Annotated in this window: 58 protein-coding genes (2 of these 58 cut by a window edge); 24 read left to right on the top strand and 34 right to left on the bottom strand. The window is 66.9% G+C overall.

Translation table 11 applies throughout. The features are described 5' to 3' along the window. The 6 genes in view from EJI01_RS01580 to cyoA are tightly spaced (at most 58 nt apart) and all read right to left on the bottom strand, a layout consistent with a single transcriptional unit that may run on beyond the window. On the bottom strand, window positions 1-779 hold the 5' portion of the coding sequence (locus EJI01_RS01580; protein WP_126835357.1) for an ATP-binding protein. It extends 520 nt beyond the left edge of the window; 779 of the gene's 1,299 nt are visible here — the first part of the coding sequence; the start codon lies at window positions 777-779; the stop codon falls past the left edge of the window. Further along, window positions 763-1,536, bottom strand: a complete 774-nt coding sequence (locus tag EJI01_RS01575) for an SURF1 family protein (RefSeq protein WP_126835356.1) — start codon at window positions 1,534-1,536, stop codon at window positions 763-765. Before EJI01_RS01575 ends, EJI01_RS01580 begins: the two co-directional genes overlap by 17 nt. Further along, window positions 1,533-1,913: a cytochrome o ubiquinol oxidase subunit IV gene (gene cyoD, locus EJI01_RS01570; protein ID WP_126835355.1), complete on the bottom strand. Its 381-nt coding sequence runs from the start codon at window positions 1,911-1,913 to the stop codon at window positions 1,533-1,535. Before cyoD ends, EJI01_RS01575 begins: the two co-directional genes overlap by 4 nt. Before the next feature lie 58 nt (window positions 1,914-1,971). Beyond that, a complete protein-coding gene (gene cyoC / locus EJI01_RS01565) occupies window positions 1,972-2,610 on the bottom strand; it encodes a cytochrome o ubiquinol oxidase subunit III (RefSeq protein ID WP_126835354.1) in 639 nt (212 codons plus the stop codon). Further along, entirely contained in the window at window positions 2,603-4,606 is a 2,004-nt protein-coding gene (gene cyoB, locus EJI01_RS01560) for a cytochrome o ubiquinol oxidase subunit I (RefSeq protein WP_185878781.1), read from the bottom strand. The genes cyoC and cyoB overlap by 8 nt, the downstream gene beginning before the upstream one ends. 13 nt (window positions 4,607-4,619) lie before the next feature. Beyond that, window positions 4,620-5,675 (bottom strand): ubiquinol oxidase subunit II, encoded by a 1,056-nt coding sequence (gene cyoA / locus EJI01_RS01555; RefSeq protein ID WP_126835353.1) that lies wholly within the window; start codon window positions 5,673-5,675, stop codon window positions 4,620-4,622. 172 nt (window positions 5,676-5,847) lie between these two features. Between cyoA and EJI01_RS01550 the strand changes: the two genes are divergently transcribed. Then, complete coding sequence (locus tag EJI01_RS01550; protein ID WP_126835352.1) at window positions 5,848-7,191, top strand: MFS transporter; 1,344 nt, start codon at window positions 5,848-5,850, stop codon at window positions 7,189-7,191. Then, entirely contained in the window at window positions 7,188-7,778 is a 591-nt protein-coding gene (locus EJI01_RS01545) for a 2'-5' RNA ligase family protein (protein ID WP_126835351.1), read from the top strand. The genes EJI01_RS01550 and EJI01_RS01545 overlap by 4 nt, the downstream gene beginning before the upstream one ends. A gap of 23 nt (window positions 7,779-7,801) precedes the next feature. Here the strand turns inward: EJI01_RS01545 and EJI01_RS01540 are convergent, their stop codons facing one another. The 4 genes from EJI01_RS01540 to EJI01_RS01525 form a co-directional block, all read right to left on the bottom strand. Further along, on the bottom strand, window positions 7,802-8,281 hold the full coding sequence (locus tag EJI01_RS01540; protein WP_126835350.1) for a tetratricopeptide repeat protein: 480 nt from the start codon (window positions 8,279-8,281) through the stop codon (window positions 7,802-7,804). A gap of 66 nt (window positions 8,282-8,347) precedes the next feature. Next, a complete protein-coding gene (locus tag EJI01_RS01535) occupies window positions 8,348-9,454 on the bottom strand; it encodes an alpha/beta fold hydrolase (protein WP_126835349.1) in 1,107 nt (368 codons plus the stop codon). A 332-nt stretch (window positions 9,455-9,786) separates the two neighbouring features. Further along, window positions 9,787-10,776 (bottom strand): NAD(P)-dependent oxidoreductase, encoded by a 990-nt coding sequence (locus EJI01_RS01530; RefSeq protein ID WP_126835348.1) that lies wholly within the window; start codon window positions 10,774-10,776, stop codon window positions 9,787-9,789. After that, on the bottom strand, window positions 10,773-11,795 hold the full coding sequence (locus tag EJI01_RS01525) for an NAD(P)-dependent oxidoreductase (protein ID WP_126835347.1): 1,023 nt from the start codon (window positions 11,793-11,795) through the stop codon (window positions 10,773-10,775). The genes EJI01_RS01530 and EJI01_RS01525 overlap by 4 nt, the downstream gene beginning before the upstream one ends. A 109-nt stretch (window positions 11,796-11,904) precedes the next feature. Here EJI01_RS01525 and EJI01_RS01520 point away from each other — a divergent pair, with 109 nt between their 5' ends. Further along, window positions 11,905-12,495, top strand: a complete 591-nt coding sequence (locus tag EJI01_RS01520; RefSeq protein ID WP_126835346.1) for a TetR/AcrR family transcriptional regulator — start codon at window positions 11,905-11,907, stop codon at window positions 12,493-12,495. Here the strand turns inward: EJI01_RS01520 and EJI01_RS01515 are convergent. Genes EJI01_RS01515 through EJI01_RS01505 form a run of 3 tightly spaced genes read right to left on the bottom strand, consistent with a single transcriptional unit; the run spans window position 12,460 to window position 17,816 of the window. Continuing rightward, window positions 12,460-13,518, bottom strand: coding sequence for a DUF72 domain-containing protein (locus EJI01_RS01515; RefSeq protein ID WP_126835345.1), 1,059 nt, complete (start codon window positions 13,516-13,518; stop codon window positions 12,460-12,462). The two genes, EJI01_RS01520 and EJI01_RS01515, sit on opposite strands and share 36 nt — an antisense overlap. Before the next feature lie 37 nt (window positions 13,519-13,555). Then, entirely contained in the window at window positions 13,556-14,449 is an 894-nt protein-coding gene (locus tag EJI01_RS01510; protein ID WP_126835344.1) for a DNA-binding response regulator, read from the bottom strand. Beyond that, window positions 14,433-17,816: an ATP-binding protein gene (locus tag EJI01_RS01505; RefSeq protein WP_260602266.1), complete on the bottom strand. Its 3,384-nt coding sequence runs from the start codon at window positions 17,814-17,816 to the stop codon at window positions 14,433-14,435. The genes EJI01_RS01510 and EJI01_RS01505 overlap by 17 nt, the downstream gene beginning before the upstream one ends. A 241-nt stretch (window positions 17,817-18,057) precedes the next feature. On the opposite strand from EJI01_RS01505, the gene urtA reads away from it, so the two are divergent. The 7 genes from urtA to EJI01_RS01465 all read left to right on the top strand — a co-directional run bounded on the left by urtA (window position 18,058) and on the right by EJI01_RS01465 (window position 24,915). After that, window positions 18,058-19,320, top strand: coding sequence for an urea ABC transporter substrate-binding protein (gene urtA, locus EJI01_RS01500; RefSeq protein ID WP_126835342.1), 1,263 nt, complete (start codon window positions 18,058-18,060; stop codon window positions 19,318-19,320). Between the two features lie 124 nt (window positions 19,321-19,444). Further along, entirely contained in the window at window positions 19,445-20,359 is a 915-nt protein-coding gene (urtB, locus tag EJI01_RS01495; protein ID WP_126835341.1) for an urea ABC transporter permease subunit UrtB, read from the top strand. Window positions 20,360-20,498: 139 nt separating this feature from the next. Next, window positions 20,499-21,704: an urea ABC transporter permease subunit UrtC gene (gene urtC, locus EJI01_RS01485; protein ID WP_126835340.1), complete on the top strand. Its 1,206-nt coding sequence runs from the start codon at window positions 20,499-20,501 to the stop codon at window positions 21,702-21,704. Between the two features lie 9 nt (window positions 21,705-21,713). Beyond that, on the top strand, window positions 21,714-22,460 hold the full coding sequence (gene urtD, locus EJI01_RS01480; RefSeq protein ID WP_126835339.1) for an urea ABC transporter ATP-binding protein UrtD: 747 nt from the start codon (window positions 21,714-21,716) through the stop codon (window positions 22,458-22,460). 156 nt (window positions 22,461-22,616) lie between these two features. Beyond that, on the top strand, window positions 22,617-23,306 hold the full coding sequence (gene urtE / locus EJI01_RS01475; RefSeq protein ID WP_126835338.1) for an urea ABC transporter ATP-binding subunit UrtE: 690 nt from the start codon (window positions 22,617-22,619) through the stop codon (window positions 23,304-23,306). Between the two features lie 24 nt (window positions 23,307-23,330). Further along, a complete protein-coding gene (gene fmdA / locus EJI01_RS01470; protein ID WP_126835337.1) occupies window positions 23,331-24,563 on the top strand; it encodes a formamidase in 1,233 nt (410 codons plus the stop codon). A 10-nt stretch (window positions 24,564-24,573) separates the two neighbouring features. Then, window positions 24,574-24,915 (top strand): FmdB family zinc ribbon protein, encoded by a 342-nt coding sequence (locus EJI01_RS01465; protein ID WP_126835336.1) that lies wholly within the window; start codon window positions 24,574-24,576, stop codon window positions 24,913-24,915. Between the two features lie 6 nt (window positions 24,916-24,921). Here EJI01_RS01465 and EJI01_RS01460 read toward each other — a convergent pair whose 3' ends face one another. Continuing rightward, window positions 24,922-27,093 carry a glycoside hydrolase family 3 N-terminal domain-containing protein gene (locus tag EJI01_RS01460; protein WP_260602265.1) on the bottom strand — a complete coding sequence of 724 codons (2,172 nt, stop codon included), beginning with the start codon at window positions 27,091-27,093 and terminating at the stop codon, window positions 24,922-24,924. Window positions 27,094-27,339: 246 nt separating this feature from the next. Here EJI01_RS01460 and EJI01_RS01455 point away from each other — a divergent pair, with 246 nt between their 5' ends. From EJI01_RS01455 to EJI01_RS01435, 5 genes are read left to right on the top strand one after another with little or no spacing between them, the layout of a single operon-like run. After that, window positions 27,340-28,383: an aliphatic amidase gene (locus EJI01_RS01455; protein WP_126835334.1), complete on the top strand. Its 1,044-nt coding sequence runs from the start codon at window positions 27,340-27,342 to the stop codon at window positions 28,381-28,383. Between the two features lie 42 nt (window positions 28,384-28,425). Continuing rightward, window positions 28,426-29,067, top strand: a complete 642-nt coding sequence (locus tag EJI01_RS01450; protein ID WP_126835333.1) for an FMN-binding negative transcriptional regulator — start codon at window positions 28,426-28,428, stop codon at window positions 29,065-29,067. Continuing rightward, the gene (locus EJI01_RS01445) at window positions 29,064-29,258 is read left to right on the top strand and encodes a hypothetical protein (RefSeq protein WP_126835332.1); all 195 of its coding nucleotides are present in this window, start codon (window positions 29,064-29,066) and stop codon (window positions 29,256-29,258) included. Before EJI01_RS01450 ends, EJI01_RS01445 begins: the two co-directional genes overlap by 4 nt. After that, the gene (gene tadA / locus EJI01_RS01440; RefSeq protein ID WP_126835331.1) at window positions 29,248-30,324 is read left to right on the top strand and encodes a tRNA adenosine(34) deaminase TadA; all 1,077 of its coding nucleotides are present in this window, start codon (window positions 29,248-29,250) and stop codon (window positions 30,322-30,324) included. The genes EJI01_RS01445 and tadA overlap by 11 nt, the downstream gene beginning before the upstream one ends. Next, complete coding sequence (locus tag EJI01_RS01435) at window positions 30,321-31,253, top strand: LD-carboxypeptidase (RefSeq protein WP_126835330.1); 933 nt, start codon at window positions 30,321-30,323, stop codon at window positions 31,251-31,253. Before tadA ends, EJI01_RS01435 begins: the two co-directional genes overlap by 4 nt. A gap of 31 nt (window positions 31,254-31,284) precedes the next feature. Here EJI01_RS01435 and EJI01_RS01430 read toward each other — a convergent pair whose 3' ends face one another. Further along, the gene (locus EJI01_RS01430) at window positions 31,285-31,542 is read right to left on the bottom strand and encodes a hypothetical protein (RefSeq protein ID WP_260602264.1); all 258 of its coding nucleotides are present in this window, start codon (window positions 31,540-31,542) and stop codon (window positions 31,285-31,287) included. A 160-nt stretch (window positions 31,543-31,702) separates the two neighbouring features. Between EJI01_RS01430 and EJI01_RS28605 the strand changes: the two genes are divergently transcribed. The 8 genes from EJI01_RS28605 to EJI01_RS01395 all read left to right on the top strand — a co-directional run bounded on the left by EJI01_RS28605 (window position 31,703) and on the right by EJI01_RS01395 (window position 39,420). After that, window positions 31,703-31,849 (top strand): hypothetical protein, encoded by a 147-nt coding sequence (locus EJI01_RS28605; protein WP_185878780.1) that lies wholly within the window; start codon window positions 31,703-31,705, stop codon window positions 31,847-31,849. A 70-nt stretch (window positions 31,850-31,919) separates the two neighbouring features. Beyond that, the gene (locus EJI01_RS01425; protein WP_126835328.1) at window positions 31,920-32,867 is read left to right on the top strand and encodes an adenylate/guanylate cyclase domain-containing protein; all 948 of its coding nucleotides are present in this window, start codon (window positions 31,920-31,922) and stop codon (window positions 32,865-32,867) included. Window positions 32,868-32,978: 111 nt separating this feature from the next. Further along, window positions 32,979-34,367 (top strand): phenylacetate--CoA ligase family protein, encoded by a 1,389-nt coding sequence (locus EJI01_RS01420; protein ID WP_126835327.1) that lies wholly within the window; start codon window positions 32,979-32,981, stop codon window positions 34,365-34,367. A gap of 59 nt (window positions 34,368-34,426) precedes the next feature. Next, window positions 34,427-34,636, top strand: coding sequence for a hypothetical protein (locus tag EJI01_RS01415; RefSeq protein WP_260602263.1), 210 nt, complete (start codon window positions 34,427-34,429; stop codon window positions 34,634-34,636). A 111-nt stretch (window positions 34,637-34,747) separates the two neighbouring features. Then, the gene (locus EJI01_RS01410; RefSeq protein WP_126835325.1) at window positions 34,748-36,055 is read left to right on the top strand and encodes a methyl-accepting chemotaxis protein; all 1,308 of its coding nucleotides are present in this window, start codon (window positions 34,748-34,750) and stop codon (window positions 36,053-36,055) included. Between the two features lie 116 nt (window positions 36,056-36,171). Next, window positions 36,172-37,431 carry a putative Na+/H+ antiporter gene (locus EJI01_RS01405; protein ID WP_126835324.1) on the top strand — a complete coding sequence of 420 codons (1,260 nt, stop codon included), beginning with the start codon at window positions 36,172-36,174 and terminating at the stop codon, window positions 37,429-37,431. Window positions 37,432-37,495: 64 nt separating this feature from the next. Further along, window positions 37,496-38,587 carry a serine hydrolase domain-containing protein gene (locus tag EJI01_RS01400; RefSeq protein WP_126835323.1) on the top strand — a complete coding sequence of 364 codons (1,092 nt, stop codon included), beginning with the start codon at window positions 37,496-37,498 and terminating at the stop codon, window positions 38,585-38,587. A 110-nt stretch (window positions 38,588-38,697) separates the two neighbouring features. Beyond that, window positions 38,698-39,420, top strand: coding sequence for a haloacid dehalogenase type II (locus EJI01_RS01395; protein ID WP_126835322.1), 723 nt, complete (start codon window positions 38,698-38,700; stop codon window positions 39,418-39,420). A 49-nt stretch (window positions 39,421-39,469) separates the two neighbouring features. Here the strand turns inward: EJI01_RS01395 and EJI01_RS01390 are convergent, their stop codons facing one another. From EJI01_RS01390 to mltG, 12 genes are all read right to left on the bottom strand, one after another. Further along, complete coding sequence (locus EJI01_RS01390) at window positions 39,470-39,733, bottom strand: DUF5985 family protein (RefSeq protein ID WP_126835321.1); 264 nt, start codon at window positions 39,731-39,733, stop codon at window positions 39,470-39,472. A gap of 13 nt (window positions 39,734-39,746) precedes the next feature. After that, window positions 39,747-40,007, bottom strand: coding sequence for a DUF5985 family protein (locus tag EJI01_RS01385; RefSeq protein WP_126835320.1), 261 nt, complete (start codon window positions 40,005-40,007; stop codon window positions 39,747-39,749). A 5-nt stretch (window positions 40,008-40,012) separates the two neighbouring features. Then, window positions 40,013-40,387: a MarR family transcriptional regulator gene (locus tag EJI01_RS01380; protein WP_126835319.1), complete on the bottom strand. Its 375-nt coding sequence runs from the start codon at window positions 40,385-40,387 to the stop codon at window positions 40,013-40,015. Window positions 40,388-40,469: 82 nt separating this feature from the next. Beyond that, a complete protein-coding gene (locus EJI01_RS01375) occupies window positions 40,470-40,940 on the bottom strand; it encodes a DM13 domain-containing protein (RefSeq protein WP_221885625.1) in 471 nt (156 codons plus the stop codon). 120 nt (window positions 40,941-41,060) lie between these two features. Continuing rightward, the gene (locus EJI01_RS01370) at window positions 41,061-41,252 is read right to left on the bottom strand and encodes a hypothetical protein (RefSeq protein ID WP_221885624.1); all 192 of its coding nucleotides are present in this window, start codon (window positions 41,250-41,252) and stop codon (window positions 41,061-41,063) included. Between the two features lie 57 nt (window positions 41,253-41,309). Next, entirely contained in the window at window positions 41,310-41,990 is a 681-nt protein-coding gene (locus EJI01_RS01365; RefSeq protein ID WP_126835317.1) for a TIGR02281 family clan AA aspartic protease, read from the bottom strand. Between the two features lie 137 nt (window positions 41,991-42,127). Then, window positions 42,128-42,790 carry an ankyrin repeat domain-containing protein gene (locus EJI01_RS01360; protein ID WP_126835316.1) on the bottom strand — a complete coding sequence of 221 codons (663 nt, stop codon included), beginning with the start codon at window positions 42,788-42,790 and terminating at the stop codon, window positions 42,128-42,130. After that, a complete protein-coding gene (locus EJI01_RS01355; RefSeq protein WP_126835315.1) occupies window positions 42,787-43,593 on the bottom strand; it encodes a TatD family hydrolase in 807 nt (268 codons plus the stop codon). Before EJI01_RS01355 ends, EJI01_RS01360 begins: the two co-directional genes overlap by 4 nt. 64 nt (window positions 43,594-43,657) lie before the next feature. Next, a complete protein-coding gene (locus tag EJI01_RS01350; RefSeq protein ID WP_126835314.1) occupies window positions 43,658-44,032 on the bottom strand; it encodes a PilZ domain-containing protein in 375 nt (124 codons plus the stop codon). Continuing rightward, entirely contained in the window at window positions 44,029-45,048 is a 1,020-nt protein-coding gene (locus tag EJI01_RS01345; protein ID WP_126835313.1) for a DNA polymerase III subunit delta', read from the bottom strand. The genes EJI01_RS01350 and EJI01_RS01345 overlap by 4 nt, the downstream gene beginning before the upstream one ends. Continuing rightward, a complete protein-coding gene (tmk, locus tag EJI01_RS01340) occupies window positions 45,045-45,686 on the bottom strand; it encodes a dTMP kinase (RefSeq protein ID WP_126835312.1) in 642 nt (213 codons plus the stop codon). The genes EJI01_RS01345 and tmk overlap by 4 nt, the downstream gene beginning before the upstream one ends. Next, on the bottom strand, window positions 45,683-46,681 hold the full coding sequence (gene mltG / locus EJI01_RS01335) for an endolytic transglycosylase MltG (protein WP_126835311.1): 999 nt from the start codon (window positions 46,679-46,681) through the stop codon (window positions 45,683-45,685). Before mltG ends, tmk begins: the two co-directional genes overlap by 4 nt. An 83-nt stretch (window positions 46,682-46,764) precedes the next feature. Between mltG and EJI01_RS01330 the strand changes: the two genes are divergently transcribed. Further along, window positions 46,765-47,688, top strand: a complete 924-nt coding sequence (locus EJI01_RS01330) for a YgfZ/GcvT domain-containing protein (protein WP_126835310.1) — start codon at window positions 46,765-46,767, stop codon at window positions 47,686-47,688. Between the two features lie 7 nt (window positions 47,689-47,695). Here the strand turns inward: EJI01_RS01330 and EJI01_RS01325 are convergent, their stop codons facing one another. From EJI01_RS01325 to EJI01_RS01295, 7 genes are all read right to left on the bottom strand, one after another. Continuing rightward, window positions 47,696-47,911: a YbdD/YjiX family protein gene (locus EJI01_RS01325; RefSeq protein WP_126835309.1), complete on the bottom strand. Its 216-nt coding sequence runs from the start codon at window positions 47,909-47,911 to the stop codon at window positions 47,696-47,698. Next, the gene (locus EJI01_RS01320; protein ID WP_126835308.1) at window positions 47,908-49,974 is read right to left on the bottom strand and encodes a carbon starvation CstA family protein; all 2,067 of its coding nucleotides are present in this window, start codon (window positions 49,972-49,974) and stop codon (window positions 47,908-47,910) included. The genes EJI01_RS01325 and EJI01_RS01320 overlap by 4 nt, the downstream gene beginning before the upstream one ends. A gap of 208 nt (window positions 49,975-50,182) precedes the next feature. Next, the gene (locus EJI01_RS01315; RefSeq protein WP_126835307.1) at window positions 50,183-50,815 is read right to left on the bottom strand and encodes a response regulator transcription factor; all 633 of its coding nucleotides are present in this window, start codon (window positions 50,813-50,815) and stop codon (window positions 50,183-50,185) included. Continuing rightward, window positions 50,812-52,173, bottom strand: coding sequence for a cache domain-containing protein (locus tag EJI01_RS01310; RefSeq protein WP_126835306.1), 1,362 nt, complete (start codon window positions 52,171-52,173; stop codon window positions 50,812-50,814). Before EJI01_RS01310 ends, EJI01_RS01315 begins: the two co-directional genes overlap by 4 nt. A gap of 36 nt (window positions 52,174-52,209) precedes the next feature. Then, window positions 52,210-52,938 carry an alpha/beta fold hydrolase gene (locus tag EJI01_RS01305; protein WP_126835305.1) on the bottom strand — a complete coding sequence of 243 codons (729 nt, stop codon included), beginning with the start codon at window positions 52,936-52,938 and terminating at the stop codon, window positions 52,210-52,212. An 82-nt stretch (window positions 52,939-53,020) separates the two neighbouring features. Then, window positions 53,021-53,896 (bottom strand): YbgC/FadM family acyl-CoA thioesterase, encoded by an 876-nt coding sequence (locus tag EJI01_RS01300; protein WP_126835304.1) that lies wholly within the window; start codon window positions 53,894-53,896, stop codon window positions 53,021-53,023. Next, on the bottom strand, window positions 53,893-54,422 hold the 3' portion of the coding sequence (locus EJI01_RS01295; protein WP_126835303.1) for an alpha/beta hydrolase. 421 nt of this gene lie beyond the right edge of the window; the window shows 530 of its 951 coding nt (coding positions 422-951); the start codon falls outside the window, past its right edge — the gene reads right to left on this strand; its stop codon occupies window positions 53,893-53,895. Before EJI01_RS01295 ends, EJI01_RS01300 begins: the two co-directional genes overlap by 4 nt.

Raw genomic sequence — 54,422 nt, 5'->3', positions numbered from 1 at the left:
TTGCAGCGCGCCACCTGGGCCTGCATCTCCTCGATCTCCTGCCGCAGCTCGGGCTCGGCGGCAAAGGGCTGCATGCGCTGCCAATCGCCCAGGATCACCGACAGCGTCGCCAGCGGCGTGCCGAGCTCGTGGGCCGCACCCGAGGCCAAGAGGCCCATGCGCACGATGTGCTCCTCCTCCGCGGCGCGCTGGCGCAGATCGGCCAGGTGCGCGTCGCGCGCCCGCAGGTTGCGGCTGATGCGCGTGATGAAGACCGCCAGCAGCGCCGCGTTGAGCGCGAAGCAGATCAAAAGCCCCTGGATGTACGGGCTGGCGAGCCCACGCGCGTTGTCCATGGGAATCGCCAGCGGGCGATGGATGAAGGTCAGGCCCATGAAGCAGGCGGCGGTGACGGCGACCATCGTGCGGGTGTAGCCGGGGCGCAGCAGCACGGCGCCGAGGCTGACCTGCAGCAGGTACAGGAAGATGAAGGGATTGGCGGCGCCGCCGCTGAGATAGAGCTGCACGGTCAGCGTCCCGACGTCGACCAGGAGCGCGATGAAGAGCTCGCCGTCCGCGACCTCCTGCCGCTGGCGCCAGCGCAGCAGGCTGAAGAGGTTGAACGCCACGAGGAAAGCCAGCGCCGCGCCCATGTGGTCCAGCGGCAGGCGGATGCCGAAGCCGAAGTGGACGATGGCGATGGTCAGGATCTGGCCGCCGACGGCCATCCAGCGCAGCTGGATCAGCTGCTGCATGTTCTTCAGGCCTGCCGAGTCGCCGGCTTCAGTGTTCTGCTGCATCCCGTTTTGCTCTCGTTGCGATGCGCTCGGTGCGCGCCACCAGGCAGGCCGCACCCGCGACCATGAGGGCCAGCGCATACCAGGTGAGGGCGTAGACCAGATGGTTGTTGGGGAAGGCGATCACCGTCAAGCCGGCGGCCGGCCAGCGCGGTTCGGCCCTGGCATCTTGCGGCCGCGACCGCGGTGCATCCTCATCAACGAAGAAGGGTGCCACCGGCGCCAGGCCGCGCGCCGCGGCGATGGCCTGGACATCGCGCGAGAACCAGCGCTCGCCTGCGGGATCGTTGCGCCGCAGGAAGCCGCCGCCAGGCTCGGTCATGCGCAAGAGGCCGGTGATCTCGACCTCGCCGGTCGGCGCATTGGCAGCGCGCGTCGCGCGCTCGCGCCGCTCCGGCGGCACGAAGCCGCGATTCACCAGCACCACCGAGCCCTGCGCGGTCTGCAGCGGCGTCAACACCCAATGGCCGGGGCCCAGCACGGTCGAGGCCTGGACCAGGGTTTCGCGCTCGTGGAGAAAGGTGCCGGTCAGCCGCACGTGACGGTATTCGTCGTCGGCCGCGTTCACCTGCGGCCATTGCGCGGGTGCGGGCGCGTCCGCCGGCGGCGCATGCACGCGCCCTTCGACGCGGTCGATCAACTCGAGCTTCCAGCTGCGCCGCTCGAGCTGCCACGTGCCCAGCGCCAGGAACAGGATGAAGAGCAGGGCGCCGGCCGCGGCGAGCACCGCCAGCGCCGGCCTGGAACGCGTTGCGCTCAAGGCGCGTTGCGCATCTCGTGCATCGAGGCCGGCATCATGTTGTGGTTGAGGTGGAACATCACCCACAGCGATCCGCTCAGCGTGATCACGACCAGCACGACGGTGAAGATCAGCGCCAGCATGTTCCAGCCGCCCTGCGACCTGGCGTTCAGGTGCAGGAAGTAGATCATGTGGACCACGATCTGCACGGCCGCGAAGCCGAGGATCACGAAAGCCGTGAGGCCGGGCCTCTGGAACACATTGCCCATCACCAGCCAGAAGGGGATGGCGGTCAGGATCACCGACAGGATGAAGCCGGTCAGGTAGCCCTTGGCGCTGATGTGCAGGTCGCCGACGCCGTCCGCGTCGTGGTCGTGATCGTCGTGCGCAGCGCTCATTCGGAAACCTCCGTGCTGCGCACTACGGTGCAAGCCCCTTCGGGCGGCCGGGCGGGGCTCATGGCAGGACTCCCATTAGATAGACGAAGGTGAAGACGCCGATCCACACGACGTCCAGGAAGTGCCAGAACATCGACAGGCACATCAGCCTGCGTCGGTTCTCCGGAATGAGGCCGTGCTTGCCGACCTGGATCATCAGGGTGACGAGCCAGACGATGCCGAAGGTCACGTGCAGCCCGTGCGTGCCCACCAGCGTAAAGAAGGACGACAGGAAGGCGCTGCGCTGCGGGCCGGCGCCTTGGTGGATCAGGTGCGCGAACTCGTAGAGCTCGATGCCGATGAAGCCCGCGCCCAGCAGGCCGGTGACGGCCAGCCAGGCGAGCGTGGGGCCGGTGCGCTTCTTCAGCATCTCGAGCATCGCGAAGCCGTAGGTGATCGACGACAGCAGCAGCAACGCGGTGTTGACCGCGACCAGCGGCAGGTCGAACAGGTCGGCGCCCGAGGGGCCGGCCGCATAGCTGCGGCCCAGCACGCCGTACATCGCGAACAGGCAGGCGAAGACCAGGCAGTCGCTCATCAGGTAGAGCCAGAAGCCGAGCAGCGTGCCGTTCTCGGGGTGATGCTCCTCCGTCTCGTAGAAGCGCAGGCTCTGGTCGGCGCTCGGGACGCCGTGGGAGGGAATGGTGAGCTCAGACATGGCCGGCCAGGAGTCGGGTGCGCGCGACCTCGGTGCGGACGACCTCGTCCGCCGGTATGTGATAGTCGCGCTTGTAGTTGAAGGTGTGGATGATGGTCGCGAGGATCAGCGCGGCGAAGGACGCGCCGGCCAGCAGCCACATGTGCCAGATCAGCGCGAAGCCCATGACGGCGCTGAGCATGGCCAGCACGAAGCCGGCGGCGGTGTTCTTCGGCATGTGGATCGCCTTGTAGCCTTCGAGCGGGCGCACGTAGCCGCGCTGCTTCATGTCCCACCAGGCGTCGTTGTCGTGGATGCGCGGCGTGAAGGCGAAGTTGTAGGCCGGCGGCGGCGAGGAGGTTGACCACTCCAGCGTGCGGCCGTTCCACGGATCGCCCGTCGTGTCGCGTAGCGATTCGCGCTTGCGGAAGGTCACGACCAGCTGGATGAGGAAGGAGAGGATGCCGAGCGCGATCAGGAAGGCGCCGAAGGCGGCGATCTGGAACCAGATCTGCAGCGATGCGTCCTCGAAGTGGCTCACGCGGCGCGTGACGCCCATCAGCCCGAGCACGTACAGCGGCATGAAGGCGAAGTAGAAGCCGGTTAGCCAGAACCAGAAGGAGCACTTGCCCCAGAACGGATCGAGCTTGATGCCGGTGGCCTTCGGAAACCAGTAGGTGATCGCGGCGAAGGCGCCGAACACCACGCCGCCGATGATCACGTTGTGGAAGTGCGCGATCAGGAACAGGCTGTTGTGCAGCACGAAGTCGGCCGGCGGGACCGCGAGCAGCACGCCGGTCATGCCGCCGATCACGAAAGTGACCATGAAGCCGATCGTCCACAGCATCGGCACCTCGAAGCGGATGCGCCCACGGTACATCGTGAAGAGCCAGTTGAAGATCTTCGCCCCGGTCGGGATCGAGATGATCATCGTGGTGATGCCGAAGAAGGAGTTGACGCTGGCGCCCGACCCCATGGTGAAGAAGTGATGCAGCCACACCAGATAGGAAAGGATGGTGATCACCACCGTCGCGTAGACCATCGACGCATAGCCGAACAGGCGCTTGCCGCTGAAGGTGGACACGATCTCGGAGAAGGCGCCGAACACCGGCAGGATCAGGATGTACACCTCCGGATGGCCCCAGATCCAGATGAGGTTGACGTACATCATCGGATTGCCGCCGAGCTCGTTCGTGAAGAAGTTCGTGCCGACGTAGCGGTCCATCGACAAGAGCGCCAGCACCGCGGTGAGCACCGGGAAGGCGGCCACGATCAGCACGTTGGTGCACAGCGAGGTCCAGGTGAAGACCGGCATCTTCATCAGGGTCATGCCGGGCGCGCGCATCTTCACGATGGTCGCGATCAGGTTCACGCCCGACAGCAAGGTGCCGACCCCCGCGACCTGCAGCGACCATATGTAGTAGTCGACCCCGACGTCCGGGCTGTAGGCGATGCCGGACAGCGGCGGATAGGCGAGCCAGCCGGTCTTGGCGAACTCGCCGACGAACAGCGACATCATCACCAGCACCGCGCCGCTCGCGGTCATCCAGAAGCTGAAGTTGTTGAGGAAGGGAAAGGCCACGTCGCGCGCGCCGATCTGCAGCGGCACCACGTAGTTCATGAGCCCGGTGATCAGCGGCATGGCGACGAAGAAGATCATGATCACGCCGTGGGCGGTGAAGATCTGGTCGTAGTGGTGCGGTGGCAGGTAGCCCGTCGCGTCGCCGAAGGCAATCGCCTGCTGCAGCCGCATCATGATCGCGTCGGCGAAGCCGCGCAGCAGCATCACCAGGCCGAGCACGATGTACATGATGCCGATCTTCTTGTGGTCGATGCTGGTGATCCAGTCGCGCCACAGCGTGCCCCACACGCGGTAGTAGGTCAGCGCGCCCAGCAGGGCGAGCCCGCCCAGCACGACGGCGACGAAGGTCGCCAGCAGGATCGGGTCGTGGTAGGGGATCGCCTCCCAGGTGAGGCGTCCGAAGACGAGCTTGGTCAGATCGGGATGGTCGAGCATCGTGATGAAGGGCTTACTGGATCGTCCGGGCGGCGAGCGGCGCACCGGTTGGGTTGTCGACGGTGCAGATTTCGGCGGCGAGGGTGCGCACGGGCAAGCCCAGATCGCCGCGCGGCACGGTCGTCATCGCCAGCGGCGAGAGGCCGCCGCGGCCCGCGCCGCCGTTGGCGTCGATCGCCATCATGTGCTTCATGCACATCTTGCCGGGCTCCACGCAGCGGTTGACGATGGCGTCGTACAGGCCCGGCGCCACGCTGGCATAGCGGCGCACCGGCTCGCGCTCGCTCGGGCGTTCGAGCTGCATGTAGCCCTCACGGGTGAGTGTCTGGCCTTCGGCCTTGTTCTTCTGCACCCAGCGATCGAAGTCGGCCTGGCTCATGCCGTGGAACTTGAAGCGCATGCCCGAGAAGCCGGCGCCGCTGTAGTTAGCGGAGATGCCTTCGTAGGTGCCGGCCTTGTTCATCACCGCGTGCAGCTTGGTTTCCATGCCGGGCATGGCATAGATCTGGCCGGCGAGCGCGGGGATGTAGAAGGAGTTCATGACCGAGGAGGCCGTGATCCGGAACTGGATCGGCATGTCCACCGGCGCCGCGACCTCGTTGACCGTGGCGATGCCTTGCTCCGGATACAGGAACAGCCATTTCCAGTCCAGCGCCACCACCTCCACCACCAGCGGCTTCGCGTTGGCGGGCACCGGGCGCCGTGAATCGATGCGGTCGAGCGGCCGGTAGGGATCGAGCGTGTGCGTGCTGATCCAGGTCAGCGCGCCGAGCGCGATGATGATCAGGAGCGGCGCGGCCCAGATCACCAGTTCGAGCTGCGTCGAATGGTCCCAGTCCGGCTTGTAGGTCGCCTCGGTGTTGGACTCCCGATACTTCCAGGCGAAGAAGAAGGTCAAGGCGATGACCGGCACGATGATCAGCAGCATCAGCATCGTGGACACCACAATCAGCCGGCCCTGCTGGGCGGCCACGTCGCCGGACGGGTTGAGCACCACCATGTTGCAGCCCGCCAGCAGGGCAGCGAGCACGAGGAGGGCCGGTCCGCGAAGGGTCTTGAGGAGTGGCATGCCTGGAGCGAGGAAAAAACGTAGGCCGCGGGAAAACGCGGATTGCGGATGAGCGCAAAATGTACGTCCATCGACCCTGTTTGGCGATTGGACGTTTTGTCCTATGGCGTAAAACCGCATCTGATGCGACCCTGAGCGACCTTGCAAGCCCCCTGAACCCGAAGCACGCACGATGTCCAGCATCAGCCACGCCCCTTCCGAACCCTCGTCCGAAACCCTCGAGAGGGATGCCCGCCTCATCACTGCCGACCATTCGAAGGTCGCGCCGGGCGAAATCGCGGTCGGCGTGGTCATCGGGCGCGCATCCGAATATTTCGACTTCTTCGTCTATGGCATCGCGTCGGTGCTGGTGTTCCCGGCCCTGTTTTTTCCGTTCGAGGACCTGCTGCAGGGAACACTCTACGCCTTCGTGATCTTTTCCTTCGCCTTTATCGCGCGGCCTATCGGCACCGTGATCTCGATGGCGGTGCAGCGGCGCTGGGGGCGCGGCACCAAGCTGACCATGGCGCTGTTCCTGCTGGGCACCTCCACCGTCGGCATCGCGTTCCTGCCCGGTTATGAGACCGCGGGTTTCGCGGCCATCGTGCTGCTCTCGATCTTCCGCATCGGCCAAGGGCTCGCGTTGGGCGGCTCCTGGGACGGCTTGCCCTCGCTGCTGGCGCTCAACGCACCCCCGAATCGCCGCGGCTGGTATTCGATGCTGGGCCAGCTCGGCGCGCCGGTGGGCTTCATCATCGCCAGCGGTCTGTTCGCGTTCCTCTATGCGAGCCTTTCCGAGGCCGACTTCCTTTCGTGGGGATGGCGCTACGCCTTCTTCGTTGCGTTCGCGATCAACGTCGTGGCGTTGTTCGCGCGGCTTCGGCTGGTGGTCACGCACGAGTACGAGCGGCTGCTCGACGAGCAGGAACTGGAACCCACCGACGTGGTCGAGCTCGTTCGCAACGAAGGCTCCAACCTGCTGATCGGCGCCTTCGCCGCGCTGGCCAGCTATGCACTGTTCCACCTGATCACCGTGTTCCCGCTGTCGTGGATCCGGCTGTATTCGGAGCAGTCCATCACCGAATTCCTCGGCATCCAGATCGTCGGCGCATTCCTCGCGGCCGGCGGCATCGTCGCCTCGGGCTGGATCGCCGACCGCTTCGGCCGGCGCCAGACGCTGGGCGTGCTGGCGATCCTGATCGCGGTCTTCAGCGGCTTCGCGCCGATCCTGCTCGACGGCGGCACCGTGGGCCAGGACATCTTCATCCTGGTCGGCTTCGTGCTGCTGGGCCTGTCCTACGGCCAGGCCGCGGGCACCGTGACTTCCAATTTCAGCTCCAAGTACCGCTACACCGGAGCGGCGCTCACCTCGGACCTGGCCTGGCTCGTCGGCGCCGCGTTCGCGCCGCTGGTGGCGCTGGGCCTGTCGGCGCACTTCGGGCTCGCCTACGTCAGCGTCTATCTGCTGTCGGGTGCGGCGTGCACGCTGGCGGCGCTGGGCATCAACCGCGCGCTCGAGGCCCGCGACCAGCCGTGACGCCCGTGCAGCCATTGTTCGACGGCGTGGCAGCCCGGCCACCGTCGACCGACCGGCTGTTCTTCGCGCTGCTTCCTGACGCGGCCGCGATCGCGCGCATCGAGAAGCTCGTGCGCGACCTGCAGAGCGATTTCGGGCTGAAGGGCAAGCCGCTCGGCGCGAAGCGCTTTCATGTGACGCTGCATGTCGTGGGCGACTTTCCGCACTTTCCGCAGGAGCATGCAGACGCGTCGGTCAGGGTCGCGCAAGCAGCGACTGCCACGCCGACCTTCAAGCTCGGCTTCGACCGCGTCGGCAGCTTCTCGCGCAATGCACGCAACATGCCGCTGGTGCTGTTGGGCGAAGACGGCCTGGTGGGCGTGAGGGCACTTCAGCAAGCCCTGGATCTCGCGATGGCACAGATCGGCCTCGGCCACGGCGTCCGCGAGCACTACACGCCGCACCTGACGCTGCTCTATGACGATCGCCACGTCGCCACGCGGCCGATCGAGCCCATCACCTGGACGGCGCGCGAGTTCGTCCTCGTGCGCAGCCTGATCGGCCAGAGCCGCCACGAGGTGCTGGCGCGCCTGCCGCTGCGCGGCTGAGCGCGGGCTCGCCGCGGCAGCGCTCAGGGCTCCGGGACGTACGTGTTGCCGGCCGCCTTGTAGCGCTCGATGGCAAGGCTGAGCCGCTCCTGTTCGAAGCAGGCGTTGTTGCAGACCAGCTTCAGCGTCGTCAGCCGCTGTTCCGCCTTGGGCAGGTTGTTCAGCACCAGGTAGAGCTCGCCGGAGTACGAGAGCGCTCCGCGGTGGCTGGGCTCGATGCGCAGCGCGGTGTCGTAGAAGCGTTCGGCCGCAACATAGTCGGGCGTCTTGGCCTTGCGCAGGCTGAAGCCCATTAGGTTGTTCCAGTCGGGGTCGTTCGGGGCATTCACGCCCTGCAATTCCGCGATGGCGCCTTTCCAGTCCTTGGCCTCGACCAGCGCTCTCGCGTTCGCGAGGCGGATCGAAGCCGGCAGCGATGCCGCGTCCACGGCATGCACGCTCTGGTGCAGCGAGAGTGCGGCCAGAAGAGAGCAGGCGGTGAGGCTGAAGGTCGTCTTGGTCATGCTTCCGAGAATAGGCAGCGGCGCCGGCCTCGTCTTGAAGATTTGCGCCATCGCCGGCCTCGCGCGTCAGGCGGTCAGCTTGCCGAAGCCCGAATCGCGCGCCAGCACGATCGCGCGGCCGCGGTTGTCGACCTCCAGCTTGGCGAACACGCTGGTCAGGTGGTTGCGCACCGTCTTTTCGGACAGCCCCAGCGTCGCTGCGATCTGCGCGTTGTCGCGGCCCTGGGCCAGCAGTTCGAGCAATTGGCGCTCCCGACCGGTGAGCGCATCGAACACCGGGTCGTGCGCCGGCGCCGCGGTGGGCAGGAAGCTGCGCACCTCGGCAAGCCATTGCGCCCAGCCGGGCTCGTCGAGCAGCAGGTGATTGCCGCTGTCGATAGGCACGAAGCGGGCCCCGGGGATGCCGCTCGCGATCAGCCGCCCTTCGGCGAAGGGCACGCGGAGATCGCGCATGCTGTGCAGCACCAGCGTCGGGCAGCGCACCTCGGCCAGAAGATGCGTGACGTCGATGCGGTTGAACTCGCGCATGAAGCGCACGGCATTGGCGGGCGAGGTCGAGATGCGCTCCAGCTCGTTGAACCAGCGGTGCTGCTCGGCCGAGCCGCCGGGAATGAACTGGCTGGTGAAGAACTGGCGGAACGACGCGTCCTCCTTGCCCCAGCCCAGTTCGGCCAGCTTGCACATCATCTCGGCTTCCTCGCGCTGTTCGGGCGTATTGCTGCGCACCAGGCGCCCGCGCGCGTAGCCGCCATGCAGCACCAGGTCCGTGACCCGCTCCGGATGCTTCGCCGCGTAGGCGATGGCGATCGATGCGCCCTGCGAGATGCCGAGCAGGCTGAAGCGCTCGGAGCCCAGCGCATCGACCACGGTTTCGAGATCGCGCAGCCAGCTGTCGAAGCCCAGATCGTCGACCTCCCAGTCCGACAGGCCGCAGCCGCGCTCGTCGTAGCGCACGAAGCTGGCGTTGGCCGAGAGCCCGTGCAGCACGTGGCGCCACACCGGGCTTTCCCAGTCGTATTCGAGGTGTGACAGCCAGGTCGCGGCCTTGATCAGCAGCGGGCCGCTGCCGGACAACGCGTAGGCCAGCTTCACCTGGTCGTGGCCACGCGCGAAGCGTATTTCCTGCCGCGGGCGCGGCGGGCCGGCGGCCGATAGATGACTCGACTTCTGCACGGCCCTTAGTTGAGGACGTTTGTCTCACATGGTCAATCGACCAGATGGCCGGTGCGACCGGTGCCCTAGGGCCTGTTAACGCTATTTGCGGGGATCGCGTTGCCCAGCCAAGGGGCTGGACGCAAGGCGCCCGCGCGCAGCAAGGCTTGCGCCTTGCAAGCGCGGGCAACGCCGCAGGCGGCCCCTTGGCTGGGCAACCCGAAGGGAAGGCCTGCCAGGGCGGGCCACACGGCGTTGCGCTCCTTGTGCGTGCCGACGCACGCACGGCGTCGCGCGCCTTGATTGGCCCGCCCTGGCAGGCCTTCGCGACCCCGCTATAGCGTTAACAGGCCCTAGAGCAAGCGCCGGATCTCCGTGCCGAAGCCCTGGAGCCGCTCGACCACATAGGCCGGATCCAGCAACTCCTCGGGGTGGTAGAGGCCCGGCACGACCTCCGAGCCGCCGGCCAGGCCCAGCAGCCGCTCGACGGCCAGGGCGACGCCGCGCGCGCTGAGGCCCGAGTAGACGTCGCCGTCGATCAGCGCGTGGCGCGTTGCGCCCTGACTGCCGCCGTGCAGCTCGCCCGCGATCTCCACGATCACCTCGTGCGAGGGCGCCGCGCGCCGCCGGCCCTCCCTGACCGCGAGGTCGACCCGGATCGACGGTGCGCCGGTCGCGGCGGCGAGACTCACCACGTCGAGCAGGGGATAGGCTTGCCCCTTGTGCGCGCGGCCGTCGGCATCGACAAGGCGCCGCTTGGTTTCGGCTTCGTTCGCCCACAGCCAGCGCCCTTGATGCCGCAGCAGGGGACGCGGCGTGCCATGGCCAAGGCGTTCGATGTCGGCCTGCGCGACCGGCCCACCGAGGTCGTCGGCATCGAGCAGGCCACCGATCGCGATCGAATCGACGCGGCGGAATTCGCGCGCGAAGTGCAGTGCGGCAAGCGCCGCCGTGCCGCCCAGGTACTGGCCCAGCAGCAGGACAGGCGCGCTGTTCGGCTTGCGAACATGGAGCGCCACTTCCGGTCCGATGTCGAATACGAAATCGGAGAAGGACACATAGGGCAGGGCGCGCGCCTGCGCAAAGCGCATCGAGTGCAGGCCGGCGTCCTTCAGCAGCACGACCACGACGCTGTAGCCGGCATCGGCCGGCAGGCCCAGGTCCCGGCGGCCGAGGTCGATCTTCACGGCGCCGGCGCCGCCGATCTCGCGTGCGAGCGCGGCGGCCTTGGCGAGATCGCGCGCACCGATCGCGATCGGCAACCCGGGCTGCAGTTGGCGCAGCGTGCGCGCGGCCCGGCTGCCCACCAGGCCGGACCCGCCGATGAACAGGACCGGCTTCATGCCAGGCCTCCCTCGACGACCCGCAGGCCGGCCTCCTGCAGGCGCCGAAGCGCATAGCCCGGCTCGATCAGCACGTCGGGCAGGTACAGCCCGGGCGGCACTGCGGCGCCGCCGGCCAGGCCGAGCAGGCGCTCGATGCCGAGCGCCACGCCCACGGCTGTCACCGGCGCCTGGCCGCCCGGATGCACCAGCACATGGCGCGTGCGGCCCGGCTGGCCGTTGCGCTTCAGCCGGCCGCTCATCTCGACGATGATCTCGGTCGAGAAGGGCTCGCCGCGCCGGCGCGACGCGCTCTCGCCGACGGCCAGGTCCACGCGGATCGCGCTAGCGTCGGTGGCGGCGCCCAGGCTCAGCACATCCAGCGGCGCGTAGGCCTGGCCCTGCTGTTCGACACCTGCCGAATCCTCGAAGCGACGCGCGGCGTCGTCGCCGGTCGCCCATATCCAGTGCCCGTTCTTCAGGATCTGCGCGCTCGCCGCGGCCTGGGTGATGCGTTCGTAATCGACGTAGGCCGCGGGACCGCCCATGTCCTTCTCGTCGAGCACGAGCGAGATCTCGATCGTCTCGACGGCCTCGAACCCGGCCGCGAAATGCAGCGTCGCAAAGGTGGCCGCGCCGGCCAGCCAGTTGCTGGCCATGAGGACCGGTGCGCTCTTCGGCTTGCGAATGAACCAGGCCACCTCCGGCCCGATCTCGAAGCTGGCGCTGGAGACGCTCAGGTAGGGAAGGCCGTTCGCCTGCGCGTAGTCCAGCGAATGCATCGTGTCGTCCTTCAAAAACATCGCGACGGCGCTGTAGCGCCCGCCGGCGGGCTGGCCCAGGTCGGCGCGCGAGAGGTCGATCACCACCGCGTCCGCCTGGCCGATCTCCCGCGCCACCGCTTCGGCTTTGGCCAGGTCGCGCCCGCCGATGGAGATAGGCAGTTCAGGGTGGAGGCGGCGCAAGGCCTTCGCGGCCTGGGCGCCGACGACGCCCGAGCCGCCGATGATGAGCACGGGTTTTATTGAAGACGCTGGCATGGTGGGAACTCCTGTCCGGGATTGGTAAGATGCGATCTACAACGAGTAACTTACTACTGGTAAGTTACTGAAAGTAGAATCCAGACCGAAGACGCTGTCAAGCCGCCCCATGAACGACCCTTCGCCCAGAAAGCTCTCCAAGGCCGAGCGCCGCGAACAGCTGCTCGAGACCGCGCTCGCCATCGTGCGCGAGCAGGGCACCGACGCCCTCACGCTCGGCTACCTGGCCGAGCGCGCCGGCGTGAGCAAGCCGATCGCCTACGAACATTTCAAGACGCGCTCGGGCCTGCTGATCGCGCTCTACGAGCAGATCGACAACCGCCAGGTCGCGGCGCTGCTGCTGGCGCTCGAACGAACGCCGCGCCGGCTGGAAGAGGTGGCGCGGGTGGTCAGCACCGCCTACATGACCTGCTTCACTTCGGTAGGCCCCGAATGGCATGCGATCTCGGCCGCACTCAAGGGCGACGAGGAAATGGAGGCCTTCCAGCGCGAGCTGATCGACAGCTACGTCGCCCTCTACCGCGACGCGCTCGCTCCCTATTCGAAGCTGCCCGAGGACGAACTGCGCCTGCGCTGCGTCGGCATCATCGGCGCCGGCGACGCGATCGCGCGCGACATGGTCCGCGGCCGCATCGACGAGGCCGCGGCGGCGGCGAGCCTGGCCTCATTGATCGTCGGCTGGCTGGCGTCCAAGGCCTAGGACCTCTGCCAGTGCGAGCACCGACAACGGCGCCGAGCCTTCGGCCTTGTTGTTGATCGTCACGTAGGCCGCGTGGCCCGCGCCGGTGGTGGCGGCAATCACGCGGGCCAGCGTCCCGCGCGTCTCGGGGTCCGGGTCCACCAGCTTGTCGAAGGGCTCGTAGAGCTGCTTGGCTTCCTCGTAGCCGTAGGCGCCGTGCAGCCGGTTGAGATTCCAGCGGCACACCAGCGGACCCGGCCACAGCGCGCGCAGCACCGGCAGCTGTTCGGCGATCGGCGGCATCTTAGGATGCAGGCCGAGACAGTAGGTGGCGCCGGCCCCGCGCAGCACGTCGGCGAAAGCAGGCGTCAGGAACTCGGGATTGCGCACCTCGACCGCGATCACACCCTCCGGCGCGGCCGGGCGCAGCGCGGGCAGGGCCTGCAGCATGCGGCGCAGGCGCTGCAGCAATTCCGGCATCTGCGTCAGCATCGGTGCCGGCAGCGGGCTCAGCTGGAACACGAGCGCGCCGAGCTTCGCGCCCAGGCCGTCGAGCGCCGGCTGCACGAAATCCTGCGCCGCCAATGCCGGATCGAGGAAGGCCGGATTGGGCTGCATGCCGCGCCCGTCCTCGCCGCGTACCAGCGCATCGGCGACAAGACCGGGCGCCTTGACGACGAAGCGGAAGTCCTCGGGCACCTGCTGCGCATAGGCGGCGAACTGGCTGGCCGACAGCGCACGGTAGAAGCTGCGGTCCACGCTGACGGTGCGCAGCAGCGGATGCTGCGCATAGGCCTCGAGCCCGTGCTTCGACAGCACCGATTGCTCGTACTCGCCGTCCCAGACCAGTCCGGCCCAGCCGGGGAAGAACCAGGAGGAGGTGCCGAGCCGCAGCTGCGGCGGCAGCGTTCTTGCCAGCGCCTGCTGCGCAGCATCGGCCGGGGCGGACCGGACTTTGGCCGCAGCAGCCGAGCCGGTGCGCTTCTTCGGCGCGGGCGAAGCGGGTGCGGGTTCGTTAGGGTCGTCGAAGAGCGAGTCTTGCATCGTGTGGCGGGAGGGCACAACATTCTCGACCAAGCTCCTAACCCAGTTGCCCGCTCGCCAATGCAGCTGCGGCCGAGCGCGTCTCGACGCCCAGCTTCTCGAAGATGTGTTCCAGGTGCTTGTTGACCGTGCGCGGGCTCATGCCGAGGATCTCGCCGATGTCGCGGTTGGTCTTGCCCTTGGCGAGCCAGGACAGTACCTCGGTCTCGCGCGGCGTCAGCGCCGCATCGGCCAGGCGGGAGGTGCCGGCAGGGCCCTCCTTGTGCGGTGCCAGCAGCAGCATCGTTTCGCCCAGCGTGGCGGTGCCCAGGTTGCGCACCGACAGGCGGGTGCCGGCCAGGGTCGAAAGCACCACGCTCGCGCCGCCCGTGAGCACCGGGTCCAGCGCCACCGGCAACTGGCCGGGCGCCGAGGGCTCGCCCAAGGCATGCAGCCACAGCGCAGCCTGCGGCGAGCGCCAGGCCACGCGGCCCTGCGCATCGATCAGCACCACGCCCATGCCCGCCACGTCGACCGCGTCGCGCGCCATGCGCGCGATGTGGGCGTTGCGCGCATGCGTGTGCAGGCGCGCCAGCACCTCCTGTGCGCGGATCGGCTTGATCACGTAGTCGACGCCGCCGCTCTCGAAGCCTTCGACCACGTGCGGCGTTTCGGAAAGCCCGGTCATGAAGAGCACCGGGATATGGGCCAGCGCCGCATTGGCCTTGATGCGCCGGCAGGTGTCGAAGCCCGACAGGCCGGGCATCAGGCCGTCGAGCAGGATCGCGTCGGGCACCACCAGCTCCAGAAGGCGCAGCGCCGATTCGCCATCGCCCGCCACCAGCACCGTGTAGCCGCTGGCCTCCAGCGTGTCGCACAGCACACCCAGGCTGCTCGGCGCATCGTCGACCACCAGCACCACGGGCCGTTCGCTTTCAGGGGTTGGACACATGCAGCAGATCCTCCGACAAGGCTTTCTTGAACTCCTCGAGCTCGAAGCGCATGACCATGCGCCGCAGGTAGCTGCAGCTGGCGGCCAGCGCCGCATCTTCGGCAGCGAGGCGGTCGAGCGCACGCTGGAGCCCGCGCACATGGCCGAGCTGCACCAGGCTCATCAGCTCGGCGCGCGCGTCTTCCGGCAGGCCCAGCTGCTGCGGCGGTGCGGCTTCGGCCGGCGGTGGTGCATGGCCGGGCACCATCCATTCGAGGCCCAGGTGGCGCTCCAGCGTCAGGATCAGTTCGGACTCGATCACCGGCTTGCCGATGAAGGCCTGGCAGCCGGAAGCGCGGAGTCGCTCGCCCTGGTTCTCGAACACGTTGGCCGAGACGATCACGATCGGCACCGCGTCGAAGCCGGCGGCGCGAATGAGTTGTGCCGTCTGCCAGCCGTCCATGTCGTCCATGCTGATGTCGAGCAGGATGGCCGAGGGCACGTGCTCGCGCAGGCTGTCGAGGCACTCGGTGCCGCTGGCGGCCTCGCGCACGTCGAAGCCTAGCGGCGCCAGCATGCCGGCCAGCATCTGCCGCTGCACCGGCTGGTCGTCCACCACCAGCAGCGTGCGGCGCGGGCCGAAGTAGCCGGAGATCTGGCGCTGCGGCTCGGCCTGCGGCCCGGGATCGGGCACCTCGCGCAAGTAGACGCGCACGCTGAAGGTGCTGCCGGTGGCCGAGCTCGTCGCCAGGTTGAGCTCGCCGCCCATCAGCGAGGTCAGCAGGCCGGTGATGGTCAGGCCCAGACCGGTGCCCGGTTCGCCGCGCTGGCGGCCGGCGGCGCCGCGTTCGAAGGGCAGGAAGATGCGCTGGTGGTCCTGGGGCGCGACGCCGATGCCGGTGTCGACGACATCGAAGCGCAGCACCTGCCGGCGCGCGTCGACATGCAGCGTGACCGTGCCGGAATCGGTGAAGCGCACCGCGTTCGCGAGCAGGTTGATCAGGATCTGCCGCAGCCGCTTGGCATCCGCCTGCACCCAGGCCGGCAGCCGTCCGCTCTTGGTGAAGACGAAGGCCAGGCCCTTGGCCTCGGCCTGCGGGCGCACCATGCGCACCACCTCGTCGAGGAACTCGGGCAAGGGCAGCGGCATGCGCTCCAGCTGCAGCCGGCCGGCCTCGATGCGCGCCAGGTCGAGCAGGCCGTCGATCAGGCTCAGCATGTGCTCGCCGCTCGCGTGGATGGTCTGCAGCGCGTCGCGCGGCGGGATCTGCTTGCCGTCTTCCTTCAGCAGGATCTGCGAGTAGCCGAGGATGCTGTTGAGCGGCGTGCGCAGCTCGTGCGTCATGCCGGCCACGTAGCGCGTCTTGGCCTGGTTGGCGGCCTCGGCCGCGTCCTTGGCGGCCTGCAGCGCAGCGTCGGTGCGCTGGTGCGCCTCGATCTCCAGCGTGAGCAGGTGGTTGTGGCGGTTCGATTCCTCCTGCGCCATCTCGCGGCTTTCGCTGCCGAGCACCACCCACCAGGCGCCCAGCGCAGCGGACAGCGAGAGCAGCGCGAAGGCCTTGAGGAAGGCATCGCGCAGCGCGCCGCGCTCGACCGTGCTCTGGATCAGCTGCTGCTCGTACACCACGCCCATGATCACGGCCAGGAGCAGGATGAAGGAGCTCGCCACCACCAGATAGCGTGCCACGCGGAAGTTGAGCCGCGCCGAGAGCGCGGGCGGCAGCAGCGCCGTCAGCCAGGTGTTGACCTGCTCGGCCGCGCGCGAGCCGGTCTTGCAGCGGTCGTGGCAGCGCGACTCCAGCGTGCAGCACAGCGAGCAGATCGGCGCGTTGTAGGCCGGGCAGTGGGCCATATCCTCCGATTCGAAGGCGTTCTCGCACACCGAGCACTTCACGCTCTGGCCCGCCGCCCAGGGCGTGTCGCTGCTGCGCGCGAGGTAGTAGCGGCCGCGCGTCCACCAGGCGAGCAGCGGCGAGACGATGAGGGCGGTCAGGAGCGCGATGAAGGGCGAGAAGGCCTGCGCCAGCGGACCCAGCGCGCCGGCATAGGCCACGATGCCCAGCAGCGCCGCCACCAGCATCGCGCCCAGCCCGACGGGATTGATGTCGTAGAGGTGCGCGCGCTTGAACTCGATGTGCCTCGGGCTCCAGCCCAGCGGCTTGTTGACGACAAGGTCGGCCACCAGCGCGCCGACCCAGGCGATCGCGAGGTTGCTGTAGAGGCCCAGCACGTTCTCGAGCGCGGCGAACACGCCCAGCGTCATCAGGAGCACCGCAATCATCACGTTGAACACGAGCCAGACCACGCGGCCCGGATGGCTGTGCGTGAGCCGCGCGAAGAAATTCGACCAGGCCAGCGAGCCGGCATAGGCGTTGGTGAGGTTGATCTTGATCTGCGAGACCACTACGAAGAGCGTGGTGGCGCCCAGCACCCAGGCCGGATTGCCGAACACGTAGCCGAAGCCGGCCAGGTACATCTGCGTCGGCTCCACCGCCTGCTCGCTCGGGATCTGGTGCTGCAGCGCAAGGAAGGCCAGGAAGGCGCCGCCCAGCATCTTCAGCATGCCCGGCACGATCCAGCCCGCGCCGGCGATCAGCACGGCGCCCCACCAGCGCCGGCGGTTGACAGGCGTCTTCTCCGGCAGGAAGCGCAGGTAGTCGACCTGCTCGCCGATCTGCACCACCAGCGAGAAGGCCACCGTCGCGCCGGCGCCGAACATGACGGCGTCGAAGCCGCTGCTCGATGAGATGCGGCCCGAGAGGCTGGTGAAATCGCCGAAGGCCTGTGGATTCTTCAGCAGCACGGCGATGTAGGGACAGACGAACAGCACCATCCAGATTGGCTGGGTCCACAGCTGCAGCCGCGAGATCAGGGTGATGCCGTACATCACGATCGGGATCACCACCAGCGACGAGACCAGGTAGCACGCGGGCAGCGGCCAGCCGAAGTAGAGCTGCAGCGCGAGCGCGAGGATGGCCGCCTCGAGCGCGAAGAAGATGAAGGTGAAGCTCGCGTAGATCAGCGATGTGAGCGTCGAGCCGAGATAGCCGAAGCCGGCGCCGCGCGTGAGCAGGTCCATGTCCAGCCCGTACTTGGCCGCGTAGTAGCCGATCGGCAGGCCGGTGAGGAAGGTGATCAGGCCCACCACCAGGATGGCCCACAGCGCGTTCGAGAAGCCGTAGGCGAGCGCGATGGTGCCGCCGATGGCTTCCAGCGCGAGGAAGGAGGTGGCGCCGAAGGCCGTGTTGGCGACCCGGAACTCCGACCACTTGCGAAAGCTGCGCGGCGTGTAGCGCAGCGCGTAGTCCTCCAGCGTCTCGTCGGCGACCCAGGCGTTGTAGTCGCGGCGAATCCTGAAGATCTTCTGGCCTGTCACAGATGGCTGCATGGTGTTCCGGCGCTCGGCAGTGGAAGGCATGCGTTGCAAGAAGCGCTCCCGCTGGGCCTCCGGGCAAGGCGGACAGTGTCGCCACGAGCTCGGCCAACCCCCGATACGTTGATTGACGTATTCGGATCGCGCGGCTCTCTTCCTAGAGTGGCGGCCAAGGTGCTCGGCGCACCGCCGGCTGGATGCACAGCGGTGGTGCGGAGGAGCCCGGCCTTTTCACAACCTGCCTGGAGAGCTCGATATGTCCCGCGACCCCCATACCTCCCTCGACCCGCTGCAGCTGCAGCGCCGCCGTCTGATCCAGGGCGCCGCCGCGCTGCCGATGCTGGGCCTCGGCGGCCTCGCCGTCGGCCAGCAGTTCCCGACGGCCAAGGTGAACACCACCAAGCTCGCGGTGACCGACACCGAGGTCACGGTCGGCCAGCTGCATTCGTCCACCGGCACGATGGCGATCTCCGAGACCGGCTCGATCCAGGCCGAGCAGCTCGCGATCGACGAGATCAACGCGATGGGCGGCATCCTCGGGCGCAAGATCAAGGTGATCAAGGAAGACGGCGCGTCCGACTGGCCGACCTTCGCGGAGAAGTCCAAGAAGCTCTTGGTCAACGACAAGGTCGCGACGGTGTTCGGCTGCTGGACCTCGGCCTCGCGCAAGGCGGTGCTGCCGGTGTTCGAGAAGGAGAACGGGCTCCTGTACTACCCGACCTTCTACGAAGGCCTGGAGCAGAGCAAGAACGTGATCTACACCGGCCAGGAGGCCACGCAGCAGATCATCTGGGGCTTGGACTGGGGTGCGAAGGAGAAGAAGGCCAAGACCTTCTTCCTGGTCGGCTCCGACTACATCTGGCCGCGTACCTCGATGAAGATCGCGCGCAAGCACATTGAGAACTTCCAGAAGGGCTCGGTCAAGGGCGAGGAGTACTACCCGCTGGGCCACACCAACTTCAACTCGCTGATCAACAAGATCAAGGTCGCCAAGCCCGACTGCATCTTCGCTGCGGTGGTGGGCGGCTCCAACGTCGCCTTCTACAAGCAGCTGAAGGCCGCGGGCATCACCGGCGACAAGCAGTTTCTCTTGACGCTGGCAGTCACCGAGGACGAGATGACGGGCGTGGGCGGCGAGAACTTCGCCGGCTTCTATTCGTCGATGAAGTACTTCCAGACGCTGCAGAACGAGAACAACAAGAAGTTCGTCGCCGCCTTCAAGGCCAAGTACGGCAAGGACGCGGTGATCGGCGACGTCACCCAGGCCGGCTACCTCGGCCCCTGGCTCTGGAAGGCCGCGGTCGAGAAGGCCGGCAGCTTCGACGTCGACAAGGTGGTCGCCGCCTCGCCGGGCATCGAGCTCAAGACGGCGCCCGAGGGCTACGTGAAGCTGGACGCCAACCACCACCTGTGGAGCAAGGCGCGCATCGGGCAAGGCTTGCCGGATGGGAGCTTCAAGGTTGTTGCCGAGTCGAGCGAATTGATCAAGCCCGATCCGTTCCCCAAAGGCTACCAGTAAGGACTTCGCTCCCTCCCCTCCGGGGGGGCAGGGTGGGGGCACGCGGCGCGCGCGTCGCCGCTGCTGGCCCCCATCCCAACCTTCCCCCAGAGGGGGAAGGAGTCACAACCAAGGGACCTTCGAGATGAATTTCAGTGACATGCTGAACATCGGCCTGATGCAGGGCTTCGCGGGCTTGAGCCTGTTCGCGGTGCTGCTGCTGATGGGCCTCGGGCTCGCGATCATCTTCGGCCAGATGGGCGTCATCAACATGGCGCACGGCGAATTCATGACGATCGGCGCCTACACGATCTATCTGGGCTCGACGCTGACCGAGGCGCATGCGCCGGCGTTCGCGCCGTACTACTTTCCGCTCGCGATCGCGATGGCGTTCGTGTTCGCCTTCATCGCCGGCTGGCTGGTGGAATGGGGGCTGATCCGCCATCTCTACAAGCGCCCGCTGGACACGCTGCTCGCCACCTGGGGCATCAGCCTCGGACTGCAGCAGATCTTCCGCACCGGCATCGGCCCCAAGGAAGTGAGCCCGACGCTGCCCGAGTGGCTGATGGGTTCGTGGGCGCCGGCCGAGGGTCTGGACATCCCGATCAACGGCCTCTTCGTGCTGGCGCTCACCGCCTTCGTCACGACGGGCATCCTGGTCGCGCTGCACCGGAGCCGCTGGGGCCTGCGCGTACGCGCCACGGTCGCCAATCGCCAGATGGCCAACGCGACCGGCATCGATACGAAGAAAACCGACCGCCTGACCTTCGCGATCGGCTGCGGCATCGCCGGCGTGGCGGGCGCGGCCTTCACCACCATCGGGTCCACCGGGCCGACCTCGGGCCAGCTCTACATCGTCGACGCCTTCCTGGTCGTCACCTTCGGCGGCGCGGCCAGCCTGCTGGGCACGGTGGTCTCGGCCTTCGGCATCGCGCAGACGCAGTCGATCTCGGAGTTCTTCATCACCGGCTCGATGGCCAAGGTGCTGACGCTGTCGCTGATCGTGCTCATTCTGATGATGCGCCCGCAAGGCCTGTTCGCCGTCAAGGTGCGGCGATGAGAACCCACCCCCAGTCTTCGCGCACTTCGTGTCGCTACGCCAACCCCCTTGCAGGGGGCAACACCGGCGGCCCGGCAAAGCCGGTTCCGCGGTGTTCCTGGAATAAGGCGCGGATGCGACGTATCGGAGTCATCGCCAAATGAAAATGTTCATCGATTCGTTCAAGCGCTCAGGCCTGCTCAGCGTCATCGTGCTGGCGATCCTGCTGGCCGTCGTGCTGCCGGCGACGCTCGACATCTTCCGCCTCAACCTGGTCGGCAAGTACCTCACTTATGCCTTCGTCGCCGTCGGCCTGGTGATGGTGTGGGGCTACGGCGGCGTGCTGAGCCTGGGGCAGGGCGTCTTCTTCGGGCTCGGGGGCTACGCGATGGCGATGTTCCTGAAGCTGGAAGCTTCGGACCCCGAGACCACCAAGATCCAGTCGACGCCGGGCATTCCGGACTTCATGGACTGGAACCAGATCACCGAGCTGCCGATGCTCTGGCTGCCCTTCAAGAGCCTGCCGCTGACGCTGATCCTGGTGATCGCGTTGCCGACCGCGCTGGCCTGGCTGATCAGCTTCGCGATGTTCAAGCGCCGCGTCGGCGGCGTGTACTTCGCGATCATCACGCAGGCGGTGGCGCTCATTCTCTCGGTGCTGATCATCGGCCAGCAGGGCTACACCGGCGGCGTCAACGGCATGACCGACCTGAAGACGGTGCTCGGCTGGGACACGCGCACCGACAGCGCCAAGTACATCCTCTACTACCTCTGCGTCTGCCTGCTCATGGCCAGCATCCTGCTGTGCCTGTGGATCCAGAAGAGCAAGCTCGGCACCTTGCTGCTCGCCATGCGCGACAAGGAGGACCGGGTGCGCTTTTCGGGCTACGACGTCTCGAACTTCAAGGTCTTCACCTTCTGCCTCGCGGCCGCGCTCTCGGGCATCGGCGGTGCGATGTTCGCGCTGCAGGTGGGCTTCATGTCGCCGTCCTTCGTCGGCATCGTGCCGTCGATCGAGATGGTGATCTTCGCGGCCGTCGGGGGGCGCATGAGCCTGGTGGGCGCGGTCTACGGCGCGCTGCTGGTGAATGCCGGCAAGACCTTCTTTTCCGAGAGCTTCCCGGACCTGTGGCTGTTCCTGATGGCGGCGCTCTTCATCGGCGTCACGCTGGCCTTCCCGATGGGCCTGGCCGGGCTGTGGGACAGCCATCTCAGGCCCTGGTGGCTGCGACGTGCGGCCGAGCGCAAGCTGCATGCCGAGCAGCTCGCTGCCGCGCAGGCGCACTATCCGGAGCCGCCGCCGAAGGCGGGCCGCAGCGTCGACGAACCCTCGCTGCCCGACGGCGTCGGCAGCCAGAGCGCCTGAGGATTCTTCATGAGCAGCAACACCGATTTCGCGCTGGCAGTGGAAGACCTCAGCGTCTCTTTCGACGGCTTCAAGGCCATCGACGACCTCACCCTCTACATCGACCGCAACGAGCTGCGCGTGATCATCGGCCCCAACGGCGCCGGCAAGACCACCTTGCTCGACCTGATCTGCGGCAAGACCCGGGCCACGAGCGGCAGCATCAAATTCCGGAACACCGAGCTCACGAAGATGGCCGAGCACAAGCGCGTGCGGCTGGGCATCGGGCGCAAGTTCCAGACGCCTTCGATCTACGAGAACCTGAGCGTGTTCCAGAACCTCGAGGTGTCCTTTCCGAAAGGCCGCTCGGTGTTCGGCGCGCTGGCCTTCCGGTGCGACGAGGAAGTCAAGGCCAAGGTGCAGGCGGTGGCCGGAGACATCGGCCTGGCAGGCAAGCTGCGCGCCGAGGCCGGCCTGCTCTCGCACGGCCAGAAGCAATGGCTGGAGATCGGCATGCTGCTGATGCAGGAGCCCGAGCTCCTGATGCTCGACGAGCCGATCGCCGGCATGAGTGCGCGCGAGCGCGAGCTGACGGCCGATCTGCTCAGGCGCATCTGCAGGAACCGCGCGGTGATCGTGATCGAGCACGACATGGATTTCGTCAAGCAGATCGCGCACAAGGTCACCGTGATGCACCAGGGAAAGATCCTGGCCGAAGGGCCGATGGAGAAGGTGCAGGCCGATCCGAAGGTGATCGACGTCTACCTTGGGCACTGAGATGAATTCGATTCGCTGCGTCCTCCACGCGCTGGGGCGGGATCACGCCGACGGTGTGCTCTGCGGAGGGGGCCACCCGCTGTCCTCGGCACGCGCCCCGAACGCTTCACCCGCTCCACACACCGCTTGCCAAGTTTCAACAGAGAGGAGCACATCATGCTGAGCGTCCAGGACCTTCACGTCGCCTACGGCCAGAGCGAGGCGCTGCACGGAATCTCCTTCGAGGCCAGGGCCAACGAGACCATCGCCGTCATGGGCCGCAACGGCATGGGCAAGACTACGCTGTTCAAGAGCCTGATGGGCGTGCTGCCGATCAGGAGCGGAAGGATCGAGGTCGCTGGCCAGGACGTGTCCCGCGACGAGAGCTTTCGCCGCGTTGCCAAGGGCATCGCCTACGTGCCGCAGGGCCGCATGATCTTCCCGACGCTGACGGTCGAGGAGAACATCCAGACCGGCCTGGAGAACGCGAAGGTCAAGCGCATTCCCGAGGAAATCTATGCGCTCTTCCCGGTGCTCTTCGACATGAAGCGGCGCAAGGGCGGCAACCTCTCGGGCGGCCAGCAGCAGCAGCTGGCCATCGCGCGCGCGCTGGTCACCGAGCCCAAGGTGCTCTTGCTCGACGAGCCCACCGAAGGCATTCAGCCTTCGATCGTCAAGGACATCGCGAAGGCGCTCAACGAGATCCGAAAGATGCGCCGCATCACGATCGTGGTGTCGGAGCAGGTGCTCAGTTTTGCGCTCGATGTAGCCGACCGCCTGTTCGTCATCGAAGGCGGCCGCCTGGTGCACGAGACCGCGCGCGACAAGACCGACGTGAACCACATCAAGGCCTACCTCTCTGTTTAACCGAACCCCAAAGAAGGAGCACGCATGACCGACACCCTGATCAAGGTCGACCTCACGAAGTCGCCGACCGAGAACGAGATGATCCACAACCGCTGGCATCCGGACATTCCGATGGCCTGCTGGGTCAACCCGGGCGACGACTTCATCCTCGAGACCTTCGACTGGACCGGCGGCTTCATTAAGAACAACGACAGCGCCGACGACGTGCGCGACATCGACCTGAGCACCGTGCACTACCTCTCGGGCCCGGTGGGCGTGAAGGGCGCCGAGCCCGGCGACCTGCTGGTGGTGGACCTGCTCGACATCGGCGCCAAGCCTGACAGCCTTTGGGGTTTCAACGGCTTCTTCTCTAAGAAGAACGGCGGCGGTTTCCTGACCGACCATTTTCCCGAAGCGCAAAAGTCGATCTGGGATTTCAAGGGCATGTTCACCAGCTCGCGCCACGTGCCGGGCGTCAACTTCGCGGGCCTGATCCATCCGGGCCTGATCGGCTGTCTGCCCGACAAGCCGATGCTGGACATGTGGAACAAGCGCGAGATCGACTTCATCGCGACCGACCCGGAGCGCGTGCCGGGCCTGGCCAACCCGCCTTTCGCCGCCACCGCGCACATGGGCAAGATGACCGGCGAGGCGAGGGCGAAGGCCGCCGCCGAGGGCGCGCGAACCGTGCCGCCGCGCGAGCATGGCGGCAATTGCGACATCAAGGACCTGTCGCGCGGCTCCAAGGTCTTCTTCCCCGTGTACGTCGACGGCGCCGGCCTCTCGGTGGGCGATCTGCACTTCAGCCAGGGCGACGGCGAGATCACCTTCTGCGGCGCGATCGAGATGGCCGGCTGGGTGCATATGAAGGTCAGCTTGATCAAGGGCGGGATGGCCAAGTACGGCATTAGGAACCCGATCTTCAAGCCCAGTCCGATCACGCCGAGCTACAACGACTACCTGATCTTCGAGGGCATCTCGGTCGACGAGGCCGGCAAGCAGTACTACCTGGACGTGCACATCGCCTACCGCCAGGCCTGCCTCAACGCGATCGAGTACCTGAAGAAGTTCGGCTACTCGGGGGCGCAGGCCTATTCGATCCTGGGCACGGCCCCGGTGCAGGGCCACATCAGCGGCGTGGTCGACGTGCCCAACGCCTGCGCCACGCTCTGGCTGCCGACGCAGATCTTCGACTTCGACATCAACCCGAACGCGGCGGGGCCGACGAAGATGATCGACGGCTCGATCGACATGCCGTTGTCGCACGACCTGCGCTGAGGCCGCATCGATGCCCACCTACGACTATGCCTGCGGCCGCTGCGGCGGCTTCGACGCCCTTCGCCCGCTCGCGACACGCAACGAGCCCGCCGCCTGCCCGCATTGCGGCGAGCCGTCGGCGCGCGTGTTCGCGCACGCACCGCAGCTGGCCCTGATGGCCGGCAGCACGCGGCGCGCGATCGAGACCAACGAACGCGCTGCGCACGAGCCGCGCAGCTCGCGCGACTATGCGCGACTCAGGCATCCGGCCGGCTGCGGCTGCTGTTCGGGCACCCGCTCAGGCGCGACGGTGAAGACCCCGAACGGCGCCAAGACATTCCCCTCGAAGCGCCCCTGGATGATCAGCCACTGAGGCGCATCACCCGGGCGCCAGCACGAAGCCGGCCTTCAGCCCACCGACCGCCGAGGGGCCGACCCAGAGGTCGAAATTGCCTGGCTCCACCGTCGGCTGCAGATCCTGCCCGATGAACATCAGGTCGCTGCGAGAGAGCGTGAACTCGACCGACATCGTCTGACCCGCGGGCACACGCACCTTGCGGAAGCTCTTGAGCTCCCGCACCGGCCGCGTCACGCTGGCGGCGCGATTGCGGATGTAGAGCTGCACCACTTCTTCGGCCTCGCGCTTGCCCGTGTTGGCGATGCGCGCGCGCACGGTCAGCGTGCCGTCCCAGGCCATGCGGCTCGGGCTCAGGTCGATCCCTTCGTAGCGCACGCGCGCATAGCCGAGGCCATGGCCGAAGGGGAACAGCGCATCGTTGCTCGCATCCAGGTAGCGCGCCTTGTAGAACGTGGCCGGCGCGTCGGCGAGCTGCGGCCGGCCGGTGCGCTTGTGGCTGTAGTAGTAGGGCACCTGGCCGGGCGTCTGCGGGAAGCTCACCGGGAGCCGGCCCGAGGGATTGGCGTCGCCGAACAGCACGTCGGCGATGGCCGGCCCGGTCTGCGAGCCGAGGAACCAGGTCACGAGGATCGCGCGCGCATTGCGCACCGCGCCTTTGAGCGCCAGCGCGCGGCCGTTGCGCAGCAGCACGACCACCGGCTTGCCGGTCGCCGCGACGGCATCGGCGAGCTCCTGCTGCGCCCGCGGGATTTCGATGTCGCTGCGCGAACGCGCCTCGCCCGACATCTGCTCGTTCTCGCCGATCGAAAGCAGCACGACATCGGCCTCGCGCGCCGCGGCGACCGCGGCCTCGATGCCGTCCGCAATCGGCGCATCGACGTCCGAGCCGCGCACCACCGTGAGCAGCTCGGGCGAGGCGAGCGAATTCCGGATCGCCTCCTCGATGCCCACCGGTGGCGTCTGGCCGGGAAAGACCATCCATGGCCCGAAGAGGTCGGAGGCGCCGGCGAAGGGGCCGATGAGCGCGACGCGCTGGCGCGACTTCGAAAGCGGCAGCACGTCGCCCTCGTTCCTGAGCATCACGATCGAGCGGGACGCGGCATCGCGCGCCAGCGCCTGGTGCGCGGGGCTGTCGAAGCGCGGGCCTGTCGGCGCGTCTTCGAGCCCGCGGAAGGGATGGTCGAACAGGCCCAGCCGCTGCTTGATCCGCAGCACCCGGCGCACGGCATCGTCGACGCGCGACATCGGCACCTCGCCCGAGGCCACCAGGTCCGGCAGGTACTTCATGTACAGGCCGCTCTGCATGCTGACGTCGGTGCCCGCGAGGAAGGCGCGCTTGGCGGCCTCGCGTCCGTCGGCAGCGAAGCCGTGCGCGATGAGTTCTTCGTCGGCCGTGTAGTCGGAAACGACGAAGCCCTGGAAGCCCCATTCGCCGCGCAGCACCCCGGTCAGCAGGTTGCGGTTGGCGTTGGAGGGAATGCCGCCGATCTCGTTGAAGGCGCTCATGATCGACAGCGCACCGGCATCGATGGCCGAGCGAAAGGGCGGCAGGTAGACCTCGCGCAGCGTGCGCTCCGAGAGATCGACCGTGTTGTAGTCGAGCCCGCCCTCGGCCGCGCCGTAGCCGGCGAAATGCTTGGGCGTGGCGAGCATCGCATCGGCGCGCCCGAGGTCCTTGCCCTGGAAGCCGCGCACCCGCGCCGCCGCGAACTGGCGGCCCAGGTAGACGTCTTCGCCGGCGCCTTCGACACCGCGGCCCCAGCGCGCATCGCGCGCGATGTCGACCATCGGCGCGAAGGTCCAGCGGAAGCCGTCGGCAGTGGCTTCGACGGCGGCTGCACGGGCCGTGCGCTCCGCCAGCGCGGGCTCCCAACTGGCGGCTTCGGCGAGCGGCACCGGGAACACGGTACGGAAGCCGTGGATGATGTCGGCGCCGAAGAGGAGCGGAATGCCAAGCCGCGACTCGTTGACCGCCGCCTGCTGGGCGCGGCGCTTGCCTTCGAGGCCCGCATTGTTGAAGAGGCCGGTCACGCGGCCGGCGCGGATGTCGGCGAGCTGCTGCTCCAGGCTCTGGCGCGCGGCCTGCGGATTGGCCACGATATCGGTGCCCGCGGGCGCATAAAGGCTCAGCTGGCCGACCTTTTCCTCCACTGTCATGCGCGCGATGAGGGACTCGACGCGCGCGATCGACATCGGGGTCAGCGCTTCGGGCGCGGGGCCCGTGGCGCAACCGGCGATGCAGGCGAGAAGGAAGAGGAGGGCGAAGACGAGGCGGGGAAATCTGCAGACGCTCATCGCCCCCATTTTGGCGTGCGCCGAATGGCTCGCCAAATCGTCGGGCTCTCGGGACGGCGCTGTCGGTACGTCAATCAACGTATTCGCCGCCCGCCGCCGGCTTCGCAGAATGCACCGATCCATGGCCACAGACGAGGACCGATCATGATTCACGGCGATATTTCGAGCAGCAAGGACACCGTCGGCGTCGCGGTCGTCAACTACAAGATGCCGCGCCTGCACACGCGCGCCGAAGTGCTGGAGAACGCCAAGGCGATCGCGAAGATGGTGGAAGGCATGAAGACCGGCCTGCCCGGGCTGGACCTGGTGATCTTCCCGGAATACAGCACGCACGGAATCATGTACGACAGCGCCGAGATGTACGAGAACGCGGCCACGGTGCCGGGCGCCGAGACCGAGATCTTCGCCGCCGCCTGCCGCAAGGCCAAGGTGTGGGGCGTGTTCTCGCTCACCGGCGAGCGGCACGAGGAGCATCCGAAGAAGGCGCCCTACAACACGCTGATCCTCATGAACGGCCAGGGCGAAATCGTCCAGAAGTACCGCAAGATCATGCCCTGGGTGCCGATCGAGGGTTGGTACCCGGGCAGCAGCACCTACGTGAGCGAGGGGCCCAAGGGCCTGAAGATCAGCCTCATCATCTGCGACGACGGCAACTACCCGGAGATCTGGCGCGACTGCGCGATGAAGGGTGCCGAGCTCATCGTGCGCTGCCAGGGCTACATGTACCCGGCCAAGGAACAGCAGATCCTGATCTCGAAGGCCATGGCCTTCGCCAACAACACCTACGTGGCGGTGGCCAATGCGTCGGGCTTCGACGGCGTGTACTCGTACTTCGGCCACTCGGCGATCATCGGCTTCGACGGCCGCACGCTCGGCGAGTGCGGCGAGGAAGAGATGGGCGTGCAGTATGCCGCGCTCTCGAAGAGCCTGATCCGCGACTTCCGCAAGAACGGCCAGTCGGAGAACCACCTGTTCAAGCTGCTGCACCGCGGTTACACGGGCATCCTCAACTCGCACGAAGGCGATAAGGGCGTGGCCGACTGCCCTTACGACTTCTACGCCCAATGGATCGCCGACCCGCAAGCCATGCGCGAACGCGTGGAAGCGCTCACGCGACGCACGGTCGGCACGGCGGAGGCGCCGATCGAGGGCATCCCCAACGAGGAAACTGAAAAGCTCTATCGCTGACAACTCGGGGACAATCGGGCGATCCTCGACCAGGGCCGCCTCATGTACATGCCACCCCAGTTCAACTCGCAAGATCGCGCCATCGCTGCGGAGCTGATGCGCGAGCATCCATTTGCCAGCCTGATCTCTACCGACGACGACGGGCTGCCCTACGTCTCGCACCTGCCGCTGGTGCTCGACGATCGCGGGGAGGGCGGCTTCGCGCTCTTCGGCCATTGCGCCAAGCCCAATCCCCACTGGCGCTACCTGCAGGCGCGGCCGCAGGCGCTGGTGAGCTTCCTCGGGCCGCATGCCTACATGTCGCCATCGGTCTACCCCGACCTCGCGCGCGTGCCGACCTGGAACTACCTGGCGGTGCACTGCACGGTGCAGGCCCGGCTGATCGAGACGCCGAACGAGAAGGACGCGCTGCTCAAGCGCCTGATCGGCCAGCACGAGCCGGCCTACGCCCAACAGTGGCGCGATCTGGGCGAGGAGTTTCAGCACAAGATGCTGAACGGCATCGTCGGCTTCGAGCTGCAGGTGACGGCGCTGCAATGCAAGCTCAAGCTCAACCAGCACCGCCGCGAATCGCACGCCGCCATGTACGCGCGCTACAGCGAGGGCACGCCGGACGAACGGGCATTGGCCGCGTGGATGCAGCGGCTCGGCATGAAGACCGACGCAGTGGAGCAATTGAGATGAGGGTCCTCGGTCTGATCGGCCTCGTGCTCGCGCTCGTCATCGTCGGCCTGCTGGTCAGGAAGCAGATGGGCGGCGTCGCGAGTGCAGCTGCCGCCGACCCACGCACGCAAAGCCAACAGGTCCAAGAGCAGTTCAAGCAATCGCTGGACGCCGCAATGCAGCAGCCGCGCCCCCTGACCGATGACAACTGACGCGCATTGGATGCAGCTCGCGCTGGCCGAAGCGCGGCTGGCGGCCGAGGCGGACGAAGTGCCGGTGGGCGCGGTGCTCGTGAAGGACGGCCGGCTCGTCGCCACCGGACGCAACGCGCCGGTCGCGCGGCACGACCCGAGCGCGCATGCCGAAATGAACGCGTTGCGCGCGGGCGGTGCGGCGCTTCGCAACTACCGCCTCGACGGCTGTGAGCTCTATGTGACGCTCGAACCCTGCGCCATGTGCGCCGGCGCGATGCTGCACGCGCGGCTGGCCCGCGTCGTGTTCGGCGCGGCCGACCCGAAGACCGGTGCGGCGGGATCGGTACTCGACCTGTTCGCACAGAGCCGGCTCAACCATCGCACGCAGGTACAGGGCGGCGTGCTTGCTGCGGAGTGCGGCGATCTGCTGCAGGATTTCTTCAAGGGCCGCCGCAGCGCGGCGCGCGAAGCGGCCGAACCCCTGCGCGACGATGCCTTGCGCACGCCCGCCGATCGCTTCGGCACGCTCGCCGACTACGACTTCGCGCCGAACTACGTGAGCGATCTGCCGAGCCTGAACGGCTGGCGCATGCACTACCTCGACGAGGGGCCGAGCGGCGCCGCTTGCATCTGCCTCTGCCTGCACGGTCCGGGCGAATGGAGCTACTTCTTCCGCCACCTCGCGGCCCTGCAGGCGCTGCGCGTGCTGGCACCCGACCTGATCGGCTTCGGTCAGAGCGACAAGCCCAAGCGGGAGGCGGTGCACCAGCTGAGCTGGCATCGCGACGTGCTGTTCGAATGGCTGGAGCGCTTGCCGCCGGGACCGCTGGTCCTTGTGCACAGTGCCGGCGCTTCCGAACTCGCGTCGCTGCTGCGCAGTGCCATGCCCGCGCGCTTTGCCTTGACGCTGCTGGCGCCCGATGCCGGCGAGCCCGTGGGCGACGCATGGCGCGCGCCGTTCCCGGATCGCGGATACGAAGCCGCATTGCGTGCCCTGGGCCCGATTCCGTCGGGCATCTCGGGCCCCGACGCCGTGCAGGCGGCCCGGTTGGCAAGAGACGCAATGGGATACTCCGCCCCGTGAAAAAGAAACACATCTACATCTACTCGCCCTCCAGCGCCGTGCGCAACAAGGCCGCATTCCGGCGCGGCGTGAAGCGCCTGCAGGCGCTGGGCCATGAAGTCGAACTGGACGAGGCCGCACTCGACAGCCACCAGCGCTTCGCCGGCGACGATGCCACCCGCCTGCGCGCCATCGCACGCGCAGCCGCGAGCCGCGCCGACGTGGCGCTGATCTCGCGCGGCGGCTATGGGCTCACGCGCATCCTCGATGCCATTCCCTACAAGGCAGTGACCAAGGCGATCGAGCGCGGCACCGAGTTCGTAGGCCTCAGCGATTTCACGGCCCTGCAGAGCGCGCTCCTGGTGAAATCCGGCGCCGTGAGCTGGGCCGGACCCGCCCTCGGCGAAGATTTCGGCGCCGAGGACGGAGCCGACGACATCATGGAAGCCTGCTTCGACGATCTTCTGAGCGGGCAGGGCGAAGGAACAGGCTGGCGCATGCCGGCCCGGGACGCCGCGGCAATGCCGGACTTTCGCGGCATTCACGACGCCACGCTGTGGGGCGGCAATCTCTGTGTGCTCACCAGCCTGCTGGGCACGCCGTACTTTCCCCAGATCGACAAGGGCGTGCTCTTCTTCGAAGACGTGAACGAACATCCCTACCGCGTCGAGCGCATGCTCGACCAGTTGCGCCTCGCGGGCGTACTGGGCCGTCAGAAGGCGGTGATCTTCGGGCAGTTCACGGGCGCCAAGAAGGTGCCGCACGATCGCGGCTTCAGCATGCAAACCGTCGTTTCACGCCTGCGCGAACTGGTCAAGGTGCCGGTGCTGACGGGCCTGCCCTTCGGTCACGTGCCGACGAAGGTGCTGCTGCCCGTGGGGGCCAAGGTGGAAGTGGCGGCAGACGCGCGCGATGTCTTCATGGTGTGGGGACACCGGCAAGCGCACTGAAAAAAGAAAAAGGCTGCGATGCAGCAGCCTTTCAGGTGGTGATGCGGTGGTGCGGTCTGGGGCCCATCGCGCCGGGGAGACCGCCCTTGAACAGGCGGTTGATCTGTCTCATCTGGCGGCGTGCGGCAACTTCGCCATCGATCGCGCTCAGCGCAGTCAGCACGTCTTGGCGCAGGTACCAGAGCGCCTCGAGATCGCCGGCAAAGCGAACGCGCTGCGCAACGCGCTGGACGGAATGGCCGCCGTGGACTTGCAGCAGCGACAGCATCGCGGTACGGATCTGACCCATCTGACGGTCCGCCGAGCGGCGCAAGCCGAGGCCGGGGAAAGGCAGAAAGCGGAGGAAACTGCTAAGGGACATGAGGGACGAAGGCGTTTTGCCGGAAGCCTTTGAGGGTTGCTACGTTAAGGCGGCACAGGGTGCCACACAAGCGTAGAAACATCATTTCATGTTCAAAAACAACATACTTCACGAATCACTTCAAGCGTTGGGCGAAGAATTGATACCTAAGTTCTACTTGGCCGATGAAATGAGCGCCAAGCCCCTGTATCGAAATGAAAAAGCAACAGGCGCAGCCACATCCCGGCCGATTTGACGCGCTGAAGGGGCGTTTTTCCGATGCTTTGCCATAATCCCTCGGCGAGAGCTACCAAAAACTGCACACAATGAGCGCCCACCCCACTGTCGTTTTTGCTGACCTGACGGGGAGCACCCGGGTCTTCGAGGCCATGGGGAATGCACGGGCAACCGACACTGTCACAAGACTGATTCAGTGGATCGGCGGTGTTTGCGAAGCGCACAGCGGCCGCGTCGTGAAATCGCTGGGCGATGGCGTCTTTGCGATATTCGCCAACGGCGCGACGGCCACCCGTGCCGTGCTGGAACTTCAGCGCAACCACCAGAAGCGGCTCCAGACCTGGCCCGCACCGCTCAGGATGGAACTCCAGATCGGCGTGGCGAGCGGCGAAGTCGTCGAGGTCGACGGCGACTGCTACGGCGACGCGGTCAACCTGGCTTCGCGGCTCAGCGATCTGGCCGGCCCGAGCCAGATCTGGGCCACGGAATCGGTCATCGACGAACTGGTGGGCGGCGAGGTGCGGCACCGCAGCCTCGGCCCGATCAATATCCGCGGCAAGAACGAGATGCCGATCGTCCACCGCATCGACTGGCAGGACGAGGTTTCGGAGTTCCTCACGATGCCGGCTTCGCTGGTGGCGCCGGCGCGAGGCGCCGACTCGTCCTTCGGGCAGATCGAACTCGCCTGGCTGGATGTGCGCTCGATGTTCCGCGCCACGGAGCTGCCCATCCACCTGGGGCGGGTCGACGAGGCCCAGTTCGTGGTCAACGACCCGCGCGTGTCGCGGCTGCATGCGCGCATCGAAGCGCGGCAGGGCAGTTGCGTGCTGGTCGACGTCAGCACCTACGGCACCTGGGTCCGCTTCCACGGAACCGCCGGTGCGAGCGGCGAGATCGCGCTGCGGCGCGAAGAATGCGTGCTGCACGGCAGCGGCGAGATTGGGCTGGGTGCTCCCTTGAGCGACTTCAGCGCCCCGACCATCTCGTTCAACACGACCGGCGGCAACGTGCTGCTGGCCCGCCGCGATCTGCGGTAGGGCCTGTCAACAGGCCCTACCTAAATCCCTGCCGGCCTCGCGCCGCGGGCGAATCTTCTTGGCATTGCCGGCGAGTGCGTCCACCATGGCGGCCACTCTCGCCGCCATCCCATGCTGCCGCCCTTCGATCCCTGGCTCACGAGCCTCGTCGCCGCCGACGTGGCCGTGGCCTCGCATGCGGGCGCAGAGGCGCTGGCCCGCCGGCGGGCGCGGCGCCTGGCCGACTTGCTGAGGTCCGCGGCACGAGGATCGGCTCTGTACCGCAAGCTGCTTGCAGGCCGCGATCCGGCGCGTGTGCGCCTCGAAGAGCTGCCAATCGCGCACAAGACCGAATTGATGCGCCAGTTCGATGACTGGATCGCCGATCCCGCGCTTCGGCTCGATGCGCTGCGCCGCTTCGCTTCCGACCGCGCTCGCATCGCCGACCCCTTCCTTGACCGCTACGTGGTGTGGGAAAGCTCCGGCAGCAGCGGCGAGCCGGGTGTCTTCGTGCAGGATGCCCGGGCGATGGCGGTATACGACGCGCTCGAGTTCTGGCGGCGGCCCGCGCTGCGGCCGCTTCAGCGGATGATGGACCCGTGGGCCGTCGGCGAACGCGTCGCCTTCGTCGGAGCGACCTGCGGCCACTTCGCCAGCACGGTGTCGATCGAGCGGCTGCGGCGACTGAATCCCGCGCTGGCCGCCAGGCTCCATGGCATCTCGTTCCTGCAGCCGGCCAGCGGGCTGGTGGCAGAACTGAATGCGTTGGCGCCAACGGTCATCGCCACCTATCCCAGCGTGGCCGTGCTGCTGGCGGAGGAGCGCCTCGCCGGCCGGCTCCAGACGGCGCCGCGCGAGCTGTGGACCGGCGGTGAAGACCTCTCGACGGCGACACGCGATTTTCTGCAACAGACTCTGAGCTGCCGGGTCGCCAACAGCTACGGCGCCTCGGAATTCCTGACGCTCGCCGCAGAATGCCGCTGCGGCAGCCTGCATCTGAACTGCGACTGGGCGATCCTCGAATCGGTCGACGAAGACGGCCGCCTGGAACCGGCAGGCGAGGCCGGTGCGACCACCTTGCTGACCAACCTCGCCAACCATGTGCAGCCGCTGATCCGCTACGACCTGGGCGACCGCGTCACGCAGCGCGCCTCGGCCTGCGCCTGCGGCTCCCATCATCCGGTGATCGAGGTTCAGGGCCGCAACGACGACACGCTGCGGCTGGGCCGCCCCGGTGCGCAGATGGTGCGCATCCTGCCGCTCGCGGTGAGCACCGTGCTGGAAGACGATGCCGGCCTGTTCGACTTCCAGCTCGAGCAGCAGGGACCTTGCGATCTGCTGCTGCGCACGGGCTTGCACGGCACGGCGGCGGACACGAGCTTGCGGCGGGCCCGGGCGGCGCTCTCGGCCTTTCTGATACAGCAGGGCGCGGCAGGGGTGCACATCCACTGCCGAAGCGGCGAGACGGGGCGCCGCGGCCGCAGCGGCAAGGTGCAGCGGGTGCTTGCCGCGCAGGCTTGAAGCACCGGGCGGCATCCACTAGGCTTGGTCGACGCATCAACATCAACATGGAGACCGGCATGATCATCGCGAGCCCATTTCCCATCCCTTACAGCAACTTGCAGCCCGTGCTCGATTGGCAGGCCGCCTTCATCGAGGGCCTGATGCAGGCTCAAAACTTCCAGCTCCAGATGCTGGCCGCATGGCAGTGGCCGTTCGCCAGCGTCAACCAGGAACTGTGGGACCAATGGGTAGCCCGTTTCGGCGGCGGTGTGCCGTTGGACGCGTAGGGCACACGAGACTGCGGGTTATTACCTGGTACTGAGCCCTCAAGTTTCGGCTGCGCGCTGCCGATAAGCCTGACAACCCGGCCCAGATTGGCGGCCGCGACGGGAAAGCACATGCGCAATTGGAAGATCAGTGCCCGACTGGGTATGGGGTTCGGGATCGTGCTGCTGTTGATGGCGACTGGAGTCGCAATCGGCATCGCGTGCCTCGATGACATCGCTGACAGCTCCATCACGCCGGAACTCGCGCGGCGTATCGATTCGACGCAGAACCTCATGCTGGGCCTCGGGCTCGTCGCGCTGCTGGCGGGCATCGGCTGCACCGTCTGGCTCGCGCGCAGCATCATGCAACCGCTGGGCGAAGCGATCTTCATCGCGGAGACCGTGGCCTCGGGCGACCTCAGCAAGGAATTCGAAACCGAGCGCGGCGGCGATTTCGGACGCCTGCTGCGCGGCATGGGCGAGATGGAGGACACCCTGACCGACGTGGTGACGCGCATCAAGGCATCGACCGATTCGATCGTGGTGGCATCCAGGCAAATCGCTGCCGGCAACCAGGACCTGTCTTCACGCACCGAGGAGCAGGCCAGCTCGCTGGAGCAGACCGCGGCCTCGATGGAAGAGCTGACTTCTACCGTCAAGCAGAACGCCGACAACGCGCGCCAGGCCAATCAATTGGCGCTCTCGGCCTCCGAAGTGGCAGTGAAGGGCGGCAGCGTCGTCAGCCAGGTGGTCGACACCATGGCCTCGATCAATGCGTCTTCCAAGAAGATCGTCGACATCATCGGCGTCATCGACGGCATCGCCTTCCAGACCAACATCCTGGCGCTCAATGCGGCGGTGGAAGCAGCCCGTGCCGGCGAGCAGGGCCGGGGCTTCGCGGTCGTGGCGGCCGAAGTGCGCAACCTCGCGCAGCGCTCGGCCGCGGCGGCCAAGGAGATCAAGGGCCTGATCGACGACTCGGTCGGCAAGGTGGACGCCGGCAGTGCGCTGGTGGGCGAGGCCGGCAAGACGATGGAAGAGATCGTGGGCAGCGTGAAGCGCGTGACCGACATCATCGGCGAGATCACGGCGGCGAGCCACGAGCAGACGCAGGGCATCGAGCAGATCAACCAGGCGATCACGCAGATGGACCAGGTGACGCAGCAGAACGCGGCATTGGTCGAAGAGGCGGCGGCTGCGGCGCAGTCGCTGCAGGAGCAGGCCGGCAGCCTGTCGCAGGTCGTCGGCACCTTCAAGCTCGACGACGACGAGCAGCCCGTCATGGTCCCGCCCAAGGCGCCGCAAGTGCAAACGCGGCCTGTCGCCCACCCGGTCCGGCAGGCCGGGCCACAGCCACCTCGGCGGGCCATTGCCGCGCCGCAACGCAAGCAATTGGCGGCCACGGGCAGCACAGCCGGTGGAGACTGGGAGACTTTCTGACCCGCGGCGTCGTCTCCCAACGTAGTTAAACTGTCCACGGGTGTCCACACCGCTTTGGTGGGACAGGTTTTTGCGATGGTCGGGCCGCCACGCAGGTTTTCTGCGTTTGAAACCCGATGCCTCAACACACGATTGAGCTGATTGCCGCTGCTCTTTTTGCAATCGCACTTGTCCACACCTTCGCAGCCAAGCAGTTCGAGAGGCTGTCGCACCGCTTCCCCCGTCACGCCGGGCTCTTTCACCTCCTGGGCGAGGTCGAAGTCGTCTTCGGGTTCTGGGCGATCGTCCTGGTCCTGGCGATGGCTTTCGTCAGCGGCGGCGATCAAGCATTGGCCTACGCGGAGTCACGGCAGTACACCGAGCCGCTGTTCGTCTTCGTGGTGATGGTGGTCGCGGCATCAAGGCCTATCCTGCAGACCGTCATGAGCTCCGTCGACCTGATTGCGCGCAGGCTGCCGATGCGCACATCGCTGACAACAGCCTGGCTCGGGCTGGCCGCGGTTCCGCTGCTGGGATCCGCCATCACGGAGCCTGCCGCGATGACGATCGCTGCGCTGATGCTCGCTCCGCAAGCCTTCAGACCGGACGTTCCGGAACGGGCGAAATACCTGGCACTGGGGGTGCTGTTCGTGAACGTGTCCATCGGTGGCACGCTGACGTCTTTCGCAGCGCCACCCGTCCTCATGGTCGCCTCTACCTGGAATTGGGACTCGCACTTCATGCTGGTCACGTTCGGATGGAAGGCAGCACTGGCCGTCCTGGTGAATGCCACCGTCGCCACGGTGGTGCTTCGTACGCACCTTCATCCGGCTGCTGCCCAGGCCGACCAGCCGGCTGAAGAAAGGGCGCCTGTGGCGATAGTCGTCGTGCACTTGGCGTTTTTGGCTGGCGTCGTGGCGGTGGCGCACCATCCGGTCGCCTTTCTGGGACTGTTCCTGATGTTCCTCGGCTTCACGCAGGCCTACGAGCGCTACCAGAGCCCGCACATCATCAAGGAAGCCTTGCTGGTTGCATTCTTCCTTGCCGGGCTGGTGGTGCTCGGCGGCATGCAGCAGTGGTGGCTGCAGCCCGTCGTCTCGAGCATGTCGCCCGGGGTGCTCTTCTTCGGAGCAACCGCGCTGACTGCGGTGACCGACAACGCCGCGTTGACCTACCTGGGATCCCTCATCACGGGAATCTCCGAGGAGGCGAAGTACAGCCTCGTCGCCGGTGCCGTCGCCGGGGGCGGCCTGACCATGATTGCGAACGCGCCGAACCCGGCCGGCGTGGCGCTTCTGAAGCGAGGTTTCTCCGACGCGACGATCAGCGCGGGAGGATTGCTTCTAGGCGCCTTGCTTCCAACGCTGGTCGCAGTGGCAGCATTTGCTCTCCTCTAGAAGGTAGCTGACGCAAGACATCGCGTTCAGCACCACGCGGGCAACGTGAACTTGGAGGCTTTCCATGGCTATTTCACGGCAACACCGCCACAGCTCGTGGGAACCCGCGGCGCTCACGCGCTGGGTGACCGCGGTTCTCATCCTGGTCGCCGCGGGCACAGCTCATTCGCAGCCGCGCAAGGAGGTCAAAGACGGGTGGCAGTTGGCATCCCCGCGCGAGCAAGGGCTCGACGCCGAGCTCTTGAACGAACTCGTGGACAAGCTCAAGTCGCAGGAAAAAGCCATCCGCAGCGTGGTCATCGTCCGAAGCGGCAAGCTTGCCTTCGAGTACTACCGCGACGGCCTAGGTCCCTCCACGCTGCACGACATGCGCTCCGCCACCATGAGCGTGGTGTCCACCCTTGTGGGCGTCGCCCTTCAGAAGGGGTTGATCAAGAGCGTCGACCAACCGGTTGCTGACTTTCTTCCGGAAGCTCTCGGCGAAGGGGTCGATTCGCGCGTCAGCGCGATGAGCCTTAAGCACATCCTGACCCTGACGGCCGGATTCGACCCGGATGTCAAGCAGGTCGGAAGGTGGGCGTTCCCGGTCGACTTCGCGCTCCGGCGGCCGCTGGTCAGCGACCCCGGGAGGAAGTTCGACTTCAATCCGGGAACGGCGCACCTGGCGGCGCGAGTAGTGGTCAGCGCAACCGGAGAAAGCGTTTCTCAGTTCGCGCAGAAGCAGCTTTTCGAGCCGCTTCGAATCGAGCGCTATCTGTGGCGAATCGATCGACCCGGCGGAAGCGAGCTCGGCTACAGCGGGCTGCAACTCACGACGCGGGATATGGCGAAGCTCGGCCAGCTGTATCTTCAGCAGGGCTCCTGGAACGGAACCACACTGGTGCCGGCCCAGTATGTCGAGGCGGCGACGAGGAAGCAGAGCAGTGGTGGGCCGCCTGTGCATTGGGCGTACGGCTATTCATGGTGGGTCGCGCATTCTTCCAGGCTCCCGGGCCCGTACATGGCAGGAGCAGACGATGGTCAACGAATCTACGTCAATCCAAGCTTGCGCCTGGTGGTTGTGGTGGCCTCGGATTCCAGTCAGGCGCGCGGCAGGAGCCAAAGCCAGGTCGATGTAGTCATCAACGACATCGTCCTTCGGGTGCTTCGACGGTGAAGACAGCCAAGCTGTCGGGCAGCTGGCCAGGCATCGCCGGGCAACTCCAAGGGCTCGTCGGACCCCCTGGTGCTTGCCGGATTCGACGTACAAAATGGGGCGCGTACAACATGAAACTTCGCGCCATCACCTTCGATACCGGGGGGACAGTGCTCGATTGGCACAGCGGAATCGTGCGAGCTCTCCGCCGGGTCGCTGACCGAGAGGATGCCCAAGCCGATTGGCATGCCGTTGCCAACGACTGGCGCAGGCGCACCATGGCCGCGATCGTCGGACTCGACCGGCCGACCTTCAACATGGACGATGTACATCGCCTGACCCTCGACGAGTCATTGACCCATTTCGGTCTGCAGGCACTGACACCGGCGCAGCGACACGACATCTGGCGCGCTTGGCACGAACTGGATGCCTGGCCGGACTTTCCCGCTGCCATGGCGGCCTTGCGCGAGGTCCTGCCCGTCGTATCGTTCACGATGCTGCCCACGTCGTTGGTGATCGATGTTTCGCGCAGGAACGGCCTGACCTGGGATGCGGTGATCTCGTGCGAAATGATCGGCGTCTACAAGCCACGCGCCGAGGCGTATGAAACGGCGGCGCGATGGCTGGCCCTTTCGCCTTCCGAGATCCTCATGGTGGCGTGCCACAACTTCGACCTCAATGCCGCCCACGCGGCGGGCTATCGAACCGCTTTCGTGAGGCGGCCCGACGAATGGGGACCCGAAGGACCGCCGCACCCGCATCCGAACATGGACTACGACTTCGTGGAGGACGGGTTCGAAGCTCTGTCGAGCAGCGTGATGCGGGCGCTCGGCGAGCCGGAAACCGGCCAGTAAGCAGGGGACAACGACATGAAACCCGTTCGTACGCACCGCGCGCGGGGTCCTACGAGCTCCCCGGCCTGTTCTTGTCCCAGATAGCCAGCAAGATCAGGCCATAGGCCAACAGGCGGACCATGTAGTGCAGTGGCAATTCCTCCTCATTCCATGTGGACGTGATCGCCATATGGGACCGGCTCGCGGCCTCGATGAGGAAGGACGCCGCGAAGAGCAGGAAGAATCTGTCCCGTGTGCTCATCCAGTAGCGCAGAAAGAACAAAGCGGCGGTGAAGGATGCGACGGCAATCCCGCCGAGAAGAAACTGATGCATCTCTGGATTTTCGTCAGGAATGATTTTCCAGGACCAGGCCCACGAGCAGCAGCAGCACTGCCACGAGCGCCAGGCTCAGCCGCCAGATAGACATGTCGATTGCAGTGAACAAGAGCTTGTCCAAGATCAGCAGGATGTTGTTCGCCGTCAGCCCGACGAAGCACAGGCCACTCCACAAGAGCAGTCGAACGCGCCCTCTTGAGTAGCTGCGCAACAGCAATGCGGCGCACGAGAGCGCGGTGAACGCGCACAACCCATAGATCAACTTGTCCATATGTCCTAGCCTTTTCGGATCTTGAATGCGTCAGCAAAGCTTTGTGCTGCCTTGCGGCTGGCGCCATGGATCAGGTTCGTGATACCGATCAAATCATCGGAATATGCCGATGCCAGGCGATCGACAAGCCTCGCCAGATTGGCGTCGATCGGCGCGTAGCGGTACGCATCGTTGCGAGGCTCGCAAACCGTCAGCAAGCCTGCCAGACACAGTTCCTTCAACAAATCAGCAGCAGTCGGCGGCTGCAAATACAGCGCCCGAGCGATTTCTGGCACGCTGAGACTCGCGTCGGGCTTGCCGTGGAAGATCAGCAGTGCCTCCAAGAAGGGGACCGATGGAATGCTCGTCAGCACAAACCGTCGCACGTCTTCAGGAATCAATGGTCAGCCTTGTTTCGCCCGCTTCGCAGTCTAAGACAAGGAGTCGCCGCGACCCCCAAAGTGCCAACTTGCTGCTTCCGCATCATCGGTACCGGGCGGCCGTAATGAACTGGCCGAATGATTCGCACCAGACAATGACTGTGTTGTAGGCCGCCGGATCGGCCGATGCCGGCATCGGCACGATGAAGTTCTCGAAGGTCTTCACGTCGCCCACGCGCAGCATCTTCGCCTTCAGCCGCAGGAAGTCGGCCTCGGTCTGCACGAACTCCGGTGCGAGGTAGAGCTTGTAGTCGGGCCCGGGCGCGATCCTTCCTTGCAGCGACACCGCGCTGCGGCTCACTGCCACCGTTCCTTCACCCCAGTGCAGGGCATCGCTGTCCGTCAGGTCGCGCCTGAACTGGCCGGTGAACTGCGCTTGCGCCGCCAATGCCGTGACCTCGGCCTGCGCAGGCGCGGGCGGCGCCGTGAGGATGGGCAGGGCATAGATGCCCGCGCCGAAGGCCAGGGCCGCCACGAGAGCGTGCGAAACAATGAGGAGGAGGGTCTTCTTCACGATGGATGCAAACAATGCGCGAGTGCAAGCCTACACCGCACAAGCCCGCGAACGCACGTTCCATGCGCGCATCCGTGGCGATGCATCATCTTCGCGAACCGGCTTGCACCGATCGGCCGCTCAGGGAGCCGGGTCGCCCAAGGATTTCAACTCGGCTTCGAGTTCTGCAATCTTTGCTTCAATGAGCTTTTTGTCCCCGGCCGCTTTGGTCGGAGCAGAACTGTTTTCTTTGGTCTCCGGGGAAAGGCCTTTGGTGGCCCTCTCGATGTTTGCCAACTGCTTGCGCTGCTCGGCAAGGTCTTTCTCGATCAATGGTGCTGGCCTCTGGGTTGCCATCATGTCCCCCTAAACAGTGGACTTGCAGTCGTCCTATCTGCCGACGATCGTCAGTTCACGGTCGTTTGCAGTGACGTCGAAAAGCGAGAGCAGTTCCTGGCCGAGGAGGGCGTCCGTCGATTTGCGTCCCAGGGAGCCCACGACCACGGTGGCCTGCGGCACGCTGAACGGCCCGAAGGTCATGGGCACGCGCTCGATGCGGCGCGCATCCGTGACGGCTCCGGCCGCCTGCATGTGGGCGGGGGAGCCTCCGATCAGGTTGGCCCGTGCGGCGAAGTCCTCGGTCACCGCGACGCCGGCACTGACTGTGGCAGCCTTGTCGATCACGAAGCGCACGGGAAAGCCATTGACAGTACCTGGAACCCAGAACCGGCCGTCCTGACCGACAGGCACGGTGATCTGCCTGGATCCGTCGACCGCAATGTTCGTGGTCTTTCCCCTGGGCTGATTTGCGGTGTCGACCAGTACGCAGGCATCGGATCGAGCCTGCGCCGGGCGCGCGCTGGGCGGCACGTTGGTGTAGGTCTTGCCGCATTTGAAGATGGGCTCCGCCGCGACAACCGGGTGCATGCCCATGACGCCGAGGGCAATCGCCGCTTGTGCTCCGAGATAGCGCAGCGCCTGTTTGGATTTCGAGTGCTTCGACATGGCAAGACCTCGTTTGCTGATCAACGGGTTCAGACGATGCTTCATCCGAAACCGGCGCAGCGTCATCCAAATTCCATGTCGGCCAGGCGGTTCGCCGGAAGCGATCGACGGTAGGGAGCCTACGTCGAGGTCTTCTGTTTCATTGATTTAACATAATATACATTGTATTCACGAAGTATGTGGGAAGACCCGGCCCGGGCCCGTCACCACTTGCCGTCGCCGGGCCTCTTGGCCCGGACGGCCGTGCCCAGCAGCCGGACCGCATCCGACCGATTGGCCCGCTGAGCGAAATCGATCGCCGTCAGGCCTTGTTCGTTCTTCATCTGCGTGTCGGCGCCTTCGTCCAGCAGCAACTGCACGGCCGCGGTCGAGCCGTACATCGCCGCCATCATCAGCGGCGTGGTGCCGTTGGGCGATTGCGCATCGATGAAGGCATGGTTGTCGAGCAACTGCTTCATGATGGCCACGTGGCCGCTGGTCGCCGCGTAGTGCAGCGGCGCCCAGCCCGGCTTGTTGACGTCGGCATCGCGCGCGATCAGCTGGGTCACCAGATCCTGCTGGCCCTTGAGCGCGGCCATCATCAAGGGACTTTCGTCCTTGTCGTTGCGCAGCTCCACATTGGTCTGGGGCGAATCCAGCAGTACCTGGATCACTTTCGGCGACGGCTCCCGCAGCGCGATCAGCAAGCCTGTCTGGCCGTGCTCGTCGCGCGTGTTGGGGTCGAAGCCGCGGCTCAGCAGCTCCTTGATGGTCCCTGCGTTGTCGCTGCGAACGGCCCGAAAGAAATCGTCGAAGGACCCGGCGCTAGCAGAAAAAGAAACAACAAAAACAGATAGATATAACAGTTTTCTAATGTGATTTCTCATGCTTTTACGGCGGTAAAAAGCGTTTCGAAGTTGTCACTGGTGGCTCGCGCGACGGCTTCCACCGGCAACTGGCGCAACTCGGCGATCTGCTGCGCCACGAAGGGCACGTACGACGGGTTGTTGGTCTTGCCGCGATAAGGCACGGGCGCGAGATAGGGGCTGTCGGTCTCGATCAGCATGCGGTCGAGCGGCACGAAAGCCGCGACGTCGCGCAGATCCTGCGCCTTCTTGAAGGTCAGGATGCCCGAGAAAGAGATGTAGAAGCCCAGGTCGAGCGCGGCGCGTGCGACCTCGGCGGTCTCGGTGAAGCAGTGGAAAACGCCGCCCGCGGCCTGGGGCCTGCCGTCCTCGCCCTCCTCCTTCAGGATCGCCAGCGTGTCGGCCGAGGCTTCGCGCGTGTGGATAACGAGTGGTTTGCGCACCTGCTGCGCTGCGCGGATGTGTACGCGGAAGCGGTCGCGCTGCCATTCCATGTCGGCGATGCTGCGCCCGCCCTTGCGTTCTTCCATCTGGTAGTAGTCGAGGCCGGTCTCGCCGATGGCCACCACCTTGGGCAGTGCGGAACGCTGCACCAGGTCTTCCACCGAAGGCTCGGCGATGTCCTCGTTGTCCGGATGCACGCCAACGCTGGCCCAAAAGTTGTCATAACGCGCCGCCAGCGCCTGCACCTCGGCAAATTCTTCCAGTGTGGTGCAGATGCAGAGCGCGCGATCCACACCCGCGGCCGCCATGGCGTCGCGGATCTGCGGCATCTGGCCGGCGAACTCGGGGAAAGTAAGGTGGCAGTGGGAATCTGTGAACATCGCGGAACTTCAAGAAACGGCGGTGCAACCGCAGCGCCTGCGGTCCGCGTCACGGAGATGGGACTCAAATGGTCTGGGTCGGCCGGTCGGAGGCCATGGTGCTGCCGAGCGCCTCTTCGATGCGCGCCTTGAGCTGGCGCGACTTGTCATCGGACGGAAAGCGGATGCCAACCCCCGGCGCCCGGTTGCCGGCGGCGCGGGCCGGGGTGATCCAGGCCACCTTGCCGGCCACCGGATAGCGCTGCGGATCTTCAGGCAGCGTGAGCAGCACGTAGACGTCGTCGCCCAGACGGTACTCGCGCGAGGTCGGAATGAAGATGCCGCCTTCGGCGAACAGCGGGATGTACGCCGCGTAGAGCGCGCCTTTTTCCTTGATGGCCAGCTGGATGACGCTGGGCCTGGAAGGTGCGGAGGGGGTGGGAGTTGCAGGTGTATTCATGGGCGGCGGCCTGCCGAGTTTAGGGTGCTTCGCGCTTCGCTCACAAGCGCCTCGAGCATCAGGCCCGCATTGAACGGGTGTTCTGCGGTTTTTGCAGCATTTGCGAGCGATTTCGACCACCGGGCCAGCACGACTTTCGGCGGCACGGCCGGCAGGTCGACGGCCTCGAAGAACCTTGGCGCGGCGCCGCTGCCCGTAGCCATGAGGTCGTGACACAGCTTCTGCAGCGCGCTGATGGCCTGGGCCGGCGCATGGTCGGCCAGCGCGGCGATGTCGCCGCGCAGCATGGCCTTGGGCAGCAATCCCCAGGCCTTGGGCGACTGGCCTGCGGCGGCGAGCCGCAGCGCATCGCTGGGCCGGCCGCCGGCAGCGCGCAGCAGGGCGGCTGCGTCGCCGGCGGGCACGCCCTGCTCCACCAGCCAATTGCGCGCCTCGTCGTCTGCGGGCCAGGGCAAGGTGAAGCCGAGGCAGCGGCTGCGGATGGTGGGCAGCAGCTGCCAGGCGGCCTCGCTCGCCAGCACGAAGCGCACGTCGCCGACCGGCTCTTCGAGGGTCTTCAGCAAGGCGTTGGCCGTGATCGTGTTCATGCGCTCGGCCGGATAGACCAGCACCGCCTTGCCGCGCCCGCGCGCGCTGGTGCGCTGGGCGAAGCCGACCGCATCGCGCATCGCCTCGACACGGATTTCGCGGCTGGGCTTGCGTTTCTTGTCGTCGATGTCGGCCTGGCTTTTTTCGTCGAGCGGCCAGCCGAGTTCCTGCATCGCCACCTCTGGCATCAGCACGCAGAGGTCGGCATGGGTGCGCACGGAAATCGCGTGGCAGCTGGCGCAGTGGCCGCAGGCGCCCTCCCCCTTGGCTGCATCCCGCTGCTCGCAGAGCCAGGCGGCGGCCAGTGCCAGGCCGAGCTCGTATTGGCCCAGGCCCGACGGGCCCTGCAGCAGCCAAGCATGGCCGCGCTGGCGCAGCAGCTCGGCCAGCGGCCGCTGCAGCCAGGGCGACAGCGCCGGCGCGCTCATGGCAATCCAGCCACCAAGCCGCGGCCGGCCAGCGCCGCCTCGATCTGCTGCCAGACCTGGTCGCGCGACTGGCCTGCATCGATGCGCACGAAGCGCGGTGCAGCGGCTGCGCGCTGCGCGTAGCCCGCGGCAACGCGGCGGAAGAACTCGACCGGCTGCGATTCGAACTTGTCCGGCAGCCGTGCGCCGGCCAGCCGCTCGGCCGCCAGCTCGGGCGCCAGGTCGAACCACAGCGTGACGTCGGGCTGCAGCAGTGCGCCATCGCCAGGCTGGCCCTGCACCCAGCGTTCGAGCGTCGCCAGGAGTGCGGTGTCGAAGCCGCGCCCTGCGCCCTGATAGGCGAAGGTGGCGTCGGTAAAGCGGTCGCACAGCACGATCTCGCCGCGCGAGAGCGCAGGCTCGATCACGCGCACGACATGGTCGCGCCGCGCCGCGAACACCAGCAGCGACTCGGTCAGCGGATCCATCGGCTGGGTGAGGATCATCGTGCGCAGCGTTTCGGCGATCGGCGTCCCGCCGGGCTCGCGCGTGCGCGTGACCTGCCGGCCCCGGGCCGTGAACAAGGCTTCGAGCGCATCGATGTGGCTCGACTTGCCGGCGCCGTCGATGCCTTCGAGCGTCAGGAACAAACCCTTCATTGCTTGCTCCGCTGATAGCGGTTCACCGCGCGGTTGTGCTCTTCGAGCGAGCTGCTGAAATGGCTCGAGCCGTCGCCCTTGGAAACGAAGTACAGCGACTTGTCCTGAGCCGGTTGCACCGCCGCAAGCAGCGCTGCCTTGCCCGGCATCGCGATCGGGGTGGGCGGCAGGCCGGGTCGCGTGTAGGTGTTCCAGGGCGTATCGGCCTGCAGATCCTTCTTGCGCAGGTTGCCGTCGAAGCGCGTACCCAAGCCGTAGATCACGGTCGGGTCGGTCTGCAACGGCATGCCAACGCGCAGGCGGTTGGCGAACACGGCCGAGATCTGGGCCCGGTCCTGGGCCTTTCCTGTCTCCTTCTCGACAATGCTGGCCAGAATAAGCGCCTCATCTGCAGATTTGAGCGGAACATCGGAGGCCCGTGCGGCCCAAGCGGCATCGAGCTTCTTATCCATGGCCCGCATCGCCCGCTGCAGCAGCGCGATGTCGGTGGAGCCCTTGGAGTAGGTGTAGGTGTCGGGGAAGAAGCGGCCCTCGGGGTGCAGGCCCGGCTTGCCGAGCCTCGCCATCAGTTCCTCGTCCGACAGGCCGAAGGTCTCGGGCTTCAGCTGCTCGGCCTTGGCCAGCGCGCTGCGCACCTGACGGAAGTTCCAGCCCTCGACCAACACCAGGCTGCGCGTGGCCTCCTCGCCGCGCACCAGGACGTTGAGCAGCGTGCGCGGCGTGATGCCGCGTTCCAGTTCGTAGCTGCCGGCGCGGATCTGCCGATCCTGGCCCGAGAAGCGGAACCACCAATAGAGAAGTTGCGGCGACACGTCCGTGCCCGTGTCGGCCACCGCCTGGGCAATGCCGCGCGGCGTGGTGCCGGGCTCGACGGAGAGATCGACCGTGGGCGCAGGCAGCTTCAACGGCTGCTGCACCCACCACAGCCCCGCCGCGCCGGCGCCGAGCACGACGAACGCGGCGAGAAGAAAGAGGGTGAGGAAGAAGCGGCGCACGGGTCCGATGGAAGAGACGGATGGGAAGAGACGCGGTAGCCCTGCGGACTGAACGGGACGGGGGCGACCATGATAATTCAGCGATGACCTCAGTCGTTCTGAATGGCGTAACAGCCCTCTCCCACCTCGGCGTGATTCGCGCCGAGGGCCCCGAAGCCGCCAACTTCCTCAATGGCCAGCTGACCCAGGACTTCGCGCTGCTCGGCGCTTCCGAAGCGCGCCTGGCCGCGCTCTGCACGGCCAAGGGCCGCATGATCGCGAGCTTCATCGGCATCCGGCCCGAGCCCGAACGCGTGCTGCTGGTCGTGAGCCGCGACATCCTTGCCGTCACGCTGAAGCGGCTCTCGATGTTCGTGCTGCGCGCCAAGGTCAAGCTCAGCGATGCCAGTGAGGAGTTCGCGCTCTACGGCCTGGCCGGGACCGCGCTGACCGCCAATGGCGTCGATGCCGGCGCGGTGCCGGGCCGTTGCAGCCAGATCGGCGACGCCAATGTGGTTTCGCTCTATCCATCCGACGGCATTCCGCGTGCATTCTGGATCGCGCCGGCCGGCAGTGCCGCGCCCGCGGGTCCTGCCCTCGACCCCGCGCTGTGGCAATGGAGCGAGGTGCGCAGCGGCATCGTGACGCTGAGCACGCCGATCGTCGAAGCCTTCGTGCCGCAGATGCTCAACTATGAATCGGTCGGCGGCGTGAACTTCAAGAAGGGCTGCTACCCGGGCCAGGAAGTGGTGGCGCGCAGCCAGTTCCGCGGCACGCTGAAGCGGCGCACCTACCTCGTGCAGGCCGATGCGCCGGTCACTGCCGGCCAGGAGGTCTTTGCCGCCAACGACCCGGAGCAGCCGGTCGGCACCGTGGCGCAGGCAGCGCCGGCGCCCGGCGGCGGATGGGCCGCGCTGATCTCGATCCAGATCGCGGCGCTCGATGCGGGCGGCCTGCGCGCCGGCGCACCCGACGGGGCAGCGCTCACGGTCGAGCCCCTACCCTACCCGTTGCTCGAAGACATCTGAGGCCTCGTCAGCAGCAGCGGCCCTTGCCGCTGCCGTAGCGGGCCTGCTGCCGCTCGCGGAAGAAGGCTTCGTAGCTCATCGGCGCCTGTTCGGGATGCGTGCGTTCCATGTGGCTCAGGTAAGCGTCGTAGTCCGGCAGGCCCACCATCAGGCGCAGCGTGGCGCCGAGCGAGCGCGCGAGGTAGCGCCCCGCTTCCGGCAAGGCGGCGCCCGCCGTTCTCATGAAGCCGCCGCCGGCGCCAGCGGCTCGAAGGGCGTCTCGCGCGCGGTCGGCTTGTGGGCCGCGCGCGCCGCAAGGCAGGCACGCACGCTGTAGAACAGCACGCTCAGCACCACGAAGATGAAGAGCGCGCACAGCCCGGCGTCCAGCCGGTCGTTGAAGACGATGCGCGCCATGGCCTCGGGCGTTTTCGCCGGCGCGATCAGCACGCCCTGCGCCAGCCCGTCGGCGTACTTCGCGGCATGGGACAGGAAGCCGACCTTGGGGTCCGACGAGAAGATCTTCTGCCAGCCCGCGGTCAGGGTGCACACCAGCAGCCAGGCCGCCGGCAGGATCGCGACCCAGGCATAGCGCTCGCGCTTCATGCGGAACAGCACCACGACGCCCAGCATCAGCGCCACCGCGGCCAGCATCTGGTTGGAAATGCCGAACAGCGGCCACAGCGTGTTGATGCCGCCCAGCGGGTCGACCACGCCCTGGTAGAGGAAGTAGCCCCAGGCGCCGACGCAGAGAAAGGTCGCGATCAGGTTGGCGGCCATCGAGTCGGTGCGCTTCAATGCCGGCACGAAGCTGCCCAGCAGGTCCTGCAGCATGAAGCGGCCGGCACGCGTGCCCGCATCGACCGCGGTGAGGATGAATAGCGCCTCGAACAGGATCGCGAAGTGGTACCAGAAGGCCATCATGGCCGGCCCGCCGATGGCCTGGTGCAGGATGTGCGCCATGCCCACCGCCAGCGTCGGCGCGCCGCCGGCGCGCCCGAGAATGGTGCTCTCGCCCACGTCCTTGGCGGTCTGGACCAGCATCTCGGGCGTGATCACGAAGCCCCAGCTCGAGATCGTCTGCGCCACCGCCGCCGGCGTGCTGCCGACCAGCGCCGCCGGGCTGTTCATCGCGAAGTAGATGCCCGGCTCGATGCAGGCGGCCGCCACCAGCGCCATCACCGCAACGAAGGATTCGGCCAGCATGCCGCCGTAACCGATGAAGCGCGCATGGCGCTCGTTGTCGAGCATCTTCGGCGTGGTGCCCGAGGAGATCAGCGCATGAAAGCCCGACACCGCGCCGCAGGCGATGGTGATGAAGAGGAACGGGAACAGGCTGCCCGACCAGACCGGGCCGTTGCCCTGCGCGAACTGCGTGATGGCAGGCATCTGCAGCGTCGGTGCGACGAACACGATGCCGATCGCCAGCGCGACGATGGTGCCGATCTTCAGAAAGGTCGAGAGGTAGTCGCGCGGCGCCAGCAGCAGCCACACCGGCAGGCTGGCGGCGATGAAGCCGTAGCCGATCAGCATCCAGGTCAGCGCCTTGCCGTCGAAGGTGAACATCGGCCCCCAGGTCGGGCTCTGCGCCACCGCCTGGCCGCCGAAGATCGCGAGCATCAGGAGCACGAAGCCGATCACTGAGATTTCGCCGATGCGGCCCGGCCGGATGTAGCGCAGGTACACGCCCATGAACACCGCGACCGGAATCGTGGCCGCCACAGTGAAGGTGCCCCACGGCGATTCGGCCAGCGCCTTGACCACGATCAGCGCCAGCACCGCGAGGATGATGATCATGATCATGAAGGTGCCGAACAGCGCGATCAGGCCGGGCACCGTGCCCATCTCCTGCTTGATCAGGTCGCCGAGCGAGCGGCCGTCGCGCCGCGTCGATATGAAGAGCACGATGAAGTCCTGCACCGCGCCGGCGAACACCACGCCGGCCAGGATCCACAGCAGGCCCGGCAGGTAGCCCATCTGCGCCGCGAGCACAGGCCCGACCAGCGGACCGGCTCCGGCGATGGCCGCGAAGTGGTGGCCGAACAGCACGTTCTTGTCGGTCGGCACGTAGTCGAGGCCGTCGTTGTGGCGATGCGCGGGCGTCTTGCGATTGCCGTCCAGCCCGAGCACGCGGTCGGCGATGAAGAGGCTGTAGTAGCGGTACGCGATCAGGTAGGTGCAGATGGCGGCGATCACGACCCACAAGGCGCTGATCGCCTCGCCGCGGGCCAACGCCACCGTCCCCAGTGCGAATGCGCCGATCACGGCCACGACGAGCCACACCAGGTGGCGGCGGATGCTGTGCATGCGGATGTCTCCTTGATTTGAACCCCCGGGAGTTTGGCGAGCCATGGCCGCGCCGGCATCCGTCACACCGCGCGGATCGCCCGCGTGGCATTGCGTAATGGGAAACCCCTATCCCAGGGATACCGCGGAACCGGCTTCGCCGGGCCGCTGGTATCGCCCCCGGCGAGGGGGTTGGCGGCCACACGAAGTGGGCAAGCCTGGGGGAGAGCTATTTGATCCGAGCGTGCTCGACGGCGTACTTGATGAGCTCGGCTTGGCCCTCGATCCCGAGCCGGCGCTTGATGCTCTGCCGATGCGCCTCGACCGTGCGCACGCTCAGGCCCAGCTCGCGCGCGATCTGCTTGCTCGACTCGCCGCGGCCCAGCGCCGAGAGGATCTCGCTCTCGCGCGGCGTGAGCAGCGGCTTGGGCGCCTGGTTGCGGAACAGCCGCTGCGAGACCGCCGGGCTCAGGAAAGTGCCGCCGGCCGACACCGCATCGATGGCGGCAACGATCTCGGCCGCCGGCGCATCCTTGAGCACGTAGCCGCGCGCGCCGGCCTGCAGGGCCTGCTGCACGTACTCGGGGTTGTCGTACATGCTGAGCATCACGACGCGCACGGCGGGCTGCCTTTGCTGCAGCAAGGCCGCGAGCTCGATGCCGTTCATGTCCTTCATGCCGACATCGGCCAGCACCAGGTCCGGCTGCAGGCGCTCGATCAGCGTCAAGGCTTCGGCGGCACTGCCGGCTTCGCCGACGATCTCGATGTCCGGCAGCGGATCGAGGCGCGCGCGCAGTCCGTCGCGCACCAGCGGATGGTCGTCGACGAGAAACAAGCGAACGGCGGATGACTTGGTCGTCATGCGGCCTCCAGGCTGTGCACCGGCACATCGGCCGCGACGGTCGTTCCGCCGTCGCCGGATCGCATTTCGAGCCGGCCACCGATGGAGGCGACGCGCTCGCGCATGTTGCGCAGCCCGATGCCGAGCTTCGGGTCCAGCTGCATGGCCTCCACGTCGAAGCCGACGCCGTCGTCGGCCACCTCGAGCCGCACGCGATCTTCCGCGAAATCGAGCGCGATACGCACCTGCCGCGCCCGCGCATGCTTGCGCACGTTGGTCAAGGCTTCTTGCGTCACGCGGAACAACGCGGTCTTCACGTCCTCCGGCAGCTCGCGCGGCAAGCCCTCGAAGGCGACCGCAGCATCGACTGCGCCCTCGTCGTCGAACTCGGCGGCGAGCCGCTCGAGCGCGGCCGGCAGCCCCAGCGTATCGAGCAAGGCCGGCCGCAGCCGATGCGAGATGCGCCGCACTTCGGCGAGCGACTCGTTGAGCCGCTGCAGCGCCTTGCCGAGCGCAGGCGGCGCGTTCTGCTGCGCGCGCTCCAGCGTATCGACGGCCGACTCGATCAGGAGCTTGGCCGACACCAGCGTCTGGCTGGTGCCGTCGTGCAGCTCGCGCGCGAGATGGCCGCGCTCTTCTTCCTGCGACTGCACGACCTGGCGCGCCAGGAGCCGCAGCTTGGCTTCGGCGACGCGGTGCTCGCTCAGGTTCAGCAGCAGGCCGGCAGCGCTCACCACGCCCAGGCACAGTGCGGCGATGCCGGCGATCCACAGCATGGTGGTGGTCACGTTGAGGCTCACCTGCCGGTCCAGAGCCTGCTTCGTCGCCTCGATGTCGTCGAGGTACAGGCCGGTTCCCACCATCCAGTTCCAGCGCGGCAGCACCGTCACGTAGCCGAGCTTGGGCGCGGTCTGCGCGCTCGAGGGCTTGCGCCACTGGTACTCGACGTAGCCGCCGCCTTCGCGGGCCCGCGCGAGCAGGTCCTGGATCGTGAAGCGCCCCTGCGAATCGCGCAGCTCCCAGAGATTCCGACCGACCAGGTCGGGCTGGCGCGAGTGCATGAGCGAGCGCCCCTGCAGGTCGTAGACGAAGAAGTAACCGTCGTCGCCGTAGTCGAGCGCGGCGAGCCGGCGCAGGGCCTCGGTGCGCGTCGCCTCGTCGTCCAGCCCGGCGTCGTAGAGCGGCCGCACGGTGCTGACGGCCAGTTCGACATAGCTGCGCAATTCGCTGCGCCGCTGCGCCATATAGGTCAGCTCGATCAGGGCGCGCTCACGCTGCGCCAGGTCGCGCTCCTGATGGCGCACCGCGAGCGCCACCAGCACCAGCGCGACCAGAAGCGGCGCGACGGCGAGCGCAACGATCTTGGTGCGGAGATTCATGGGGCGGCAAGACTACCACCCCTCTTGCGCGCGCTTTCAGGCCAGTTTCAGCAGCTCCGCGGCGAGCTCGTTCGGCATGTCGACCATCACGTCGTGGCTGCACTGCATCTTCAGGACACGCCAGCCGGCGGCGCCCTCGACCTTGCCCGCGAAGTAGCGGAACGGACTCGGATCCCAGCTGTCGGCCAGGATGTAGAGGCGGCTCGCGATCGTGTCCGAGGCCCCGGTGAGCAGCAGCGGCATCTCGAAGGTCGCCAGCGCCTGCGGCCGGCACAGGCGATCGACGCGGGCGCGGTTGGCCTGCAGGACGTTGAACACTTCGGCCGGAATCGGCTGCATCAGCCCGCAGTTGCCGGACAGCGCCGTGCCGCGAAAAGCGCTCAGGAATTGCGCAGCGACTTCGGGCGCCAGCGCCTTCGACAGCAGGCCGTTGAGCGAGTCGCCGTTCTCCGGCACGAAGGCATCGAGGTAGACCAGCGAACGCACCTTGTCGCTCATGCGGTCGGCTACGCCGGTGATGACCATGCCGCCGTACGAGTGGCCGACCAGGATCACGTCCTGCAGCTCTTCCCACTCGATGCAGCCGCAGACGTCGCGGATGTGCGTCTCGAGCGTGACGTTTTCCGCCGACTGGTGAAAGCGCTCGCCGACGCCGGTGTGGGTGGGCGTGAACACCGTGTGCCCGGCTGCGCGCAAGGCCTGCGCCGTCTCGCGATAGCACCAGCCGCCGTGCCAGGCACCGTGAACCAGAACGAAATTGGCCATTGCCGACTCCTCGAATCAAAGGAAGCGGAATATTGGGTGGGGAATCGCACCCCTGCCACGGGGTATTCCCGGCAGTTGGCTACTAGAGCTTGCGCCGCATCTCGATGTGCGCGATGGCTGCTTCCTCGAAGGGCTCGCCGTGCGGCAGATAGCCGAGCCGTGTGTAGAAGTCGACCGCGCTGCGCTGTGCATGCAGCGCCACCTCGCGGTCGCCGCGCGCCTTGGCTGCGGCTTCGAGCGCGCGCAGCACCGCCGCGCCGTGGCCGCCGCCGCGCAGCGTGCGGTGCACGGCCATGCGGCCGATGCGGCTCAGGCCATCGGCGTCCGCGATCAGCCGCCCGGTCGCGATCACCTGGCCGAGGCGGTTGCGCGCCACGGCATGCACGGCGGTCTCGTCGTGCTCGTCCCACTCGAGTTCCTTGGGGATGCGCTGCTCCTCGATGAAGACGCTGCGGCGCACGGCGCCGGCGCCCTCGCCCAGCTGCGCCCAACTGCCGGTCGCGACCTCGCGCACGGTTTCACCGGCCTCGTAGGCGGTGAAAATTTCGCGCAGCAGCGGCGGTACCGGCTTGGAGGTCTGCGTGGCCGGATCGGCGAACACGTAGACCAACTCGCAGCTCACCAGCAGCTCCTCGCCGCGGAACAGCCCGCCGTGGAACACGATCGACGAATTGCCCACGCGCACGCACTTCATCGCGACATCGAGCATGTCGTCCACGCGCGCCGAGGCGTTGAACTCTATGGTGGCCTTGCGCACGTACAGGTCGCCGCCGAGCGCATGCATCGCCTCCTCGTAGGGCAGCGCCAGCGCGCGCCAATAGTCGGCGATGGCGGTGTCGAAGTACATCAGGTAGTGCGCGTTGAAGACGATCTTCTGCATGTCGACTTCGGCCCAGCGCACGCGCAGGCGATGGAAAAAGCGGAAGTCGGTCTTCTTGTGCTGGCTCTCTGTGCTCATGGATTCAATGCCTCTTTCAATGCGCGGGCCGCGTCGGCATGCGCCTGCAGCGCCTCGGGAATCGCGCGGCCCATTTTGACGAATTCGTGGATCACGCCGCGGTAGATCTCCAGCTCGACCGCGACGCCCGCCGCGCGCAGCTTGTCGGCATAGGCGATGCCCTCATCGACGACAGGGTCGCATTCGGCCAGGCCGATCCACGCCGGCGCGACGCCCTCCACGTCGTCGGCGTTGAGCGGCGCAAAGCGCCAGTCTTCGCGTTCGGCCGGGGTGCTCAGGTACTGCGCGAAGAACCAGCTGACGAGCGGCTCATCGAGCAGCGGGCCGGCCGCGAAGCGCTGGTGCGAAGCCGTGTCCTGGTGCGAAGTCGTGCCCGGATAGAAAAGCATCTGCAAGGCGAGCGGCAAGCCGGCGTCGCGTGCGAGGATCGCACACACCGCCGCCAGCGTGCCGCCGGCGCTGTCGCCGCCGACCGCGATGCGCGTGCCGTCGAGTCCCAACTCGCCGGCCTGCCTGGCGACGAACT

The sequence above is a fragment of the Variovorax sp. MHTC-1 genome (genome assembly GCF_003984645.1).
Classification (GTDB): Bacteria; Pseudomonadota; Gammaproteobacteria; order Burkholderiales; family Burkholderiaceae_C; genus Variovorax.
The sequence above is the reverse complement of the archived record's forward strand: the minus strand, read 5'-3'. Positions and strand labels throughout refer to the sequence as shown.

Excerpts from the sequence above, each read along its gene's own strand:
- cyoD (WP_126835355.1), bottom strand. The coding sequence starts at position 1,913 with ATGAGCGCTGCGCACGACGATCACGACCACGACGCGGACGGCGTCGGC.
- cyoC (WP_126835354.1), bottom strand. The coding sequence starts at position 2,610 with ATGTCTGAGCTCACCATTCCCTCCCACGGCGTCCCGAGCGCCGACCAG.
- cyoB (WP_185878781.1), bottom strand. The coding sequence starts at position 4,606 with ATGCTCGACCATCCCGATCTGACCAAGCTCGTCTTCGGACGCCTCACC.
- cyoA (WP_126835353.1), bottom strand. The coding sequence starts at position 5,675 with ATGCCACTCCTCAAGACCCTTCGCGGACCGGCCCTCCTCGTGCTCGCT.
- EJI01_RS01550 (WP_126835352.1), top strand. The coding sequence starts at position 5,848 with ATGTCCAGCATCAGCCACGCCCCTTCCGAACCCTCGTCCGAAACCCTC.
- EJI01_RS01540 (WP_126835350.1), bottom strand. The coding sequence starts at position 8,281 with ATGACCAAGACGACCTTCAGCCTCACCGCCTGCTCTCTTCTGGCCGCA.
- EJI01_RS01530 (WP_126835348.1), bottom strand. The coding sequence starts at position 10,776 with ATGAAGCCGGTCCTGTTCATCGGCGGGTCCGGCCTGGTGGGCAGCCGG.
- EJI01_RS01525 (WP_126835347.1), bottom strand. The coding sequence starts at position 11,795 with ATGCCAGCGTCTTCAATAAAACCCGTGCTCATCATCGGCGGCTCGGGC.
- EJI01_RS01520 (WP_126835346.1), top strand. The coding sequence starts at position 11,905 with ATGAACGACCCTTCGCCCAGAAAGCTCTCCAAGGCCGAGCGCCGCGAA.
- EJI01_RS01515 (WP_126835345.1), bottom strand. The coding sequence starts at position 13,518 with ATGCAAGACTCGCTCTTCGACGACCCTAACGAACCCGCACCCGCTTCG.
- EJI01_RS01510 (WP_126835344.1), bottom strand. The coding sequence starts at position 14,449 with ATGTGTCCAACCCCTGAAAGCGAACGGCCCGTGGTGCTGGTGGTCGAC.
- EJI01_RS01505 (WP_260602266.1), bottom strand. The coding sequence starts at position 17,816 with ATGCAGCCATCTGTGACAGGCCAGAAGATCTTCAGGATTCGCCGCGAC.
- urtA (WP_126835342.1), top strand. The coding sequence starts at position 18,058 with ATGTCCCGCGACCCCCATACCTCCCTCGACCCGCTGCAGCTGCAGCGC.
- urtB (WP_126835341.1), top strand. The coding sequence starts at position 19,445 with ATGAATTTCAGTGACATGCTGAACATCGGCCTGATGCAGGGCTTCGCG.
- urtC (WP_126835340.1), top strand. The coding sequence starts at position 20,499 with ATGAAAATGTTCATCGATTCGTTCAAGCGCTCAGGCCTGCTCAGCGTC.
- urtD (WP_126835339.1), top strand. The coding sequence starts at position 21,714 with ATGAGCAGCAACACCGATTTCGCGCTGGCAGTGGAAGACCTCAGCGTC.
- urtE (WP_126835338.1), top strand. The coding sequence starts at position 22,617 with ATGCTGAGCGTCCAGGACCTTCACGTCGCCTACGGCCAGAGCGAGGCG.
- fmdA (WP_126835337.1), top strand. The coding sequence starts at position 23,331 with ATGACCGACACCCTGATCAAGGTCGACCTCACGAAGTCGCCGACCGAG.
- EJI01_RS01465 (WP_126835336.1), top strand. The coding sequence starts at position 24,574 with ATGCCCACCTACGACTATGCCTGCGGCCGCTGCGGCGGCTTCGACGCC.
- EJI01_RS01460 (WP_260602265.1), bottom strand. The coding sequence starts at position 27,093 with ATGTCGATCGCGCGCGTCGAGTCCCTCATCGCGCGCATGACAGTGGAG.
- EJI01_RS01455 (WP_126835334.1), top strand. The coding sequence starts at position 27,340 with ATGATTCACGGCGATATTTCGAGCAGCAAGGACACCGTCGGCGTCGCG.
- EJI01_RS01450 (WP_126835333.1), top strand. The coding sequence starts at position 28,426 with ATGTACATGCCACCCCAGTTCAACTCGCAAGATCGCGCCATCGCTGCG.
- EJI01_RS01445 (WP_126835332.1), top strand. The coding sequence starts at position 29,064 with ATGAGGGTCCTCGGTCTGATCGGCCTCGTGCTCGCGCTCGTCATCGTC.
- tadA (WP_126835331.1), top strand. The coding sequence starts at position 29,248 with ATGACAACTGACGCGCATTGGATGCAGCTCGCGCTGGCCGAAGCGCGG.
- EJI01_RS01430 (WP_260602264.1), bottom strand. The coding sequence starts at position 31,542 with ATGGGTCAGATCCGTACCGCGATGCTGTCGCTGCTGCAAGTCCACGGC.
- EJI01_RS28605 (WP_185878780.1), top strand. The coding sequence starts at position 31,703 with ATGTTCAAAAACAACATACTTCACGAATCACTTCAAGCGTTGGGCGAA.
- EJI01_RS01425 (WP_126835328.1), top strand. The coding sequence starts at position 31,920 with ATGAGCGCCCACCCCACTGTCGTTTTTGCTGACCTGACGGGGAGCACC.
- EJI01_RS01420 (WP_126835327.1), top strand. The coding sequence starts at position 32,979 with ATGCTGCCGCCCTTCGATCCCTGGCTCACGAGCCTCGTCGCCGCCGAC.
- EJI01_RS01415 (WP_260602263.1), top strand. The coding sequence starts at position 34,427 with ATGATCATCGCGAGCCCATTTCCCATCCCTTACAGCAACTTGCAGCCC.
- EJI01_RS01410 (WP_126835325.1), top strand. The coding sequence starts at position 34,748 with ATGCGCAATTGGAAGATCAGTGCCCGACTGGGTATGGGGTTCGGGATC.
- EJI01_RS01405 (WP_126835324.1), top strand. The coding sequence starts at position 36,172 with ATGCCTCAACACACGATTGAGCTGATTGCCGCTGCTCTTTTTGCAATC.
- EJI01_RS01400 (WP_126835323.1), top strand. The coding sequence starts at position 37,496 with ATGGCTATTTCACGGCAACACCGCCACAGCTCGTGGGAACCCGCGGCG.
- EJI01_RS01395 (WP_126835322.1), top strand. The coding sequence starts at position 38,698 with ATGAAACTTCGCGCCATCACCTTCGATACCGGGGGGACAGTGCTCGAT.
- EJI01_RS01390 (WP_126835321.1), bottom strand. The coding sequence starts at position 39,733 with ATGCATCAGTTTCTTCTCGGCGGGATTGCCGTCGCATCCTTCACCGCC.
- EJI01_RS01385 (WP_126835320.1), bottom strand. The coding sequence starts at position 40,007 with ATGGACAAGTTGATCTATGGGTTGTGCGCGTTCACCGCGCTCTCGTGC.
- EJI01_RS01365 (WP_126835317.1), bottom strand. The coding sequence starts at position 41,990 with ATGACGCTGCGCCGGTTTCGGATGAAGCATCGTCTGAACCCGTTGATC.
- EJI01_RS01360 (WP_126835316.1), bottom strand. The coding sequence starts at position 42,790 with ATGAGAAATCACATTAGAAAACTGTTATATCTATCTGTTTTTGTTGTT.
- EJI01_RS01355 (WP_126835315.1), bottom strand. The coding sequence starts at position 43,593 with ATGTTCACAGATTCCCACTGCCACCTTACTTTCCCCGAGTTCGCCGGC.
- EJI01_RS01350 (WP_126835314.1), bottom strand. The coding sequence starts at position 44,032 with ATGAATACACCTGCAACTCCCACCCCCTCCGCACCTTCCAGGCCCAGC.
- EJI01_RS01345 (WP_126835313.1), bottom strand. The coding sequence starts at position 45,048 with ATGAGCGCGCCGGCGCTGTCGCCCTGGCTGCAGCGGCCGCTGGCCGAG.
- tmk (WP_126835312.1), bottom strand. The coding sequence starts at position 45,686 with ATGAAGGGTTTGTTCCTGACGCTCGAAGGCATCGACGGCGCCGGCAAG.
- EJI01_RS01330 (WP_126835310.1), top strand. The coding sequence starts at position 46,765 with ATGACCTCAGTCGTTCTGAATGGCGTAACAGCCCTCTCCCACCTCGGC.
- EJI01_RS01325 (WP_126835309.1), bottom strand. The coding sequence starts at position 47,911 with ATGAGAACGGCGGGCGCCGCCTTGCCGGAAGCGGGGCGCTACCTCGCG.
- EJI01_RS01320 (WP_126835308.1), bottom strand. The coding sequence starts at position 49,974 with ATGCACAGCATCCGCCGCCACCTGGTGTGGCTCGTCGTGGCCGTGATC.
- EJI01_RS01315 (WP_126835307.1), bottom strand. The coding sequence starts at position 50,815 with ATGACGACCAAGTCATCCGCCGTTCGCTTGTTTCTCGTCGACGACCAT.
- EJI01_RS01310 (WP_126835306.1), bottom strand. The coding sequence starts at position 52,173 with ATGAATCTCCGCACCAAGATCGTTGCGCTCGCCGTCGCGCCGCTTCTG.
- EJI01_RS01305 (WP_126835305.1), bottom strand. The coding sequence starts at position 52,938 with ATGGCCAATTTCGTTCTGGTTCACGGTGCCTGGCACGGCGGCTGGTGC.
- EJI01_RS01300 (WP_126835304.1), bottom strand. The coding sequence starts at position 53,896 with ATGAGCACAGAGAGCCAGCACAAGAAGACCGACTTCCGCTTTTTCCAT.